Genomic DNA, 57,671 nt, shown 5'->3' on the forward strand with positions numbered 1-57,671 from the left:
CTATTGGCGACCCAACTCACTGGGTTTCCTTTATTTCGGTAGCCAAGAACCCCTATTGGCGACCCAACTCACTGAGTTTCCTTCATTTCGGTAGCCAAGAATCCATATTGGAACCGGTTTTGGTAAATGGCATTTAATTTGACCCTAATTTTTCGTTGAACAAAAGTATTGTCACTTGATATTTAACTAATTTATTATCTGTCAATTCTTCTTTAATCGCCCTTCAAATCCTTGATACGACAACAAAAAAGGCATGCGTCAATTCGCATGCCAATTAATATGCCAAATGCCTTCGTGCACCTCTTAACAGTACCCTTTAAAAAAATAGTTCCAGGCTTTTTTCATGCTTAATGTATGTTTTTAAATCCGTATTTTTTAAAAATATCCATCGATGTTTGATTTTGAAGGTATTCGAGAAACAACTTGGCTTCTTTTGGATGTGCCGTTTCTTTTACAACACCTACCGGATAGATAATGGGAGTGTGGGTGTTGTCCTCTGCCGTTGCTGCTATTTTAACCTTTTTGGAGGTTAAGGCATCGGTTTTATAGACAACTCCCGCATCCACATTACCGGTTTCAACATAGGTAAGGACTTGGCGGACGTCTTTTGCGTAGACCACTTTACCTTGAAGGAAATTCCAAATATTCAATGCTTCGAATGTTTCCTGCGCATATTTTCCGGCAGGCACCGATTCCGGGGTACCAACCGAAATGTTTTCCGCGAGCGAAACATCTTTAAAATTATTAATACCTTTCCTATTGTCCTTCGGAACAACTAGCACCAGGTCATTTCCCACAAGATTAATGCTGTTTTTCTTTTCAATATCGCCTTTTTGGACCAATAAATTGAATTTATCCTCTGCAGCGGAAAAGAACAAATCTACAGGCGCTCCTTGAGAAATTTGCTGCTGCAGCGCTCCAGAAGCACCAAAGTTATAATTTATTTGTACATTGGGATTGGCTTTTTCAAAGCTTGCTTTAATATCATTCAAGGAATCTTGCAGACTTGCGGCAGCGGAAATGGTTAATTCCACTTTAGCATCTTTCTTATCCGTTTTATTGGCTTGATTATTGGAAGAACATCCGGATAGGACTAACACTAACAACAGTGCTGTGAAAAATATTTTTTTCACCCGATGTCCCCTCTCTCCATTAACTCCTCATACAAAACCACCGCATGGTTATAGACCGTGTCCTTCGCGCCATATAAAAGCGTTACGTTTTGAGAAGCTGCCATCTCAAATATTTGACTAGTTAATCGAAGCTTCTCCTCATCAGTACGGAGTTCTTGAATATACCGGCTGCGAAAATCGTCAAACAGCTCCGGTTTGTGGCAAAACCACTTTCTAAGATCTGGGCTTGGCGCGATCTCTTTATACCAATGATCTAGCCTTGCCGTATCCTTCGAAATCCCCCTTGGCCAAAGCCTATCCACCAAAACCCTGCACCCATCCGATTCATCGTAAGGCTCATATACTCGCTTTAAAAAAATATTTGCCATTAATCCTCATCCTTTACGTCCAAGTCTTCAGGTATGGGTTCACTCAAGATTTCCTCTACAAGCTGTTTGTATTTTTCCATTTGTTTTAGATGGGTGTTAAATTGTTCTTTGTTGATTAAGTAATCACTGCCGTCAAAAAGAGCGCGGATTTTTTTCTGCTGAATGAGCTTTTTAACGTCAGCTTCTGATGTGGATAAAAACTCTGCTGTTTCTTTTATTGAAAGGTACATTTAATTTCCTTCTTTCCTTAAACAAATAGCTTCGACAACATGGCCTTCCCGTCCATGTGTGGTAACGGCCTGGGTCAAGGAATTAAGAATCGCTTCCTCCGCCGCTTCAGCTGCTGCGGCAAATAGCTGATTCATAATGGGATGGTCTTCGCGAAGCTGTGTCCGTGTTTCAGCCGTCTCATCTGAAAAATGAGGAATTTTATGAGCGTTTGAAAAGGCAATCACAATATCGCCGCTCCCGTGACTGAAATGACTACCTGTCCGCCCAAGACCAATTCCGCAACGCTTGGCCACGCGTTTTAGCTGCCGGTCGCTCAACGGGGCATCAGTCGCTAAAACGATAATAATGGAACCGTCAGCAGTTTCTGAAAGCCCGCCTCTGGTTTCATATTGAAAGCCGCGGAAATCTTCTTTTCTGCCAAAATTACTGAGGACCATGCAGCCCACTGTATAGCCTGATGCCACTCGGGATGATGAGCCTATCCCTCCCTTGTAACCAAAACAGACCATCCCTTTTCCGGCACCAACGGCCCCTTCTTCAGCTTGCTGATTGGAGGCCTTTTTGATCGCTTCAATGGCATGCTCGGGTTTAACCGGAAACTTACGAATTGAGTTTAAATGGCTGTCATTGCATTCCCCAACCACAATATTGATGGTTCCGGTCGTATCACCAATTTCTGGATTTTCCTCCAGCATATATTCAAGCGTGCCTTGAGTCACTGCCGGGACTCCAAAGGTGTTTGTTAACATAATCGGCGATTCGAGAACACCCAATTCATTTACCTGTACGAGTCCGGTTGTTTTGCCGAAACCATTCAGGACACAGCTTGCTGCCGTCACTTTTTCTTTAAAGATGTTTCCACTATGGGGTAAAATGGCGGTTACTCCCGTACAAGCATAGTCGGTGCCTGTTTCGTTTAAAGGATAATCTAATGTCACGTGCCCTACCATTACCCCCTGGACGTCAGTTATGCAGTTTTTTTCGCCCGTCGCAATCTTTCCAATCGACATACCCATTTCGCGAATTTTCATCGTGCTGCACCCGGCCGGTGGTCAAGGAAGTTTTGTGAGGCAAAGCCCCTAACCTCTTCTTCACTGTAATGTTTTAAAAGTTCATTGATCAGGTTTTGCGATTTCCCAGCATTCTCTAAATCAATGATAAATTGGGAGATTCCATCAAAATCCGACCCTAAGCCAATTAGCTTTACCCCGCCAAGGGAGCAGAAATGGTCAATATGCTTGATGAGGTCACTAATATGCGCATCCCCGGATTCATTAATAAATGGCGGATTATAGACGACATGGATCAGCCCGCCCTTTTGGAACATTGCCGCAGCTTGCTCATCAGTTAAATTACGCGGATGATTACAAAGGGATTTGGCATTGGAGTGGCTCGCAATCGGGTAATCTGCAAGTTCTATAACATCCCAGAATGCTTTTTCGCACAAATGAGAAACATCCGTTAAGACTTGATGTTCATTGTTTAATTGCACGATTTCCTTACCAAATAGTGTAAGCCCCGCTCCGCGCGGCTCGCCGGCACCGTCAGCCGCCAAATTGGCGTTATTCCAGGTAAGACCGACAGAACGGACACCTAATCGGAACAATGTACGCAACTTCATAAGATCATTGCCAATTGCGTCGACACCTTCAAGCGTCAGCATCGCGCCAATCTGGCCGATTTTGAGCTGGTCAAAATCAGTCCAATTCTTTATATGTACCATATCGGGATTTTCCCCTAAGACTTCCTTATAAAAATAATCAACTTGCTCCAGCGCTGCCTGGAACTTTTGGTCGGATGGGATATCCGGTTCGATAAAGATCGCAAAGCACTGTACCTTGATTTTGCCTTGCTGCAGGCGAGCTTTGTTTGTCTCCAATTCCGGGGCATCGACAAAGTGCAGCTTACCTTTACCTTCCGAAAGCTTAAGTAATGCATCACAATGCAGGTCAATGATATTCATGTTGGCCGACTCCTTTTTTAAGGAAATTGTATCATAAAAAAAGCTAGCGGTTATAACCTAGTATTTAAATCGTAAATATTCAATTTTGCAGTCCGTCTTATTTTTGGAAGGACTTTATCCCACCTTGTAATAATTACGTACACTAACAGAATACTAGTATGGAAAGAATATATGTCAGATATAGAGTTCAGGGGGGATGGTGCGTATGGAAAGGCAACAATTGGCAAGAAGAATTTCGGTTGCGTCCGGCAAAGAACTAGCGGATACAGTTATTAAAAACGCAAAAATTATTGATGTTTTTAATGGGGAAATGATTGAAGGGGACATTGCAATTGCAGATGGTTACTTTGCGGGCATTGGCACATATGAGGGGAAACAGGTGATTGATGCAAATGGAGCTTATTTAACTCCAGCCTTCATCGATGGTCATGTTCATATCGAGTCATCCATCGTCACACCTGCCGAATTTGCCAAAGTTCTTCTCCTGCATGGTGTAACGACTATTATCACAGATCCACATGAAATTGCCAACGTTCTGGGTACCGAAGGAATCCAATATATGCTTGATGCTTCCGAAAACCTGCCGTTTGACTTTTACTTTATGCTCCCTTCCTGTGTCCCTGCGACTGAGTTCGAACATTCCGGTGCTGTATTAAAAGCCGAACATTTAAAACCTTTTTTTCAGCAGCCAAAAGTTCTAGGATTGGCTGAAGTCATGAATTTTCCTGCAGTTCTTAACTGTGACAAGGACATGCTCGAAAAGATTTCTACTTCTAATGCCTTTGGGAAAAAAATTGATGGCCATGCAGCTGGTCTTTCCGCAAATGATATAAATGTGTACATGGCTGCCGGCATCCGAACCGATCACGAATGTACGAACGCTGCAGAAGCTAAGGAACGGCTCAAGCGGGGTATGTATGTTATGATCCGCGAAGGCACTGTGGCCAAGGATTTACGTCAATTGATCCCCGTCGTCAATGAGCATAATTCCCGCCGCTGTTTATTCGTAACAGATGATAAACATCTTGACGACCTGCTTCATGAAGGAAGCATCGATCACAATGTTAGGCTGGCGGTAGCATCGGGCATCTCCCCAATTACCGCTATTCAAATGGCAACGATCAACGCGGCAGAATGTTTTGGACTTGAGGAAAAAGGGGCTATCGCTCCCGGATATAAAGCAGATTTCATCATCATGGAAGATCTTGAAACGATTAAAATTGCCGATGTTTATAAGGACGGTACAGCTATTGTCAAAAAAGGAGCCATTGTAGACTTTCCAGAAAGCAGCCAGCAGGAACTCCCAAGCTCTTTAACCCATACCGTTCGTTTCCATGAAATTTCCGAGGAGGAATTTCAAATTCCAGTTCAATCCCACAAGGCAAACATCATTGAAATCATCCCAAATAGCTTGGTGACACGTCATATCGTTGAACAGGTGGAAACAAATGAGTCCGGTTTCTTTCAATGCTCTTTGGATAAAGACCAGCTAAAATTGGCCGTGATCGAACGCCATCACCAGACTGGTTTTATCGGTTTGGGAATTGTCAAAGGTCTGGGGCTGAAATTCGGTGCCATAGCGACTACAATCGCCCATGACTCCCATAATCTTGTTATCGCCGGCACAAACGATCAGGATATGGTGATGGCCGCCAAAACCATCAAGGAGATGCAAGGCGGGATGGTGGTTATAAAACAAGGGAAAATCATCGCCGCACTAAAACTGTCCATCGCGGGATTGATGTCGGACCGCCCCTATCAAGAGGTTTACGCCAATCTGAACAATATCCATAGTGCACTAAACCAGTTAGGAGCAAATCACCAGTTCAACCCATTTTTAACTCTTTCCTTTTTAACCCTGCCGGTCATACCGGAATTAAAGCTGACCGACATAGGCTTGTTTCAGGTTTCCAAGTTTCAGCATATCTCGATCGATGCAGAGTAACGATTTGATTTGTTATAAAGTACAAAAAAAGAACCCCGTTAAGGTTCTTTTTTTTCTGTCTCTGATTGAATCACTTTTAGGCCGCTGTTTTCCCTGCCCGTTTCCACGATATGCTTCAACACAGAAAGCCTATTGTTCCAGAATTGTTCATAGAACTGCTTTAGCTCCGAGAGCGGTTCAGGATGGAGCCGGTAAATTTTTTCACGGCCTTCCTTTCGTCCGCTGACCAATTCCGCCTCGGAAAGGATTTTCAAATGCTTGGCAATAGCCGTCCGGCTTATCGAAAAATGCGATGTGATTTCCGAAATCGGCAATTCTTTTTCAGAGAGAAGCTTTAGCACTTCTCTCCTGGTAGGGTCTGCAATTGCCTGAAACACATCATGCTTTTGTGCTGCTGCAGACACTTAGCCCTCCACAATCCTTTTTAATTTTTCGATAATGCCATTCCAGCCGCCAGACATGTGTTCACGAATGACACCAGATTTTTGACCGGCTTTACCGATGACTTCATCAGCAGGCTTCCAACCGCCATGAATTAACGTAAACTCCGTTTTCCCACCTAAATCTTTCAAAATAAAGGATGCAAACCAGCCTTCTGTATCCCATTTAAATGAAAGACGATTGGGCGGATCAAATTCGGTTACTTTACAAGGAGACGGACCAAATGGAGATTGCAGGTGAAACTCATGACCCACTTCCGGTTTGAAGTCGTTTGGCATGAACCATTCCCCAATCGCTTCAGCCGTAGAAACATGCTCCCATACTTTTTCAATTGGTGCATCAATAACAATCGATTTCTTGATATCTTCTAGTGTATTTACCATTCCAATTCGCCTGCTTTCTAAAAAAATATACAACCATTCGGTTTCACATTTTTGATTATATAAAACCATTTGGTTTCATGTCAATAAAAATTTCTTTATTACTTTCTCCAAAAACAAATATAAAAAATCCCTTCCATAAAGCAGGAAGGGATTATGAGGTCTGTCGAATCATCTTTCTTTGAAAAACCAAATGCTCTAACAAGAAACATAAAATAAGGCCTATGAGCAGCCCGTTGGAAACAATATTCCGCAGCCACGGAGCGATATTTTCAAACGCTTGGGGCGGTAAAAACATGATGCCGATTCCTGTCATTAAGGAAATTCCAATCACCATTAGGTTCCGTCCCGTCGGCTCCTGCCCCATTAAATCGCGGATGCCAAAGCCAAGCAACTGTGTAAACATGGTAAAGAGGGAAGCATAGGCAACTTCTAAGGGCAGGGTTGCTAAAAATCCCCCTATATATGGAAAAAACCCTGACACAGTGATTAATATTGCCCCTATGATAAGTGGGAGCAATTTTTTAATGCCAGTGGTCATGATGAATCCAGCAGAAATAGCCAGCGGGATGACGCCCACTACGGAAAAGAGTCCTGAGAAGAATAAACCAACTCCATTCCCAAAAATCCCCTTTTGATACTGATTAGGCTTGACCCTTTTTTCTAAAGCCAGTCCAACTACCAAAACGCTGGAGATCACGTTGGAAATGAGGACGACCGAAGTAAGGAGAGTGGTAAGTATAATCCCAATATCAAACTTCGGGGTTCCCCAAGCAAACATCTTCGGAATACTGAACCATCTGGAGGGCTCGTAAGACTGATTTGTATCAATCAAACCGAGGAAATGGAACATAGTCCAGCCAACAATGATTCCAACAAGCGGTCCTAAGCTCCTTAATATGCCATTGGTTTTCAGTGATATGAATAAAATAATGAAAATAACAAGGAAACTAATAAGTGTAATTTTTCCGTTTAAATGGCCGGTCGCGGTGAAGCCAAGCATGCTTTTTAAAAACGAACCGCTTAATTGACTGACCAGCAATATTAAGTAAACGCCAGTTACAATCGGTGTAAATAGGAGGCGTATTTTTTCAATAATCGGCAAAAATCCGATAATGGCCAGTAATATTCCGGCGATGATTAACCCCATTTCTAATTGCTGAAGCACATTTCCTTGATTGGCCGGGGTACTCATAGTCCCAAGCAGAATAAAAATGGCCCACCACATTCCTGCTGCCCCTTCCACAAGGGGAAGACGATGACCGAAAAAAATCTGAATTAAGGTAGCAATTCCTGTTACAAACAGCATGCGCTGCATAAAGTCAGCGATTTCAGCCGGTGCCATATGAAAGGCTGCTCCAACAACGACCGGCACTGCAATTACGTTCGTTAACATAAAGACAGCCCACTGAATTCCCTGGACACTAATAATCAATCCGCTATCCTTTATTGTTTGTTCCTTCATGATAAAATTTCCTTCCTTCTAGACAGCAACTGAATCCTGCTTTTCCGCGCCTTTTTGGTAGTATTTTGCGATAAAATGTCCATTTAAAGACGCTAATATTTGTTGGAAAAGCATCCCTACCACTACCGGAACGGCCACCGCCGGCGGGAAATACGTGACGCTGATGACAGCCCCGGCACTGATATTTCTCATTCCCCCTGAAAAGGTCAAGGTGATAGCCGTGTCCCGGTCGCCAATCAAAAGCCTCCCTAGGAAAAAAGAAAGCAAATATCCGCACAGTGCAATAACAAAGACTGTCATCATAATGCCGATTAGTTTAAGGTCAATATTTCTTAGATAGGGAGCAACAACCGCTCCATTCAGCATCACCACAACACCCATACTAATTTTTGAAAATGGGGCAAGCTTTACCCCTAATTGTTGATTTATTTTTCCTTTTGTCCACTGGTTTAACAGCATGCCGATAATGGATGGGATCACGATCATTCCCAATAATCCTTTCATGATATCGACATAATCCATTTCGATTTTTTGTCCCATAAAAACCGAGAGAGAATATGGAACAATGATTGGTGATAACAGGGTGTCGATTAAAATAATGGATAACACAAGCGGAATATTCCCTTTATAAATAGAAACCCAAACAAAGCTCGTAATGCCTGTTGGAATGACCATCCCTAAAATTAAACCCGTAATGGTATAGGCATCATTTGGGAAAGTGATATGCCCCACTCCCCAGGCAAACAGCGGCATGAGAATATGGAGAATCAGCATTGCTATAAAAATTGGAAAAGGATGAAGCATCGCATCCTTCAACGATTTAAAATTGGAGTTTAAGCTTCCGGCAAAGGTCATAAAAGCGAAAATCCACGGGATTAAAAAGGAAAAATCCTTTATATAAGCACTTAAGATAACCCCGGTTATAACACTAACCGGGGTTATAAATGGCATAATTTTCTCTAGTTTTTTATTCAATTTTTGCAGCATAAAGGGTCGCTCCCTTTTTTAATCTTCAAGTGACTTTAAAAAGTCCTTCCAGGCTGTGACTCCGCCTTCCAATAGCGTGACCTGATAATTTTCTCGGTCAAGGATATTCGCGCACTTTGCTGCCGAATTCCCGGTCGTGCAGGTAACAATGACCTCTCTGTCTTTCGGTAAGGTAAGCTGTTTGTCCTTATTTTCTTCAAGTTCAAATATTTCTGTTTTTGGAATGTTGCGGCTTTCAACATGGGAATCTTCTATGTGAAACTCGTTGTATTTCTCGTTTGCCCGGACATCCAAAATCATAACATTTTCTTTTCCTTGTAATCTTTCATGCAGCTCTTTGGCTGTAATTTTTTCCACTGTCACTACGAACACCCCCCATTCAAAAGAATAACACAATTTTATTATTTGGGAATGTAATATCTTTCGTTAATCGAAAAAAAGCTGAACAAAAAAGACTTCCACTGTTGTATAATGTTCCCATCAATTGAGGCGAAAGAATAAAACGGTGTATGGCGGTAAGGCAAAGCACCTCTTGCTTCTATAAATACTAAGGGCGCTTGAATAGTATTTTTCAAGCGCCCTCTTAATTAATCAAAGCTTTTCCTATCCCCATGCGGACTATGCTTTCTTAGGCCGGATACCGGTACAATCGCCCTTTCCCCCAAATAAATCCTAGCCTCGCTGACAATCGCAATTAGGACGGTTCCGATAGCAAGGTGAAGGACAGCCCACGGGATGGAAATCGAAGTTTCAATAACGGCTGCACCAATGACCAATTGAAATAAGACAGTTAATGCCCCCAACAATAAACGTTTCTGAAGACCCCTTCCCCAGTTTTTTGAAAAAGACCAGTATGTCAAAAGTAGGATGTAAACGGCGGAAATACCGGCAAGACCACGGTGGAGAGTTTGCAACAACTCTGGTGTACTTGAAGGAAAAAATGTTTGCCGGCAGCCAAGCCACCCGCAAGCCATACCAAACGATTCATGTTTAATATAAGCGCCAAATGCAAGTGTACATGTCAGAAGAATGAGTAATATGTTCAAATGGATAGAAGCGGTTTGAGTCTTTTCAGTAATGAAGCCAACCCGGCTAGCCTGATTTTGAAATCCCGGGTATCTCCAAATCCAAATTAAGCAAGCAAGAAAAGCAAAAGCGATGATGAGATGGATGGTAATAATGATGGATGGCAAATCGGTGACTACAACAATCGCACCAAGCAGGATTTGAATAATAAGAAGCCCTAACATCGATAAAGCGGCTAAACGGACAACTTGTTCCTTCTTTGCCCTGAAAAGCTTCACAAATAGCACCAGGGATAGAATTCCAAGAAGCGCACCAATTACCCGATGACCAAACTCGATTAAGGTGGCCCCTTTTAATACAGGAACTACTTCCCCATTACATAACGGCCATTCCGGCCCACAGCCCATTCCGGAATCAGAGGAAGCCACATAGCCGCCAAACACAATTAAGAAATACGTGAGAAGCATACAAATAAATGCTAACCGTTTGATTGTCACCTTTCGTCCTCCAATTTAGGGAAAATTTTGAATCTATTTACAATTTAACAAAAACGGGCAATCATTTCGGTGATATGCATCACGATTCTGCCGTTAGGAACCAAATTTCCGCCATAAACATACCGTATACTGCTATGCTGTTTTGCTATAAAAGGAGTGTTATGATGTATTACAACCCTTTTCATTATCCTGTAAATCCGCCAATGACATATTATCCTGCCTACACCATACACTTTCCTCCGCCAAGGGCCTACCCGCCAGTGGATACGAAAATTTTTGAACAATCCATCAAGTCTTTCCGTGTTTTAATGAGGCAGGGGAGCCTGCTGCTCGATCGGCTTAGTGATGTCGGATTTGCCCGCAAAATCATGAACGCCGCTCAGCAAGGGAAGCACGCCGAGGTTGACAGCCTCATTAAATCGATTGGACTCACCATTCCTGTTGGCACAAGGTTTACTCCATCAGGTGTAGCTTTCATTCTCACTACACCAGGCACTCAGGCTCAGCCTGCAGACTGCTGCACTTTAAGTATTAACATGAAATGGGGGCAATGAATTACCCTAATCGGCATCTTCAGATAACTTCCTTCCGAGCGGCAGCCTAAGGTATTTTTCTAAAGAAAACTCGCCGACTGGCGAGCCCCATAAGGGCGGTTCATGAGGCGTAGTTGCACTTATACTTTCTTATTAGCCAAATAAAAAGTGGTACCCATTAAAAACGGATACCACTTTTATTGCGTTCAAGATACATCTCAATCTCGTCTGCCGGTAATGGTTTACTGAATAAGTAGCCTTGGCCGACAGCACAGTCATTTTGCTGCAGGAACTCCAATTGATCTCCAGTTTCAATGCCTTCTGCAATGACTATATAATTCAGGTTTAACCCCATATCAATAATTGTTTTTACCAGCATTTCTTGGCTTGCAAGGAAAGGTACATCCTGAACAAAGGATTTATCGATTTTGATTTTATGAATGGGAAGACGGTTTAAATAGCTTAACGAGGAATAACCCGTCCCGAAATCATCAATGGATAAAAGCACTCCCATCCTCTCCAATTGATGAAGGATGTAAGACGATCTTTGCAGATTCTGCATGATGCTCTCCGTGATTTCCAATTCAAGAAGCCCTGCATCGAGTCCTATTTCTTCCAAAACCGCTGCAGTATATTCAATAAATTGATCATCTTCGAACTGGCGTACCGATACATTGACAGCGATTGGAAAATCCGCTATTCCCGCTTTGCTCCAATCCTTCCTTTGTTTGCAGGCTTCCCTAAGAACCCACTTGCCAATTGGGACAATCAGCCCCGTCTCCTCAGCAAGCGGTATAAATTCAGAGGGTGGAACAAATCCGTGTTCCGGGTGATCCCAGCGGATTAATGCCTCCATTCCCACGATTTCCCCGGTTGTCAAGGAAAATTGCGGCTGATAATAGAGCATCAGCTGGTTGAATTCCAATGCTTTACGCAGACCATTTTCCAATTCCATCTTTCGGACTGATATTCCATTTAAACTAGATGAATAAAATTGAAAGTTATTCCCGCGCTCTTTTGCCTTATACATGGCGGTATCGGCATTTTTTATTAAACTTTCCTCATCAGCGCCATCTTCAGGATAAAGACTAATTCCTATACTTGTTGAGACAAAGAATTCCTGATTATTTACGCAGAAGGGCTTTGAAAAGGCAGTTAGGATTTTTTCGGCTATATAGGTCACTTGCTCCTTATCGGTGTCTTCTAGTAAAATGATAAATTCATCTCCACCCTGCCGCGAAACAATCCCATTCTGTTGAACTGCACCTTGCAATCTGCCTGCTGCCATTTGAAGGATTATATCCCCAATAGAATGGCCTTTCGTATCGTTAATAATCTTAAAGCGATCCAGGTCTAAAAATAACACAGCCGGTTTTTGGTGTTGGTGATTTGTTACTGCCTCAGTTAAGTGGGCCTTAAAGCTGTTTCGATTTGGCAAGCCGGTTAACGCGTCATAGTAAGCCATTTTTTTAATCGTTTGCTCTGCCCTTTTCCTTTCCGTAATATCCCTGCCGACAACTTGCACAGCAAATCTGCCTTCGAAAAGAATTGGGGTTGAAGCCATTTCGACATCTATTAATTCACCATCAAGCCGTTTTACCTGAAATTCGAAACTTACTCTTTCCTGAATAGGGTTATCATAGGAACCAACCCTTCTTCGAATTGTCCGGATAATGTTATCGGGAACGTAATTTAATGGCGACTTGCCAATCAGTTCCTCCGGATAGGCTGCGCCCATCAGCCTCCATCCAGCCTCGTTAATATATTCAATTTTCTCCTCACTAACAACAGCGATGATGTCAGGGGACATTTCTACTAAACTGCGATAGCGGTCCTCACTTTCCTTTCTGTCGGTAATATCAAATAGTACACTACTAAAATAAACAAAGTTTCCTTTGGAATCCAAAGTCGGGAAACCCCTGTCATAAATCCATCTCACCTCACCGTTAGGCCGGATAATTCGATACTCACTTGTAACTGTTTCCCCAAGTGCTATTTTATGCTCACGTTCAGATATGATCGGTAAATCATCCGAAAAAATGACCTTTTTCCATAAAGCATGGTCATGATAAAAGTCTTCTAACGATACTCCATACAATTTTTCAATCCCTTGAGTAATGAAAAGTTGCTTGGTTTTGAGGTCATGGGACCAAATCGCTACATCTAGGGAATCATAAATATTTTTTAACTTTTGTTCATTTTTTTCATATTCTACTGATTTTTTTCCCATTTCCTTTAAGGTGACCAGGAGAAAAGGGATGGTACATACAATCACAGCAATTGTTGTAAAATGAAATAGTTTTATAGATGGAAAATTGAAAGAAACAATTAAATCAAGTAGCTCTGAAAAAACAAGCAAACAAATGATGATCATCCACTTTATTCGAAAATTTGCCAATTTCATTTCCATCAACGTTCTTTCCCCTTTTTTCGCTTCGAAAATCATTAATTTTAAAATAACAAAAAACATCTAACTTTACAATTGTTGTTACAGCGGAAGTGGCAACGTTTTCAATGATAAAAAATACGAGCAGCCGCCTTGAATTTTGTACCGTTCAAGGAACTGTCAAAACATTTCGAACAAACTTTGAACTTATTACTATAGCCATGTTTTTTACTGAAAAATTCTATATATTGGAAGTAGAAAGAAACAAATAAATTTTTGAAAGGTGGAATGAGTTATGTTTAACAAATTCTTAAGGGAGAACAAAGTCTCCGCAGCCATCTTACTTGTTATCCGCTTATACCTTGGTTACGCTTGGTTCACAGCAGGTCTTCATAAATTAACAGGCGGCTTCGATGCAGCAGGATTCTTAAAAGGAGTGACAGCAAACCCTGTAAAAGGTCCAGATGGAGCTGTTGTTTACGGCTGGTATGTAGAATTCTTAAAAGGTGTGGCCCTGCCAAACGTAGATCTCTTCAACTTTATCGTCCCTTGGGGTGAAATGTTAGTTGGTCTTGGATTGTTGCTTGGATGTTTGACAACTGCAGCTATGTTCTTCGGTCTCGTGATGAACTTCGCCTTCTTCTTAGCCGGAACTGTATCTCATAACCCTACTGACATCTTCCTTGGCTTTATCATTCTAGCAGCCGGCTATAACGCAGGACGATTTGGTTTAGACTACTGGGTAGTTCCTTTCTTCAGAAAAATGACCAAGAAACATGCCGCGACTGAAAAACCTAATACCACTGCTTAACAAACTGTAGCAAAAAGACGATTCGCAAAGTCGAATCGTCTTTTTTTATTTCAAGCGATATACCCTTGTTTCATATGGTTTTAAAATTGGTTCGTTCGTTTTTGGAACTTCATAATTATGAAGCAGCAAGGAGCTATTTTCAAAGTTAACTCCTTTTACCTTTGCCTTACTATCTGAAAGGTTAGCAATTACCAGCACCTTTTCCTTGCCAAGTGTTCTGGTGTAGGCAAATATTTGTGGGTCTTTTGCCAAAAGTAAATCATAGGTGCCATACGTAAACACTTCATTGGCCTTTTTCAAACGGATCATTTTTTTGTAAAAATTCAATATGGAGTCCTGGTCGTGTTCTTGGGCCGCCACATTAATTTTGCGATAATTTGGATTGACCTTTAGCCATGGAGTTCCAACGCTAAATCCAGCATTCACTTCATTTGACCACTGCATCGGCGTCCGGGAATTGTCGCGGCCGCTCGCCCAGATTATCTCCATGATGTCCTCATGTGGTACACCATCCGCGCGTTTCAAGCGGTACATATTTTTTGCCGACACATCATCATAATCCTCAATGGAATCAAAGCGGACGTTAGTCATGCCGATTTCCTGGCCTTGATAAATAAATGGCGTCCCCTGCATCAGAAAATAAATCGCAGCAAAGGCAGTGGCACTTTCCCGCCAGTATTCCTTATCATTTCCCCAGGTGGAGACTACACGGGCCTTGTCGTGGTTTTCAATAAAAAGGGCATTCCAGCCGCTTCCTTCCAGCCCTTTCTGCCAGCGCGACAGGACATCCTTAAATTCTACTATATCCAGTTCTTTTTTTACCTCAGCATCCCAAAGAGCAAGGTGCTCGAATTGAAAAATCATGTTGAATTTGCCCTGCTGTTCCCCGACCCAAAGCTCAACGTCCTTAGCATCATCAGCAGTGACACCATTTGCTTCACCAACCGTCATAATGTCATATTTGGAGAACGTCTCTTCCTTTAATTCCTGAAGAAAATCGTGTATCCCGGTCACGTTCATCATTTTTTCAAAGCACGGAACATAGGGAAGCCCCTTTGGATTCGGCATGTCGGGGAGGCCAGCTTCCTTTTTGATATGGCTGATGGCATCGACGCGGAAGCCGTCAATCCCTTTATCAAGCCACCAATTTACTGTTTGATAGAGGGCATGGCGGACCTCTTCATTTTCCCAATTAAGGTCAGGCTGTTTTTTTGAGAAAAGGTGCATGTAATATTGGTCAGTTGTTTCATCATATTCCCAAGCAGGCCCGGAAAAAATGCTTTCCCAGTTATTCGGTTCCTTTCCGCCCTTACCGTCGCGCCAAATATACCAGTCGCGCTTCGGATCGTCCTTAGAGGCGCGGGATTCAACAAACCATGGGTGTTCATCGCTCGTGTGGTTGATGACTAAATCAAGAATTAGCTTCATCCCTCGGCGGTGAGTTTCTTGTAAAAGCAAATCAAAATCCGCCATCGTTCCAAACTCTTTCATGATTTCCTGATAATTGCTGATATCGTAGCCGTTATCATCATTTGGCGACTCGAACATTGGGCAGACCCAGATAACGTCGATTCCTAAATCCTTAAGGTAATCAAGCTTCGTGATGATTCCCTGGATATCGCCAATCCCGTCTCCGTTCGAGTCCTTAAAGCTGCGTGGGTATATTTGATAGGCCACCGCTTCTTTCCACCATAATTTACTCATATCTTCCTCACTGACTTTCTATTTGTTAGTCCATTGTTAGTACTTACCTTTTTGGTGCGCATGATTTTCTTTCAATCAGCTTCGTCGGGATTGTAATTCGTTTTGGCAGGGTATCTGGATGCTCAATTTTTTCAATTAAACATTGCGTTGCCACCTGGCCGAGTTGAAAGGTACCGATATCCACTGACGTTAATGGAGGCTTCGAGTGCTCCGATAATGAAAGGTTATTAAAGCTGATAATCGAAATATCTTCTGGCACTCGAATGTTCAAAGCATCCAAGTGGCTGATGATTTCATACGCCATTAAATCGTCCTGGGTGACAAATGCAGTTGGCTGCACTTCCAAATTTATCAAAGATTGAATGGCATCCCGTCCATTTTCATTAACAAATCTTTCATGAACCAAATAGGCTTCATTTACGGGAAGACCCGCTTCTGTTAAAGCCATTCGATAACCATTTAAACGGTCATGAGCGACAACAAAGTCCAAATTCCCGCCCACGAAGGCAATGTTTTTATGACCAAGGTCAATCAAATATTTTGTCACCTGATTAGTTATAAAAATATTATCGTTGTCAACATACGTAATTCGTTCTTCATAGGTGCTTGGCCGGCCCACTACGGTAAATGGGAAGTCTATTTCGGAAAGGTACTGCATGGTGCGATCATTGACCCGTGAATATAACATGACAATCCCATCGACCCTTCTCCCATTTACCATCGACAGCACTTCCTCGTGAATCTCCTCCTCCGTTGAACCTGTGGAAAGGTAAATCCCGTATTTGCTGTCATGGGCATTCATGCTGATTCCTCGTAAGACTTCAGGGAAGAACGGGTTGCGGAAAGCATGATAGGCTGAGTTCGGCATAATGACACCGATCGTTTGGGTGCTTTTGGCGGCCAGACTTCTTGCTTGCAAATTAGGATAGTATCCTAATTCCTCCATGACCTCTTTCACACGCCTCTTAGTCTTCTCACTGATTCTCGGATTGTTGGCTATCACCCGAGAAACCGTTGAGGGCGCCACATTAGCTGCCTTTGCTACATCCTTAATCGTTACCACAGTGCTTCCCCCTAAGCCAATAAAGTTTGATTCTATTATATAGTAAATTTGTTATTTAACTGCACCTTCGGAAATCCCTTTAATAATTTCACGCTGGGCAAAGAAATAAGCAATGATGACTGGAATAATCGCAATGGTTAGTCCGGCAAGGGCCAGATGCCACTGCTTCGTATACTCTCCAAAGAAGAAGAACATCTTGAGCGGAATCGTCTCCATTCCTTCCTGGTTAATAACCAAGGATGGAAGCAGGTAGTCATTCCAAATCCAGATCGTATTCAAAATCGCGACGGTGACCGTAATTGGTTTTAACATTGGGAAGATGATATACCAAAAGATTTGGAATCGGTTAGCTCCGTCAATAGTGGCTGCTTCATCCAATGATTTAGGAATGCTATTTAATGTACCATGATATAAAAAGATCGATAAACTGGCGCCAAATCCGAGGTACATAAAGATAATGCCAGCGCGGTTCAACATTTCTAATTTCCCAAATATCGTCACCAATGGAATCATAACTGATTGGAACGGGATCAGCATTGCTGCAACAAACAGGAAGAATATAAAACTACTGATTTTGCTTTTATTCCGCGATAAAGCATATGCTGCCATCGATGAAAAAACAATGATCACCAGTACGCTGACCACTGTAATCAACACGGAATTCATGAAAGTTTGAAGAAAATTCAGCTCCGTAAAAGCTTCGATATAGTTATCGAAGTTAAAGCCTGCCGGAAGCTTTAGTGTATCCTCGAACATTTCACGCTTTGTTTTAAAGGAGTTCACAATCATTAAGTAGAAGGGAGAGAGCCAGATAAGACCTAATATAATACCTAGGATCTCAATGGGCCATTTATTTTTCCTCATTACATTTCAACCTCCCTCTTCTTATTGATGTATACCTGTGTTAAGGAAATGACAGCAACAATCACAAAGAAAATAACCGCTTTTGCCTGCGCATACGCCATTTCACTTTCAGTAAAGGCCGTTTTAAAAATTTCCATTGCCACCATTTGTGTGGAGTTATATGGTCCTCCGCCAGTAAGCGATAAGTTTTGGTCGTAAAGCTTGAACGTATTGGACAAAGTCAGGAACATGCTGACTGTAAAAGCAGGTGCGACTAATGGGAAAATAATATAGCGGAGACGTTGGAATGGACTTGCTCCGTCAATTTCTGCTGCTTCTATCAATTCACCAGGCACGCCTTCCAAATAGGCAATGTAGATGACCATGATGTATCCGGACATCTGCCAGCTCATTAAAATGACAAGTCCCCAGAAACCTGTTTGGGTAGTAGAAAGCCAGCCTTCTAAACTTTGAATTCCAAACACTGAACCAATTCCAGCAAACACTTTAATGAAAATAAACTGCCAGATAAAGCCAAGAATCAAGCCGCCAATTAAGTTTGGCATAAAGAAAATCGTTCTTAAGAACTTATTGGATTTAATTTTCGAAGTGACAATAAGGGCTAAAGATAAGCCAAAAAGGTTAATCAGAATAATGGAAACTACTGAAAATTTCACAGTAAACCACATGGAATCTAAAAATTCCTTATCATCCAAAATGGCCAAATAATTCTCAAGGCCAACGAAACTGCCTACTTCGATTCCGTTCCAATTAGTAAAAGAATAATATATACCAAATACCAGCGGGACGATCACAACCATAGATAAGGCCAACAGAACTGGTGCTAAAAATAGCCAATAGGATAAATCCCGAGTACGCATCATGGTAAAAAACCTCCAAGCAATAATCTCTATCTCTCGTTTTATAATGAGAGAAAAGGGGCTGATTGATAAGGGGAAGCTTCCTTACGAACCAGCCGCTTGTCTCTCAAACAATAATGGGTCCTTTTGTTAAGGACCCATTATAAATTTGTGTTAGAACAACGCCTTAGCGTTCATTGATTATTTATTTCTGGATTTCTCCCAGGCTGCTTGAGTAGCTTTCACAACTTCTTCCCACTTAGCTTCTTTGCTCAAGTATTTCTGGATTTGCACGCCAAGCTCGTTTTGTCCCCAGCCAGTTGGGTAACCCATGAATGTCCAGCCAATTGTTTTGCCATCTTGGGCATATTGATAAATTTCTTTTGAAAGCGGATCGCTGATTTTTGATGCATCAAAGCCATCATAAGCAGGGATAAATTTAAAATCGTTGATAACCGCTGCTTTACCTTCGTCAGAAGTATATAACCAGTCTAGGAATTTCTTCGATTCAGCAACAGTTGCTTTGTCCTTGTTGCTGTTTACGCCCCAGTACATTGGAATCCCTACAGGAATCGCATCTTCTTTGTAGCCTTCAACAGGGATTGGCAGGATGCCGATGCCTTTTTGGGCAAATTCCTTGTCAATGCCTTCGATGGAGCCATATACCCAGTTACCTTGCTGAATCAATGCTACTTTTTGCAGGGAGAACAATTCTTCAACCTGCTTAGAGTAATCTAAGCTTACAGTTGGCTGTACTGAATAATCGTTTTGCAGATCAAGCACTTTCTTGAATGCATCGCCGTATTTGAAGTCAACTTTTTTCGCGTTATATGCGTTTAATACGTTGTTATCAAATTCCGGAGCAAGGAACGCATTGGATAAGTGAAGACCAGTTACCCAAGTTTCTTTACCAGGAAGAGCAAATACCGCTTCAAGTCCAAGTTCTTTTTTCTTGGAATCTAATGTTTTAACTGCTTTTTCTAGGTCAGCATAACTCTTGATTGATTTTGCATCAATGCCGGCTTTTTCAAATACAGCTTTGTTGTAAATCAAACCGTAGCCCTCTTGGTTGTACGGTAAACCAAGAATTTTTCCGTCCTTTGATACTCCATCAAGAGTACCTTTTAAGGCCGCTTTTGATGCTTCAGTATCAGAAAGGTCAGCAAGTTTCTTCTGCCAATCTTCTACGTCCTGCGGGCCGCCAATGTTATAGATGGCTGGTTCTTTGCCAGAAGCAAATTTGGATTTAAGGGCCGCACCATAATCTTCACCGCCGCCAACAGTCGTGATGTTGATTTTTACACCCTTGTGTTCTTGCTCATATTTTTTAGCAACTGTTTCAAATTGCTTTTTAAATTCAACCTTAAATTGGAAAACATCAATTGTCACATTGCCTTTTGAACTTTCGTTGGAAGAGCCCTTATCAGCGTTTCCACATCCAGTTAAAAGAAGGCTTAGCGATAAAACCCCTGCACCTATGCCGGAAAATAACTTTTTCTTGTTCATCATTTACCCCCATGCTTTGCATAATAATTTTTGGTACATCGTCTTTTGCGCAGCTACCATATTGACAGAGATGTAGGTAGTATTGACAGATACGACTTCTAATACTCTATTAAAGATTTGCGAAATCGTTTGCACAATTCCGTATAGTAAAAAATCTGACTAATTTGTTAAAAGAAAGTCGAAATTCTCATCTATCAAAATACTATTTTGCGAAACCGTTTGCGCAAAAGTGCAAAAAAACATAATAAATCTAGCAGGCAACAATTCAATTTAACTGCGTATAACAGCCTTTGTCTATTAAGACCCCCTATCTCATTATGTAGCAATTAGTGAAAACGTTTGCACTAATCGGTAGATTCATATTAACACTTCCGGGCTAAATGTGCAAACATTTTTTTGCAGAGCCTGGATCCCCATCTTTAATCAGGACAGTTCGGGTTCAGGCCCTTGGTTAATTAGCGTGTTAAAGCGACTGCTTCATATGGCCGGAGTTTTTCTAAGTTTGAGCCTTCGTAATTTGAAAGAATGACGTTGTAATCAGAAATTCTTGTCAAAAGTTCATTTTCTATAACCACGTCCTTATCCCCAAAATTGCAAATTACAATCACGCATTCTTCTTTCCATTTACGTTCATAAGCAAACAATTCGGGGTGGTCTTCAAGCAGCAATTGAAAATCACCTTCGACAATAATGTCCAGTTCCTTTCTTAAGGCGATTAATTTTTGATAAAAATAAAAAATAGAATTCTTATCATCTAGAGCATTCTTCACATTTACTTCTTGATACCTCGGGTTCACCTTAATCCAAGGGGTTTCCGTGGTGAAACCTGCATGTTCCGAATCATCCCATTGCATCGGGGTTCTGGCATTATCTCTTCCCTTTGCATAAATAGATGCCATGATTTCCTCATGGGAATATCCTTGAGATGTCCGTTCCTTGTACATATTGATCGTCTCAATATCACGGTAATCTTCAAGAGATTTGAATTTCACATTGGTCATACCGATTTCCTCGCCTTGGTAAATATAAGGTGTTCCTTGCATAAAGTGCAGGCACGCGGCCAGCATTTTTGCTGATTCTACCCGATATTCTTCGTCATTGCCAAAACGTGAGACAATCCGAGGCTGATCGTGATTGTTCCAGTACAGGCTGTTCCAGCCCCTGTTATGTATAGCTGTTTGCCATTTGGCCAAGTTTTCTTTTAAATCGAGGAGATTTAAAGGCTTGAGATTCCACTTTCCACCGGGTGCGCTGTCAAGGTCCATATGCTCAAACGTAAAAATCATGTTCACTTCACGGCGGTTTGGATTCGTATAGAGAACTGCATCCTCCGGAGTGGTTCCAGGCATTTCCCCGACTGAGATGGTTGGGTACTGAGACAAAACTTCTTTATTCATTTCTTGTAAAAACTCATGAATTCTAGGGCCATTCATAAAATAAGGAGCGCCGTCACCAAATAATTGCCCGCTATGCAGCACTCCATCCGGCAGCCCTGGAGCTTTGGAAATCATGTTGATGACATCCATCCGGAAGCCGTCGACACCCTTTTCCAGCCAGAACTTCATCATCTGGTAAATCTCTTGGCGAACCTTTGGGTTTTCCCAATTTAAGTCGGGCTGTTTTTTTGAAAAAAGGTGCAAATAATATTCATTCGTCGCCTCATCGTATTCCCAGGCCGGGCCGCTGAAAAAAGACCCCCAGTTATTCGGTTCTTTTCCGTCCTTGCCTTCCCGCCAAATATAGTAATCACGATAAGGATTGTCCTGAGATTGTTTCGATTGGACAAACCACTCATGTTCATCAGAAGTATGATTGACGACTAGGTCCATCATTAACTTCATATCCCGCTTATGAATTTCTTCAAGAAGCAGGTCAAAATCAGCCATCGTTCCAAATTCGTTCATGATTTCCTGATAGTTCCGGATATCATAGCCGTTATCATCGTTTGGCGAATCATAGATTGGACTCAGCCAGATGATATCGACACCTAGTAATTTTAGATAATCCAGTTTTTCAATAATCCCCGGAAGGTCGCCAATTCCATCCCCGTTCGAATCACGGAAACTGCGCGGATAGATTTGATAAACGACGCTTTTTTTCCACCATTGGTCAGTTGTATTCATTTTTGCTGCTCCTTCCCTTCAATAACACCTACATCATAACACAACGGTCTTATTTTGAAAGGGCTGCCAATACAAAATAAAAGCAACCCGAATGACTGCTTTTTGCCTGTTAATCCTGTTGCTCCGTTGATTTTTGTTCTGCAATACTACCTTTCATTGTTTCAGTAATTTTTTCGTTCATTTCTATTTGCTCATTATCTAATTTGGTATCCCAAATACTATAGGGGATTGAATTGGGAGTGTTTTTCTTTGCCATTTTTCAAGCACCTCCAATTTCTATCATTTCTTTTATAAATAAAACTATGCAGGATAATGTGGGCATAAAAAAGATCCTCTGTGTTGATGAGGATCTTCACGATTTATTCATGGTCTGGGCTATTCACCATAATGCCGGCTACTTGTGTTAAGCGGTCATAGAATGCCTGTCCTGCAGGGGTCTGGTCAAGACCGATTTCTTGAAAAGCTTCCTTCATGCAGCGAAGCCAGCATTTCGCCCGTTTTGGTGTCACTTCGAACGGGAGATGGCGGTGTTGCATTGCAGGAGGGCCGAATTCCTGGCTGTAGAGTGCCGGACCGCCTGTAAATTGCGGCAGGAACAATTTCTGCTTCCGTTTGATTTCTTCCATATCCCCTTCAAATAATGGAGCTAAATCAGGATCGGCATAGACGCGCGGATAGAAAGCTTCCACCAGTTTATCAATCGTCTCTTGGCCGCCGATTTCCGAATAAAGTGTTTTTAGTTGGTATTCCAAAGTTCTACACCTTCCTCTGCAAAATTTTCCCTGTTTTTATTATTATACTGATTTACCTGACGGTGTTTCGTGATTTATATCACACTTTCTAACGAATACACAATTTCCCATTGTGTTTAATTCGGTTTGAATCAATTTTTTTAGCGATTGTGATATCCTAATATACTATAGGTTAAGCTGGCTTTTTAAAAAGCTGGCTTTCATGAGGTGAGACGATTGAAAAAAGCTTGGTTATTCGTAGCTTTAACTTGTTTATTTGAATTAATGTGGGTGTATGGATTTAATGTCGCTGAAACCTGGTGGCAGTGGGCAATCGTCATCGCGATTATTTTTACCGATTTTCACTTTCTGCCGGAAGCCTGCAAAGAACTACCGACTGGAACAGTTTATGCCGTTTTTTCCGGTGTTGGCACGATTGGGACCGTCATGATGGATGTCTTCCTTTTTGGGGAAGGATTCAGCAGCGGCAAGCTTTTGTTTATCGCGATTATTGTGCTTGGGGTGATTGGTTTGAATTTGGCGGACAACACGGATGGGAAAAAAGAAACGGCGAAGGAGGCTGCCTAAGGTGGGGTGGTTATTTGTCGTTTTGGCAAGTGTAAGTGAGATTATTGGTGCCGCCGGGTTAAAATTGTACAGTCAGCAGAAAACATTGAAAAATGGCGTGCTCTATATTGGCGGGTTCAGCGCATCATTCGGATTTTTATATACGTCTTTTCAATATTTGCAGGTAAGTATCTCCTATGCTGTCTGGATCGGAATCGGTACGGCCGGTGCCGTTTTGATTAATATGTTTTTGTTCGGTGAATCAAAAAATATCGGGCGGTTTGTTAGTGTTGGGTTGATTATTGTGGGAGTTATCGGGTTGCGTTCAGTTTCGTAAAGTGCCGGGAAGTACAGAATTTGCATATTTTTTCATTGCGGAAAATCATATCTGCGAATTTTTGGAATATATCTGCGAATTTTTCATTTTATCTGCGAATTTCCGATTATATCTGCGAATTTTTCAATATATCCGCGAATTTTCAATTATATCTGCGAATCCTAAAATGACGCCATTCTGAAATACAAATGGAAAAATCGGTACCTCAAAAAGATACCGATTTTTTTAATACTATAGTTGCTCCCCATTGGTAGCAATGACATTTTTATACCAATGGAATGACTTTTTCAGTTTACGCTCTAATGTACCACTGCCGTCATCATGCTTGTCGACGTAGATAAATCCATAACGCTTGGACATTTCACCAGTAGACATACTGACTAAATCAATACAGCCCCAGCTTGTATAGCCCATTAGCTCTACACCATCAGCAATAGCTTCTCCCATGGCTTTTATATGTTCACGAAGGTAATCAATCCGGTGATCATCGTTAATGGAGCCGTCTTCCTCTACTTGGTCGTATGCCCCCAAACCATTTTCCACAACAAATAGCGGCACCTGGTATCTACCATAAAGCCTGTTTAAACTGATGCGCAAACCAACAGGGTCAATCTCCCAGCCCCAATCGCTTGCTTTCAGGAATGGGTTCTTCACTCCTCCGACAATATTTCCATTCGCTTTTTCCTCTTCAGCCTTAACTTTTTTATCAGTACGGGACATGTAATAACTTAAGCCAATATAATCCACCGTTCCTTGTTTGATTAATTCCAAGTCCCCATCAAGAACTTTTAGTTGTATATTTTGCTCCTTAAAAAAGCGCTTAATGAAGGAAGGGTACTCGCCGCGCACATGAACATCTGCACAAAAGTAATTAAATAGTTCCTCTTCTTTTAAGGCATAGAGGACGTTTTCCGGGTTACTATCGTAAGAATAAACAGGTGCAAACAGAATCATACAGCCAATCTGTGCATCTGGTATGATTTTTTTACAAGCTTTAACCGCGATAGCACTGGCGACAAACTGATGGTGGAAAGCCTGAAAGGTCTCTTGATAACGGCCATCTTCTCTGTCAGGCGAGAAGCCCATGCTCATGATTGGCATCTTCAAGGCGCCATTAATTTCATTAAAAGTCATCCAATACTTCACTTTATCCTTATAGCGCTTAAAAAGCGCCGTTGCATATCTTTCAAAGAAAGTAACCACCTGACGGCTTCTCCAGCCTCCGTATTCTTTGACCAAATGCAGCGGCATTTCATAGTGAGAGATGGTCACTACGGGCTCAATTCCGTACTTATGTAATTCATCAAAGACCCTGTCATAAAAAGCCAAACCCGCTTCATTCGGTTCTAGCTCATCACCATTTGGGAAAATTCTCGTCCACGCAATCGACATCCGAAATACTTTGAAGCCCAATTCCGCGAATAAGGCGATATCTTCCTTGTAACGATGATAAAAATCAATTGCTTCATGGTTCGGGTACCTATATTTCTCATGATCAATTTCAAAGTTAAAGCCAGGCGACATCAATATTTTCAGACGCTCTTTTCCGCCCGGCAAAACATCTGAGATATTCAAGCCTTTATTTCCTTCGCGAAATCCGCCCTCTATTTGGTTTGCCGCCGTTGCCCCGCCCCATAGAAATCCTTCGGGGAATCTTCGTTGGTTATGTTCCATTCAAAAATCATCCTTTTCTTTAAATATCAATTATGTACTTTCTTTATTATTGTTTTTTTTGCCTGAAAGATGTCCGTCAGAGGAAAATATAAGCAAAGGGCTGACACAAAGTTTCCTCGTCAGCCCCATTAGTTTGATTACTATTTCTCTCCGTTGCTAGCAATGATTTCCTTATACCAATAGAAGCTTTGTTTTGGGATCCGGCGCAATTCTTTTAAGTCAAATTCCTCGCGATCGACAAAAATAAAGCCGTAGCGTTTCTTCGCCCCCTGGTGAGTGGAAATCAAATCAATCGCTGACCAAGGGCAGTAGCCAAACACTTCTACTCCATCCGTAATCGCAAGCTGCATTTGTTCAAGGTGTTTTTTCAAATAATCGATCCGATACGGGTCACGAACGGTGCCGTCTTCCTCCACCTTATCAAAGGCACCAAGGCCGTTTTCCGTAATAATGACTGGCAGCTGGTAGCGGTCATACACTTCCCTTAGGGTTGTACGGAAGCCAATCGGGTCAATTTCCCAGCCGAATTCGTTTTTCGGCAGGTTCGAATTGCTGTGCCCCTTATAAACACCTGCTTCACCAATGACAATTTCCTGGTCTCCAGTATTATTTTTATCACTACCTTCCCCATTGCTTGCTTCTACTGTTTTAGACGTGTAGTAGTTGAACGCAATAAAGTCAGGCTTGGCATTTTTTAATATTTCCATGTCGCCTTCGACAATGGTTGGAACATAGCCCTTTTCTTCCAAAAAGCTCCAAGCTGTCTTATTGTAACGTCCATATACTGCCGCATCTAAGTACAGCCAGTTGCGGATTGAATTAAAGTTTTGCGCTGCCAATATATCCTCCGGCTTCGAGCTGGCAGGATATATATAGGAAATATTTGGAGCCGGTCCAATTAACGCCTGTGGCAGCATTTGGTGACAAACGTCCATAGCTTTTGCCTGCGCCACTAACATATGATGGTTTTGCTGATAAAGCTCTCGGTCTGGGTCTTCTAAATTTGGATCCAGAGTTCCAAGTGCCTTCCCATGCATAATCATCATATTTTGTTCGTTAATCGTCAGCCAATATTTCACACGATCACCATAGTTCTCAAACAGCACTTTCGCATACTCCACAAAGGCATCAATCGTTTCACGATTTGACCAGCCGCCGCGTGCTTGAAGCGCATAGGGCAAATCAAAGTGATACATCGTTACAATGGGCTCAATCTTATTTTTAATAAGTTCATCGATTAAATTGCTGTAGAATTCCAGCCCTTTTGGATTTACTTCTCCTGTTCCATTCGGGATAATTCGTGTCCAGGCGATGGAAAAGCGATATGCTTTAAAACCCATCTCTGCCATTAGTGCAACATCTTCTTGATAACGGTGATAATGATCACTTGCGACTTTATAATCAGTGGTTCCCTCTGGGTATTTCTGACGCATATCAATGACAGACGGACCTTTGCCATCCTCATCCCATGCTCCTTCGACTTGATAGGCGGAGGTAGAAGCTCCCCAGAAGAAATCCTTTGGAAATGGTTTTAGCTGAGCGTGTTTCATATTTTATTCCTCTCTTTCAAAAAAATATACGGCTTTAGCTACAGCTAAAACCATATATTTTATTAAGTTTTTAATCTATGAAGCAGTACGTATGACTACCTATGCAATACCTTCTTTAGTATGGATATCTAGGATTAAGATTGGTTCCTTTTCGCCAATATTCCCTTGTCTTGCTGCTGTTACTTCCGTATAGGTGCTGGAGTTCGTAACAATGACAGGTGTTGTAACCTCATAGCCTGCTTGTTTGATTTTTTCGATATCGAATTCTACTAGTAAATCTCCAACTGAAACTTGATCACCTTGTTTAATATGGGAAGTGAAGTATTTTCCATCTAATTGGACAGTATCGATACCAATATGAATTAAGATTTCTGCACCCTGCTCGGAAATAAGACCGATAGCATGCTTTGTCTTGTAAGCAACCGTTACTACACCATTTACAGGCGATACAACACGGCCAACAGACGGTTCAATGGCAATTCCTTTTCCCATTGATTCCGAAGCAAAAACAGGATCAGATACATCCGTTAAGTTAACTACTTTTCCTGTAATAGGGCTGGCAATTTGTTCACTGCTAGTTGCTATGTCCGGGGCAGTTACATCTTCTTCAACAGGATCTTCAAAACCTAAAACATAAGTAAGACCTGCAGATACTAGGAATGCCACTACGATACCGATAATTAGACCAGTAAACCCTTGGCCGCCTGGTCCGTAGAAGATTGGTAAAGTCAATAATCCAGGAGCGCCAGAAGCAAATGCGTTTGTTCCAGCGTAACCAATGATACCCCCACCGATTGCCGCACCAATGATCCCAGCAATGAATGGTTTTTTAAGTGGTAATGTTACACCGTAAATTCCCGGTTCCGTAATGCCAAAAAGACCAGTGATCGCAGCAGAACCTGCTAATGTTTTTAATTTTTTGTTCTTCGTTTTTAACATAACCCCGACCATCGCACCTGTTTGAGCAAAAACAGAAGCAGTTGCGGCCGGCTTTACACCATCTCTTCCGTGAACGGCAATATTGTTAATGAATACCGGAACCAAGCCCCAGTGAATACCGAACATGACGAGTAACTGCCAGCTTGCACCCATGATCGCGCCAGCTAAAATTGGGTTAAATGCGAATGCTGCGACCATTGCTTTTGCTACAGCATTACCTGCATTGACACCGATTGGACCAAATACCAACAATGTTAATGGAAGCATAATTACTAATAACAATAACGGAGTAACGAAGTTTTTAACGCTTTCGTGAATCTTTTTATTAAAGAAAATGTCCAGCTTGCTCATGACGAAGATGGATAGAATGATTGGAACAACCGTTGATGAGTAGCTCATCATCGTAACTGGAATCCCAAAGAAATGGATTCCGCCTTCAGGTGGAGTCGCTTTAAGCGCCACAATCGACGGATAGAGCAATGCACCTGCAATCGTAACGGCGACAAAGATATTTCCGCCAAATTTACGTGCGGTTGTAATGGCTAACAATACTGGCAAGAAGTAGAACATCGCATCTGCTGCCGCGTATAAAATCGTATAAGTTGTATCCGTATTGACTATCCAGCCAAAATTCACAGCAATTAACAATAATCCTTTAAGGATACCGGCCCCTGCCATTAGACCAAGAAGCGGTGCAAAAATACTGGATACAACATCTACAGCTTTACCTAAGAAATTTCCTTTTTCTCCACTATCTTTAGCGGAAGAGCTTTTTGAATCCTTTGTGATGTTTGAGATTTTTCCGATCTCCGCATACACTTCCGGTACATTGTTTCCTACTACCACTTGGAACTGCCCGCCGCTTTCTTTAACGGTGATGACACCGTCTGTTTTTTCTAACTTCACTTTATTTGCTTTTGATTTATCCTTTAATCCGAAACGCAGTCTTGTTGCACAGTGAACAAGTGAATTTACATTCTCTTCTCCGCCAACTAGCTGAAGAATTTCTTTAGCTAATCTTTCGTTTTTCGACATCTTTATCACCTCTAGTATTTGGGTAAAAAAAATACCTAAGCCATTAAGAAGCCGGAGACATAGCGTCCCTGAAACATTCTTTATGACTTAGGTTTTGCCTGCATGACCAGTAACAATCCTGTTCTAAATATTTACTTTTTGATTTACTTTAGGCGGTGCTTCCTGTCCGGACCAGGTGAGGAACGCCTTTTTGGGAAATAAAAAAACCTAAACTGCACACCGAAGCATAAAGCCTGGTTAGCAATTTAGGTTTTGCCTGCAAAATCAGTAACAATCCTAATAAATTAATATTAATTTGTAATCACATACTAGCATGCGCTTTCATTAGGTGTCAACGCTATCTTTCCAAAAAATTTTACTAGTTTCGATTCACCACGCGCTGAATATGAATGGCAAGGTAGCCCATTTCTTCCTTTGTGATCTCATGTTGATGGGCTTTATAAATATAATCTTTAATTTTTTGCGCACAGGCAAATGCTTCTTTATGTTTTTCTCTCACTAAGTTATAAAGAAAATCATCCTCGCTATCTAAATGTGAACCGCTGAAAAGGCGCTGTGCAAAAAACTTAAGATGGGTAAGGAACCTGAAATAATTTAAGGATTCCTCATCAAGTTCGATTTTAAAATGATACTTGACGATGTTTAAAATATCCTGAATGAGTTTGGTTATGTTGATTAGGTTTGGCATCTCATCGTTTAGTTCCGCATTTACTATATGCATCGCAATAAAGCCAGCTTCATCTTCCGGAAGCGAAATACCAAGTTTGGTTTGAATCATTTTTAACGCTTCCCGCCCTATAGCGAATTCGTCTTGATAAATCTTTTTAATCTCCCACAACAGAGCATTTGAAATATTAATGCCCTTCTGATGCCGTTCAATTGCAAAATGTATATGGTCGGTTAAGGAGACATAGATGCTGTCATTCAGATTTTTCCCTAGTTTTTCTTTTGCATAGTTGATGATTTCTTCAGAAACGGCCATATATTCTAGCGGAATATCGTACAATAGCGTTTTAAATCTTTCGGAAACATCTTTGTTTTCGAGTTTGAAGACTTTTTCGATTTTGCTCTCATCGACAATATCGCCAGGTCTCTTTTGAAACGCGAGCCCTCTGCCCATAATGACTAATTCTTTATTATGTTCATCCAAAACGCTTATAACATTATTGTTGATTACCTTTGCGATTTTCATATAAATCACCTATTTGTGGAATATTTGTGATAAAAAGGAAAATAAAAAAACCTAAAACTAATGATCTAAAGAACATTAGTCATAGGTTTTGCCTGATTAGCCAGTAACAATCCTAAAATTTGAAGTTATTTGGTTAGATTTTATCATTCTTTTAATCCAGGCGCAATTCTTATCGAGGGTCTTTGATGGATAATGTTCAGTTTATTATTAGTATTTCTTTAATCTACTTTTCTTTCAAATATGGCTTCGTAATAAGCCGCAGACCCATATGCAGCAATTCCCGGCGCAAAAATCTGGACCAACCTCCAGCCGTTCCTCGCGTTCTGATGAATAAGTTCCTGATAATCCCCTTTAGGTTTTCCGCTTAATTTGCTTAATTCAATTTTTTCAAATTTATATTCGTACATGTTTCCCCTCCGCATTTTGTTTTGTATATTCTTATTATCCCAAAAAATGTAATTGACTGCCATTTTTTTATGTATTAATATAATAGTTTGTTAATATATTACCTTAAGTGGTTCGAGAACCTCCCACTATAAAAAACTAAGGAGAAATGAATATGGAAAAAACAACAAATATGCTAGACGCCCAGTATAATTCGGGCGCTGCAAACAGCAAGGTGCGGGAAATTGTTGTAAACGGGATTATCGCGGCTTTGTACATCGCAGTTTCGGCGTTAATACAGCCATTTGGGTTTACCCAGGTACAATTCCGCGTTTCAGAGATGTTTAACCATCTCATCGTTTTCAATAAAAAGTATCTCTACGGGATCATTTTAGGGGTATTTCTAACGAATTTATTTTTCTCGCCAATGAAGGCCTATGACCTCATTTTCGGAGTTGGCCAATCTTTGATTGCTTTGGTCATTACGATTTTAAGTGCGCGGTTTATTAAAGGAATCTGGACTCGGATGATTGTGAATACGTTAGTGTTCACCTTTACGATGTTTCTCATTGCGATTGAACTGCATTTGGCGTTCAATCTGCCATTCCTATTTACATGGTTAACTACTGCAGTTGGGGAATTCGTTGTAATGGCTGTCGGCATGCCAGTCATGTATTTCATTAACAAACGCGTTCATTTTGATAAAATCTTTAAATAAAAGATTTCAAGAGCTGTTGCTTCAGGGGTACACCCCAGGCGGCAGCTCTTTTTTATGGTATTTATTTCAAAAAAACTCTAAAATGAAGGTAGTTAATTTTTCAGACTTTTGAAAGGGGTTTTTCGAATGTTGCAGCGTCCTAATAACAATGAGTTTCCAGATTATTATGTACCGTATGTTCAGTTAGTTCCAGAAGGAGATTTATTGCAGGTTCTTAAGGAAAGTCTTGAAAAAGTGGTTTCTCTTTTCGAAGGGATTTCAGAGGAAGATGCGCAATTCCGCTATGAACCTGGTAAATGGAGGATCAAGGAAGTACTTGGCCATATGGCAGATACCGAGAGGATCATGAGCTACCGCCTGCTTCGAGTAGGCCGCGGCGACAAGACTCCATTGGCAGGTTTTAATGAAAATGATTATGTGGCTGGAGCACAAATGGGCGAGCTGCCACTAAAATCTATTCTTGCTGACTTCATCGCAGTCAGAAAAGCAACAATCACTCTGGTCGAGAACATGCCAGAGTCAGCCTGGACAAATGTTGGCAACGCCAATGGCACGGAGGTCACCACCCGCGCCATCGCGTACATCATCGCCGGCCATGCAATCCACCACCTCAGCATCGTGACAGAACGATACTTAACTAATTTGAAATAACGGGTGGTGTCAGGCACCGCTCGTGGACAGTGTCCGCCTCAGGCGGACACTGTTTTTAAATCCGATAGTTTGAGATAAACTCAAGAAATTCTTTTTGTTTGGAGTGGCTGTATTTCATGATGGCGTAGGTGTTTGCTTCGGGTAGGTGGATGGTTTGGCAGTCTACCTCTAAAAGCCTACCTTCTAGCAGTTCTCTTCTGACCGTTGATGTCGGAAGGAAAGAGACACCCAGCCCTTCAACGATGAATCTTTTTGTAATGTGTACCTGTGATACTTTCATCATTCTTACTTTTGGATATTTGGTTTTTACTGCATGGCAAAGACCATCCCAGTAACCTGGGTGATTATGGGTTAACAAATAGTTCGATGTTAAAACCTCTTCTTCATCTAAAGGCGGTGCTGTTTCGGAATCTCTCCCATCGTGAGGCGCAACTAGCATAACCCTATCCCTATATAAAAGCTCACTAATCAATTCAGGATGAAGGCTGTTTAAACAGGACAACCCGATATCTACTTCTTCCCTTATTACCGCCTCTTCAATACCAACCGATTCAATAATTTTAACCGAAATCTCTACTTCCGGATGCTTGTTTGTATAGCTTTTTAAAACATATGGCAGGATTGTATCTGCGATTAGCGGTGATATGGCAATGGAAAATTTCGTTGTGTAGCCTTGACTAAATGAGTGAATGTCCTCGAGCCCACCCTGATAAATCTCTATCAGTTTTTTTGCATGAACCAAATATCTCCTCCCCGCTTCAGTTAGTTTTACTTTTTTTCCATCCCGATCAAATAATTGAATCCCAAGCTCTTGTTCCAATTGTTTTATATGAACCGTTACAGATGGCTGAGAAATATAAAGGATTTCCGCCGTTCTGCGGAAATTCCCACAATCAGCTGCCGTAATAAATGTGTTAAGCCATTGGAATTCCATATTCTCCTCCTTATTAAAGAAATTAATCAATTCGTTTAAAATTATTTAATTTCATTAATCAAATTTATTATATAAACTATTAACAAATAAAGGAAGGAGAGATTTGGTATGATTCAGAAGGGTTTAAAAGGAATTATCGCCGCCGAAACATTGATCAGTCATATTGATGGTGAAAAGGGAGAGCTTATTTATCGGGGATATGAAATCGGAAAGCTTACTAATCGTTATTCTTTTGAAGAAGTTGCCTATCTGCTCTGGCATGGCTACTTACCTGATGAAGTACAGTTAAGAGCTTTGAAAAGTGAGTTAAAGAGCAACCGTGAGCTACCGGAAAATATAAAAAAGTTAATCGATCTGCTTCCTTTTGGTATGGACCTAATGAGTGTGATGAGAACAGCTATTTCAGCTGAAGCCGGGAATTTCAATTATGCCTGGAAGCCGACTGTGTCACAGGCTATTCGTATAACCGCCCTTGCCCCGACAATCATTGCATACCGGCAAAGACAGCTGGAAGGTAAACAGTTTGTTCCTCCGTTGAATGAATTGGATCATGTGGCTAATTACCTTTATATGCTTAATGGTTCGATCCCATTAGAAGCCCATGTGGAGGTACTCGAAACGTATATGATTTTGACACTTGAACATGGCATGAATGCCTCCACCTTTTCAGCAAGGGTGACCGCATCAACTGAATCTGATTTAGTATCAGCCGTTTCATCAGCGATTGGAACGATGAAAGGACCGCTTCATGGCGGCGCCCCTTCAGGAGTCATTGAACTTTTGGATGAGATTGCGGCGGCCGGAGATGCTGAAAAGGTGATGCGAGATAAATTATCCAAGGGTGAAAGATTAATGGGATTTGGACATCGGGTGTACAAAACCCACGACCCGCGTGCTATTGCCTTAAAGGCCAAATTACGGGAGCTAGTTGGTCAAGATACATGGCTTGATCTCGCTATGGAAGCAGAAAAAACTGCAGTAAGAGTTTTAGAGGAATTAAAACCCGGCCGCTCCCTTTATACAAATGTAGAATTCTACGCCGCAGCTATCATGAAAGCCATCAACATGGACGCAGTCCTTTTCACACCAACCTTCACTGCAAGCAGAATCGTCGGCTGGACAGCCCACATTCTAGAACAATCTGAAAACAATACCATCTACCGGCCGCAATCCAAATATATTGGAACATTCAAATAGAACAAAACACACTAATTGTTGCGATTCCCTATCCTCCCAGGCGGTATCACTTTTTAAAAATAGTTGACGAACATTCGTTCTGTGTCTTATAATAAAATTATTGGTTAATAATAGAAATTGTGTTGTTTTTAATGGCTGTTGGTCAATGGAGGCCTCATTACTAAAATGTTAACTAATAAATTTTGATGGGTTTAAGGAGTGAATGTTCATGTCAGTAAAATTAATCCCCTATTTCGTGATGAACGGTACCGCTAAGGAAGCAATCCAGTTTTATCAACAGGCACTGGATGCACAGGTTTTATTCTCTCAAAGTTTTGGTGAAATGCCTGAAAACCCGGAATACCCTCTTCCTGCTGAAGCCAAGGATTTGGTAAGTCATGCGACCATTAAAGTTGGTGATTCAGAAGTAATGTTTTCCGACACCTTCCCTGGACAGGATCATCAAAGCGGAAATCAAGTGACCATTTGTATTTCAACCAATGATGCAGACCAAGCAAGGAAAATGTTTGAAGGACTTTCCCAAGGCGGTCAAGTTGGAATGCCTTTACAGGAAACTTTCTTTAGCCCTGCCTATGGCCAAGTAACAGATAAATTCGGCATAACCTTCCAAATTTTCACAGAAGGCAAACCGCACCAATAATATCTTATCCAATAACAAAAGGCTCTGTTCGCAGCAATGGAACAGAGCCTTTGTGTATTTAAGAGGCTCCCACTACTAAGACTTATTTTTAAACATCATAATTCCCCTCATATTTCTAACACTAACGAGAGATGAAAATCAATGGAGGGGTTAGAAAATGAGCAGCAATAAAAGTCAAAAAAAGCAGACGTTTCCGCCGCAGCATCAAAACCATCAGCCGGGTACTGAGAGTGAAATGAATCCAAAGCCGATTTCCGTTGATTCCAACTATAAGCCGGCTGGAAAATTATCCGGTAAAACCGCGATTATTACTGGCGGTGACAGTGGAATTGGAAAATCAGTTGCGATTTATTTTGCTAAAGAGGGTGCAGATGTAGCAATTGTATACCTAGAAGAACATCAGGATGCTGAGGAAACCAAAGGAATAATAGAAGCTGAAGGACGAAGATGCCTTCTCTTTTCTGGCGATATTGGCAATGAGGACTACTGCAAGGATGTTGTGAAGAAAACGATCGATGAATTCGGCAGGCTGGATATACTGGTCAACAATGCTGCAGAGCAGCACCCGCAGCCAAGTATATTAAATATCACTAGTGCGCAGCTAGAAAAAACATTTAGAACCAATATTTTCTCCTATTTTTATATGACGAAAATGGCACTGCCTTATTTGAAAAAAGGAGCATCCATCATCAATACAGCTTCCATAACAGCCTATCATGGAAATGAGCAATTGCTTGATTACTCGGCAACAAAAGGAGCGATTGTGTCGTTCACCCGTTCATTAGCCATGTCGTTGGCGACACAGGGAATCCGTGTGAACGGGGTGGCGCCTGGCCCAATCTGGACTCCGCTTATTCCATCGACCTTTACGGCGGACCAGGTCGCCACTTTCGGATCAGATACTCCTATGGGGCGTGCCGGGCAGCCTCATGAACTGGCGCCAAGCTATGTTTTCTTAGCCTCGGAGGATTCATCCTATATGAGCGGGCAAATGATTCATGTGAATGGTGGGACGATTATTAACGGGTAGAAAAAACGCATCGGGCTTACCGATGCGTTTTTTTCTGAAACTCAGTTGGCGACCATTACACTCGTTTTTTCAATAGTTTGGGCGCCAATTGGATACAATCAACCCATTTTCGCCCTTGATGCAGCCGGCTGGTACCTTCTCATCGGTCCGAAATCAAGAACCTCTTGCAGATATCGGTTCCCTTTTGGACTTGTCCGCTTGAGCAGTTCCATCAAGTATGTAATATCGTCCATCGCTCTATGTGTTTGATAGTTTGTAATATCATGGGCTTGCAAAAGGGTAATTAACTTTCCATTGGGAAAGCCATACTGTTTCCAAGGCACATTACGCATTGTACAAAACCACTGCAAATCATTAACCTCAGGATACATATGGTAAAGAAAACTGCGGTCAAAGGAGGCATTATGAGCAAAAACCGAATCTGTACGCTGAAAGTAGGATTTTATTTTTTCATCATAGAAGCTCTTTCCCCGAACCATATCATATGCAATACCATGGACCTGATAGGCCCTGTCATAATTTCTACGTGCCGAACTGGAAAGAGGTTCTCTTAAAAAGGCTTCTTCCTCCAAAATTTCTAGTATTTCGCCCGTTTCCGTACTAAAAGAAAATAACTTCAGGGCCAGTTCAATAACCTCATCTGTTGTCGGTCCCAGCCCCGTCGTTTCCACATCCAACAATAAACCTAATTTCGCCTGTCTTTGCAAAATAATCATTCCTTAAATCAAAAATTTCCTTTATTATACCAGATTCCAATCAACCCTCACATAGCTTAAAAATTCCCACGAATCTCTAAACCGTTTATAAACGCTGTTATGATAATCTCCAAGCTCTCATCCAAATACAATGACATTTTGAAGCCGCCTCTTTGCTCCAAGGAGGAGAATCCGTGCAGGACACTCCGCAGTCCTCTTACTGCATGGATGGCCAGGTCGCCTTCTAGATGAAAAGCCTGCAGGACCCGAACAGAAAGGTCGACTATCTTTGCGCCGGCCTTCTGGACGTCAAGATCTTCAGTGTCCGGCGCCATCAAGGTTGCCTCATAGACACCGGGATGCCTCCTGGCAAAACTCACATAAGCTCTACTAATCGCAAGCAGTGCCTGGGTGCCTGATACTCCGATGGCCGCCTGGGCCAATTCATCATACAATAAATTAAGTCCATAGATGGCTAGCTTTTTCCTTAATCCAGGCAGGCCATCGAAATGATTATAAAGAGAAGGCGGGCGGATGCTGAGCCTTTTGGCCAGGTTTGCCAATGTAACCTCCTGCATCCCATTGTGGTCTGCAAGCTCTCCCGCCGCTTCCAGTATTTCTGATAAATCAAGTCCAACTTTAGGTCTAACCATTTTAATACTCCTTTAAAGTAATTTCTGTTCCAATTTTTTGATAGCTAGCTCCATGGCCTCTACAGGATTTTCTACCATTTCTCCGTGGCCGATGGCAAGTAAACTCGGTTTTAAAGCAGCCAGCTTCTTGGCACTTTTTAATGCGGTTGGTTTGCTCCATGTGCCAAAAGCTGGGAATGGGAAAAATGGTCTTATATCCCCTGCTACTGCGATACCTGCTCTCGTCTGGAACGCGTCACCTGCAATTAATGCCTTCGTCCGTATATCAAGAAATGCCATCGATCCCGGAGTATGGCCCGATGATTCAACCGCCCTCAGGGAGCCAATCTCATCCCCTTCCTTCAATAAAACACTTGCCCTGGTTTTCAAATTTTTAGGAACACCACCTTTAATTGGAGTTTGATCCTCGTGTGAATCAAGGGAACGGTCGCCTGACATTAAACGATTATCCCTAGCCGAAATATAAACAGGTACATCGGGAAGCCTTTCCTTTAACAGATCCAATGCTCCCACATGGTCCTCATGGGCATGGGTTAAGATGATTGTAGTAATCGGCTTTCCAATTCTCTCGGCTGCCTGTAAAATTCCTTTTGCCGCAAAACCCATGGCCGCATCAATTAGGGTTAAACCATCGTCTTCTTCCACTAAGTAGCAATTTACTGGAAACACCTTCGCCATAAACGTTACCTGATACAAATATCCCTTCTTGATCATTCTCATTATGACCAACCCCTTAACTAATATCGTTAGTTTTATTTTAACTAATAACATTAGTTAAATCAAGAGGTTTATTTGAAAAATTTTCCTAAATTATCTTTCCTTCCAGTATGTAACAAATTGTTCAAAGCTTTTTTACGGATATGTGAATTAGCTACCAAAAAGCGCTCAATCCAATTTTAATTTGCTATATTAACAGTGTAGAAAAGAAATTATATAAAACTTATAAACCTTTTAAGGAGATGTTTCAAATGCTTAACAAATGGTTAAGAGAAAACAAAATTGCCGCTGGTATTTTAACTGTCTTACGTTTATATCTTGGGTATTCTTGGTTTACTGCAGGTTTTCATAAAATAACTGGAGGCTTTGATGCCGCAGGATTTTTAAAAGGAGTGACTGCTAATCCAGTAAAAGGTCCGGATGGTGCGGTTGTTTATGGATGGTATGTTGAATTCCTTAAAGGCTTCGCCCTTCCAAACGTCGACATCTTTAACTTTATCGTTCCCTGGGGAGAAGTTTTAGTCGGCTTAGGATTAATGTTAGGCTGCTTAACAACTGCCGCTGCATTCTTTGCTTTAGTCATGAACTTTGCGTTCTTCCTTGCAGGTACTGTATCTCACATTCCTACTGACATTTTCCTTGGCGTGATAATCTTAGCTGCAGGCTACAACGCAGGCCGCATCGGTCTAGACCGTTGGGTTGTTCCTTTCTTCCGCAAAACAGTTATAAAAGCAAACGATCCAGTTAAAATAAATGCTTAACAATAATCGCCTCAGTTCCAACTCGAACTGAGGCGATTTTATTTTGTTCTGACCAAATTCTTTCAGCCTGAGATTAGATGATTTTGGCCATTTTTATTTATAAAATCTTCATGTAACAAAGTGTTCAAAGCTTTTTTACGAATATGTGAATTAGTGAACATAAACCACTCAATTCAAACTAAATTTGATATATTTACAGTGTAGAAATTATTTAAAACTTATAAAACCTTTTAAGGAGATGTTTCAAATGTTTGCCACATGGTTAAGAGAAAACAAAATTGCTGCTGGTATTTTAACTGTCTTACGTTTATATCTCGGATATTCTTGGTTCACTGCCGGTTTTCATAAATTGACTGGAGGCTTTGATGCCGCAGGATTTTTAAAAGGAGTGACTGCCAACCCTGTAAAAGGTCCTGATGGTGCCGTTGTTTATGGCTGGTATGTTGAATTCTTAAAAGGCTTCGCCCTTCCAAACGTCGACATCTTTAACTTTATCGTTCCCTGGGGAGAAGTTTTAGTCGGTTTAGGATTAATGTTAGGCTGCTTAACTACTGCCGCTGCATTCTTTGCTTTAGTCATGAACTTTGCGTTCTTCCTTGCAGGAACTGTATCTCATATTCCTACTGACATTTTCCTTGGCGTGATTATCTTAGCTGCAGGCTACAATGCAGGCCGCATCGGATTAGACCGCTGGGTTGTACCATTCTTCCGCAAAACAGTTTTAAAAGCAAACGCCCCTGTTAAACAAACTGCTTAACAAAAAAACACCTCTATCTCTCAGCTTGAGATGGGGGTGTTTTGTTTTACACATTAATAGCTGTTATCTTCCTCGAAGCTATGTCTGTTAACGTACCAATTTGTAACTTGTGTAAGGATAGCAAAAACAGCAAAGAAATTCATTGCCCAAACGTTAATAAATGGCGTAAGGCCGCCGAATTCTATCGTAGCATAGCCTTTAAACTTCATGACAATCATGGATTCAATAAAAATCAAAATGAAACCTACAACACCTGCAACCGCCGCTCTTATCATTAGTAATCCCTCCGAAAGGTTTTTGCTATATACTCAAATAATTTTTGTCTAAATTGTGAACTTGTTATACCCATTATATAGCAATTCAGAAGGAAACCAAAGTAAAAAAAATCACATTTTAAAAAAATAATTGGTTTAAAAGAATGGCTTCCAATTATGAAAAAGAAAAGCCCACTTTATCAAAAAAACACTGGACTATTCATAGGGTATCAGAACGCTGCCTGGCACCTTTTTTCCGGCTGGGAGTAAGGTGGCTCATTTAGGTAAAAATAATTTCACAGTAGTCCCTGATCCTTCATGACTCTCTATTTCTATTTCACCCTTGTGCAATCTCATGATACTTTTGGCGATATGCAGACCCAATCCCGTTCCCCCTGTTTCCCTGCTCCTAGCCTTATCTACTCGGTAAAACCGCTCAAAAATATTTTGGATCTCATTGTGTGGGATTCCAATCCCATAATCTTTTACATGGATAATAGCATATTGCTCTGTCTGTTTTAAGAAGACGTCAATTTTTTCCTGACTATATTTCATGGCATTGTCCAGCAAAATGATAATTACTTGTTTGAGTTTTAATTCATCTGCATGAACAATGAGCGGGGACTTGTCATATTCCAATGTTATTTCTCGTCTATAGACATGTTTTAGTTGCTTTAAAATACTTTGGCATAAAGAAACCAGGTTTACTTCGTTGATTTCTAATTCCGTTTCCTTCTCTAGGGTGGCTAAGTCCAAAAAGGTATCGGTCATTTTTTGAATTCTCGTCGCCTCGGAATGAATAGCCTGAATGGCTTCATCAGCCATTTCTTGGTTTTCAAGCCCGTGCCTTCTCAAAAGATTTGCATAGCTTTTAATAACCGTTAACGGGGTCTTTAATTCATGAGAGGCATCAGAAATAAACTGCGATTGCTTTGCTAAATTGTCCTGAAGTCTTTCAATCATCCGGTTAAATGTTCTAGCCAAGGTTTGCAGTTCGTCCTTTGCCCTATTTTGAATGGTGATAGTCTTCGGAACACCGCTTTTTTCTATTTCCTCCATGGTTGTAATCATATTAGAAATCGGCCGCATGATCATATTGGACAGCCATCTTCCTCCAAGTAAAGATAATAAGGCAGCAAGGATCGTACTAAATATTAAAATCGCTCTAAGAATCTCTTTTCTTGCTTCTAAACCTTTTAATCTCTCCCCAATTTCGAGGCTTCCTTTCAATTGCTTTGTATTAATCTTAGAATGAATAACCAATACTTGTTCTTCCCCGTTTTTTCCAGAAATTACGTAAGTTTGAGACTGTTGATTTACTGCGTATTTCCCTTTTATCTTTCTGGATAGTACCTTATCAGTCGAAACCTCGTGGATGATAGTGTTCCCGGGCCCGATCATTCGGATATAGGAGTATTCGGATAAAAATCCTTTTAATTTGTCCTCTATATCACGAGAGGATTGGCTATTATCAATTTGTTTTTCGATATCTGCAGCCTTTTGAAAGAGCATATCCTCTTCCATATTGATGGTTGTTTTCATAAATAAGAAGAAGACGACTACATTTACGAGTATTAAGATACAAAGCATCCAAGCCGTTGTTAACAGGTTAATTTTCGTCGAGATCTTCATCCGTTTTCTCCTTTATCGTAAAACCAATCCCTCTCACAGTTGTAATTAACGGGATAGAAAAACCTTCATCCACCTTTTTTCGCAGATGTCTAATAAAAACATCGATCACATTGGTCTCTCCCTCGTAATCATAGCCCCATACATTAAGAATGATGTTCTCTCGGGTAACGACTTTGTTTTTATTCATGACTAAATAGACCAAGAAGTCATATTCCTTCGGTGTTAGTGTTATGAGTTTTCCATCCCTTTTGACTTCTCTTGATTCCTTATTGATGATTAGATCCCCAACAATTAATTGAAGTTTTTCCCCATTCGGGCGATTCCGCAGACACGCACGAATACGAGCTAGCAGTTCTTCGATTTCAAAGGGCTTTGTGACATAATCATTAGCACCATGATCCAGGCCTGATACTTTATCAAAAGTTGAATTCCGTGCCGTCAAAAGAATGACAGGAGTGACCGTGTTTTCCCTTCTAAATCTCCTTAATACTTCCATTCCACTTAACTCAGGCAGCATGACATCCAATAAGATTAAATCAATGTCCGTTTGTAAGGCGGTTTCCAATCCAGCCTTCCCATTGTATTCAACTGTTACTTGATACCCTTCATACTCAAGCTCCATTTTTAAAACCCGGGCAATTTGAGCTTCATCCTCGATTACTAAAATATGTGTTTCCACGAAACATACGTCCTTCCAAAGCTTTTTAAGGAGTTACTGTCTTTTCATTTATTCTGAATTTAATATTTCAAGTTCTAATTACAATTTAGCATGCAATGTACAATTCAATTAGTATCTTAATGAATTATTAATCCTTTATTAAGAAAAGGTTTATGGATAAAATAAAAAAGCTATGCCCTTTTCCACTAAGGCTCTTAGCTTTTTCAATAGATAGTATTTTAGATTTTCTTTACCCGAATTGGACTTACCATTAAGAGGGCTAGGATTAAGGTAATCCATGCATTGCTATATGAGAAGAATCCCATGCCAGCAAGTGGCAGCCCGGCAGCTGGAATAGGGAGTCCTTTAAAATAGCCGATCGTTGGCTTGACACTAAACCTGGCTAATCTTAATGCCCCCATCATCGGAAAAAGGATAAATGCCAAAGAAGTTAATATAGATGGTGCCGCAATTGAATGGAATAAAAGAGCAGGGGCGACCCCAAAACTCACAATATCGGCCAGAGAGTCCAGTTCTACACCCAATTCACTGTTCACTTTTAATTTTCTTGCAATCCTTCCGTCAAGAAGATCTAACACAGCTGAAAAAAATATAAAGATCGAGGCCACTTCGATAAACCCACTCATATTTAAAGTAATAGAAAGAACACCGCACAATAAATTTCCTAATGTAAATAAATTAGGAATGGCTTTTATTAACTGTTTAAACAAGGTTGTCCCCCCTGACTTTTAAATCCTCCATCTATTAGCTTTTTCTATATATTCCTCCGTTATTCTTAAAAGACTTTTCCATCTTAATGAAATATTAATCTTTTATTAAGTGAACAAACAGACTCGTTTTATATACTTTGAAGTGCCCAATTTTATTGCAAGTCCATTCATGAATTCACAGCAGAAAACGATCATGTTTTGGGTTAAATCATAGATGAGTAATGGGAGGAAAAACAATGAAAAAGTTAGTAGAGGCAACCATGCAAAGAGCCATTCTTATGATTGTGTGTGTTGTCATAATCTTGGCCTGGGGCGGGATTTCAGCTTACCAGATGCAACGGGATTACTTACCTGGGATTAACAATTCGACCCTGACAGTGAGTATGAGAGTTCCGGTGTATCAAGCGGCTCAGGTAAAACAGCAGGTTACTGATAACCTTGCGAGTGCCGTTAAAACAGTCGATGGTTTGTCCAACGTGGAAACAACCTCTTATGACGGCGGATTATTTATGAGTTTGTATTTTCCAATGAATACAGACATGAAGGCAGCCGAGGATCAAGTAAATAAAGCCTTGGCAAATGCCGACCTTCCGTCAACGATTACAAGTACCCCTTCAGTGACTCGATTAACAACAAGCTCATTCCCAATTTTGACTTACAGTGTAACAAGCTCAAAATTGGATGAACAAACACTGCGTTCAACTGCAACTCAGGAAATCATTAAACAATTAAAATCCGTTCCTGGTGTAGCGGATGTATCTGCAATCGGTGGAGCAAAAGATGGATATGTATTAACTGTACGCATGAAAGACCTTGTGAAAAACGGCTTAACATTGGATGATGTGAATAAATCGTTTGCTTTGGCAGTTCCATCGATGCCACAAGGCAATATTGTAAACAACCAATTATCGATTCCAGTTTCCTTTGACGGGCTGCCATTAACTGTGCAGCAAATGGAAAACGCAACAATTAAGAATAAGGAAGGAAAAGTTATTCCTGTATCGGCATTCGGTACAATTACTCATTCCTTGAATGACGTGAAGACTGTTTCAAGAACAAACGGAGCACCAAGCGTGACTTTAAATGTAATCAAAACACCATCAGCCAATATTACTGATGTCGCAGAACAAGTTAAAGATCGTGTTTCTCATCTTCACTTGGACACAGTCAATTCCAAAGACATTTCGTTCCAAGTTTTACTTGATAGAGAAAAAGAATTAAACAGCTCTCTTTTCGGTTTAGTTCGAGAAGGTTTACTCGGCTGCTTATTCTCGATGGTCTGTGTGTTCTTCTTTTTCCGAAATGTAAGATCGACACTTTTAATTGCGATTTCGCTGCCAATTTCACTGTTAGCGACAACGGCTTTCTTGAAGTCAATGGGCATCACATTAAACATCCTAACGGTTTCAGGATTAATCGTTGCGATGGGACGTATCGTCGATGATTCCATTGTGATCTTAGACAACATGTATCGAAAACGGGAAGAATCGAAAGATAAACCGCTGCTTTCCATTCTTGCTTCATCTGTTGTTGAAATGCTCCCAGCAATATTAGGCTCTACCTTAACGACTATTGCCGTGTATATTCCTATTGCCTTTGTTGGCGGCGTCATTAGTGCTTCATACAGCGGATTCGCTTGGTCTGTCGTGATTGCGCTTATCATTTCATTCTTTGTTGCCATGCTTGTCATTCCAGCTCTTGCTTTTATGGGATGGAAAGGCGGAAACGGAGAAAAACAAACGGTCAAACTCGATGCAAAAATGAAACCAATTTTGCAATCTGCATTTAAGCACAGAAAAGCAATGATTATTGTGTCAATCTTAGTCTTTTTAGGTGCTGGCATTTATTCCGCTTTCCTTCCAGTAAGTTTACTGCCTAGCGGAAAAATCGGACAAATTGCCATAAAAGCAGAATTACCTAAAGGAAGCACGCTAATCCAAGTCGATTCTGAAGTGCAAAAAGTTGAAAAAGCATTAAAAGAAAATCCAAAGGTGGATGCCTATTCTGCCAATTTTGGTTCAACGATGACACCGCAAAGTGACGACGTGTTTGACCAAGGCGGTGGCTTTATAACCTATCCGAATGTTGCTAACCTTTCTGTTGTTTTGAAAAATGACAAGGATGCAGATTCCGTCATTAAACAGTTACAAAAACAGCTTCCATCATTATCGAAGGATGTTACTTATACAGTAACAAGCCAGAACATTTCTGGTGATGATTCACAAATGCGTATCTTGTTCACTGGTTCCGATCAAGCGACATTGGATCAAGTGGCGCAGGAAGCAAGAAGTAATTTATCAAAAATTGCAGACTTAAGTGTTGATGGAAAAGTTGATTTAACCAACGGTGCACCTAAGTACAAGGTGACATTTGACAAAAAGGCGATAGAGGATAAAGGGGTTAAAGTGGCGGACATTCTGACCGTTGTGAATCGTTACATGTCTGCCTCTAAGGATGCCACGATTACAGTTGATCATAAGGCATTTCCTGTGGACCAATATTTAGATCAAATCGCTTCAGGCAGCAACTCAAATATTACATTAGAGGCTTCTGCTGATGATGTTTTAGCATCCCTTGCTTCTGAAACGTTTAGTGCGAATAATGGTGAAGTGGTCCGTTTTGACCAGATCGCTAAAATCTCGAAAGACCAGTCCCCATCAACGGTTAGCGAACGGGATGGGCAGCCCTTCTCTTTGGTAACAGCACAGATAACATCAAACGATATTAGCAAAGTGTCAAGCCAAGCAGAAACTGCTCTAAGCAGCATGAAACTTCCTAAAGATGTAACGTACTCATTAGGAGGAATCACCGAACAGGTAAAAGACATGATTTTTGATATGTCGGTTGCAGTTGCCTTTTCAATCCTTTTAGTATTGCTCATTACTTCGTCTATCTTCAAGGGATGGAAGGCGCCATTATCAGTATTATTAAGCATTCCGCTAGCATTAAGCGGTGTGGTTATCGCATTAATATTATTCCATGGTGAATGGAATTTAGCAGCATTGATCGGTATTCTAATGCTTACGGGTATTGTCGTAACCAATGGAATTGTGTTGATAGACAAAATTGAAAGAAACCGAAAAGAGGGCATGCCTGTTGAGGAAGCTGTATTGAATGGCAGTCTTTCAAGGATTAGACCAATTTTAATGACAGCCGCAGCAACTGTGCTTACATTATTGCCGCTGGCATTATCTCATAATGCCGATACCGTTATTTCACAAACACTGGGTATCGTCGTGATCGGCGGTATGGTTACTTCGACCATCAACAGCTTCATTATCATTCCGATTATTTATCAATGGCTGCATAAAAAGGCATCAAAAAATATATCGATGAATGCAAAAAGTATTAGCTAAAAAGCTTATAAAAATGGCTTGGAGTAATAATATAAAAGGTGACTGACACACTTTTGTGCCGTCACCTTTTTTATCATTAGAATGTCACCAGCATATCCCAAGATGTTCCATCAACACCAATCTTTTTAAAGCCAAATCGTTTGTATAACTGCAGGGCAGGATTGTTTGGGTCAACGCTTAAAGAAATTCCTTTATATCCAGATTCTTTTGTGATTCTTAGTATTTCGCCAAGCAGAACAGTCCCTATCCCCTTTCCCCGGTATTCAGGTATAAGCGCCATTCCCAATAGAGGAGTTTGACTGTCGATATAGCCGTAAGTTTTATTGGATTCATCGAACAATCGAACCCAAACCGCACCGATGGGATGATGATCATTATCCTCTGCAATAATGGCCGTATCTCCGTTTCTGCCCCAGCCTTTTAGAGATTTTTCAATATGCGGTTCGTTCAAAATATCCCTGGATGGCCTCGGCTGCCCTTCCGGTATATAGATAGCTTGATAGAGCATTTCCCATAAAAATTGTTCATCTTTTTTGGTCGCAAGTCTGATTTGATCACCGTTCAAATGCTTCCCTCCTTTATTTTTTGCAATAATTGCATCAATTTTATCTCTGCCATAGAAGATAGCCTGTGACTATGGCCATAAAACTCTAAATGCGATGTGACTTGATTCGGCACTACCACACAATGAACTCCTGCTTCTCTTGCCGCCTTGAGTCCGTTCAAGGAATCCTCAAAGGCAACAGCTTCGGATGGTTTGATGTCTAGTGCTTTGACAGCTTGAATATATAATTCTGGGTCCGGTTTCACTTTAGAAACATCGTCCCTTGTTTTTATGACATCGAAATACTTGTAAAAATTTAGCGTTTTTAAAAAGCCTTCCACCCACTCACGGCCTGAACTGGAGGCTAAGCCGATTTTCAATCCTAATTCTTTTGCTTCTTTAAGGTAATCCTCCACACCTTCCCGTGCGGCAGGCTCCTTCGTTTTTTCTAAAACTATTTGTTTGACAGAGTTTTCAATGGCTTCGGGATTTATTGACGTCGACAGGTTTTCTTGGATATAAGCAAATAGTTCGGTGTCGTCCGTTCCTATGACTCTGGAAAACTGCTGCAGCGTAAGGTTTATTCCATAGCCTTTTTGTAGGACTTCCTTATAAGCTTCGAACCAGATTGTTTCCGTGTCCACAATTAATCCATCAAAATCAAATATGATTGCCTTCAATTATGTATCACCTCTTTTAATTTAGACGATAGTTTTTGGAAAAGGTTCTACCGGGTCGGAATTTTTTTGCTGAGGTGAAATTCTATAACGACCGGGGCATCGTTTTTTTATATTGTTCGGGTGTTATGAGCGTTTCATAACACCTGGAGTCTTGATTTTCTATATCGTTCGGGTGTTATGAGCCTTTCATAACGACCGGAGTCTTGATTTTCTATATCGTTCGGGTGTTATGAGTCTTTCATAACTACCGAAGACTTGATTTTCTATATTGTCCAGTCGTTATGAGCCCATTCATAACGACTGGAGTCTTGATTTTCTATATCGTTCGGGTGTTATGAGCCCTTCATAACGACCGGGGCCTTGATTTTCTATATCGTTCGGGTGTTATGAGCCCTTCATAACGACCGAAGACTTGATTTTCTATATTGTTCGGTCGTTATGAGCCCCTTCATAACGACAGGGGCCTTGATTTTCTATATTGTTCAGGTGTTATGAACCTTTCATAACGACCGAAGACTTGATTTTCTATGTTGTTCAGATGTTATGAGCCTTTCACAACGACCAGGGCTTTAATTTTTTAAACTGTCCTGGTGTTATAGATTTTAAATGAATTACAGGACCGTACAGTAAAAATATGTTAGATTTTATTTAAGCCGTACTTCATATCGACTACGTTAATTAAAAAACAGTTAAGGAGTGTTAAAATTATCAAAAATCAGGAAGATATTATTCAAGTTATCAGAGAAGATATCTGGATGATGGATATTTTAAATATAGCACAAACTATGAATCTGCCTGATTGGTGGGTATGCGCCGGGTTTGTCCGTTCAAAAATCTGGGATGTACTCCATGGATTTACAGCTAGGACTCCTCTTCAGGATATCGATGTAATTTATTTTGATCCAGAAAATATCGATGAGTATGATGAAAAGAAGCTCGAAGAAAAACTAAAAACCCTGAGGCCTGACATTCCATGGTCGGTAAAAAATCAAGCCAGAATGCATGTTCTTAACAACCTGGATCCCTACTCTTCGGCTGTTGATGGTATTTCGAAGTTTCCCGAAACAGCAACAGCAGTTGGAGTAAAACTCGATGAAAAAGACAACTTAGTAATTGCTTCCCCATGGGGAATCGAGGATTTGATCCATATGGAAGTTAAACCGACTCCATTATTTTTGAGAAATATGGAGCTTAAAAAGGTTTATTTTAATCGTGTTAAAACTAAGAAATGGGAAGGAACATGGAGTCAATTAAAGATATCAACCTAATTTTCGGGTAGCAAAAATCTTCACAACTTCCACATAAGTTCCCTATAAGTTCTACACAAGATTCTATTAATATAAAAGTAACTTAATTAGGAAATAAGTTCATTGAACTCATTTCTTAAAACTTCCCATATTTTTGATTGGTGCTGGCACCAATCTATTTTTTTGTCCGTTAAAAATATAGCCACCCACTTTTTAGTAAAGTGAGGGGCTTTATTTTTTAATAGGTTTCGGCAAACTTCTGGCTTTCTGTTTCAAATGGGTTGTCTTCAATTTCAAAGCCAAGGTCTTTGATTAGTTGATAGTCTTCACTTGCCCCTTGGCCGGCGGTTGTCAGGTAATCGCCGACGAATATGGAGTTGGCGATGAACAGCCCCAGATTCTGCAGGGAACGCAAGTTAAATTCACGGCCTCCGGAGATGCGGATTTCTTTTGTCGGATTGATAAAACGGAATAGCGCTAAGATTTTGAGACATCGAAGCGGTGTCAGTTCGTTTAGATCCTCTAGCTTTGTTCCTTTGATCGGATGAAGGAAATTAACCGGAATGGAATCAGCATCCAGTTCCCTTAACGCAAAGGCCATCTCAACGATATCATCATCGGTTTCTCCCATTCCGCAAATAACGCCGGAGCAAGGGGAAATCCCCGCTTTTTTCACATTTTCAATCGTTTCGACACGGTCATCATAATCATGTGTAGTGGTGATATTGGCATGGTGATTAGCGCTTGTGTTGATGTTGTGATTGAAACGGTCAACCCCTGCCTCTTTCAGCCTGACTGCCTGCTCTTCGTTGACCAACCCCATACAAGCGCAAATCTTAATTTGCTCGACCTCGCTCTTAATCTCCTGAACTGCTGAAATGACGGTATCGACCTCATTGTTGGTCGGCTTCCGGCCGCTTATGACGATGCAGTATGTACCAATTTTGTTTTTCTTCGCTTCCTTGGCACCCTCAACAATCGTCTGCTTGCTGATGAGGGTATAACGGTCGATTTCGGTTTTCGCATTAATCGACTGTGCGCAATAGCCGCAATCCTCCGGACATAGGCCGCTTTTGGCGTTGATGATTAAATTTAACTTTACCTTTTTCCCATAATAGTGTCTTCGAATTTCATAGGCGGCATTGACAAGGGACAAGATTTCGTCGTCTTTCGCGTGCAAAATTTCCTTGGCCTGTTCTTTTGTTAGAACAAACCCATCAAGCACTTGATTTGCTAGTTTTGACCAACTCACATGATCACCTCTAATTTTTTTGTTAACTAAAAATACAATTTGGTTTACAAATAAAATTATAAATCAATTATTCTGTAAATTAAACCATTTTGTACCAAAGTTTTCAGAAAGGTTTTTGAGCAAGGTAACAAGAGTAAATCTTCATAACTTCCCCACAACTTCCCCCTAACTTCTACATAACTTTTCACTATTATAAAAGTAACTTAATTAAGAAATAAGTTCCTTGAACTCATTTCTTAAAACTTCCCATAATCTTGATTGGTGCAGTCACCAATCTATTTTTTTTGCCCTTTTTTCCAATTCATTGTTAAGATTCAATTAGAATATATTTTTATTAGAGAAGGAGGAGTCCAATGCACATAGAAGATTTTTCGCCGACACAAGGGTTTGCCAGGATGTTAGACAAGGAGGATGCCCTATCGAGGTTCCGTGATGAGTTTTACATAAAGCCAGATTCCATTTATATGGACGGGAATTCGTTAGGACTACTCTCCAAACGGGCGGAACGTACACTTCTCGATACTATCGAGGATTGGAAGGACTATGGAATTGACGGCTGGACAAAAGGAAAGCAGCCATGGTTTTTCCTGTCAGAAAAATTGGGAAAAATGATCGCACCGCTTATAGGGGCAGCTCCTGACGAAGTAATTGCAAGCGGTTCCACCACTACCAATCTCCATCAGCTCGTTGCTACTTTTTATAAACCAACAGGTTCCCGCACGAAAATATTAGCGGATGAATTAAATTTTCCTAGTGATATTTATGCTTTAAAAAGCCAGCTGCAGGTTCATGGTCTTGATCCAGAAACTCACCTTATATCCGTGAAGAGCCGCGATGGTAGATTCATCAAAGAGGCGGATATAATCGAAGCCATGACTGAAGATATTGTCTTGATAATCCTTCCGACGGTATTGTACCGCAGCGGGCAAGTGCTGGATATGAAACGGTTAACCTCGGAAGCACACAAGCGTAATATTTTAATAGGCTTTGATGCCTGCCATTCGATTGGCGCCATCCCCCATTCCTTCAGCGAATGGGATGTGGATTTTGCCTATTGGTGCAATTACAAATATTTAAACGGCGGGCCTGGGGCCGTCGGTGGTTTGTATGTGAATCGGAAACATTTTGGGGCATCCCCTGGTTTAGCTGGGTGGTTTGGGTCGAACAAAGAGAAGCAATTTGACCTGGAGCATACCTTTACACCGGCGGAAACAGCGGCCGCTTATCAAATTGGCACACCACATGTTTTGAGCCTCGCCCCGCTTATTGGCTCCTTGGAGATGTTTGCTGAAGCAGGGATTGAGAATATTCGGCAGAAATCTTTGGGTCTTACCCAATATCTAATGAAATTAATTGAACACGAGTTAGCTGACATGAATTTCGTCATCGGAAACCCTCGTGTGGATTCCTGCCGCAGTGGACATGTCAGTCTTGAGCATGATGAGGCTGCCCGCATTTGCAAAGCATTAAAAGAAAATGGGGTCGTTCCAGATTTCCGTGCTCCTAATATTATCCGGCTGGCTCCGGTTGCCCTTTACAACACCTTTGAAGAAGTTTGGAAGGTTGTTCAAGTTTTAAAGGTCATTATGTCGGAAAAACAATATGAAAAGTTTGCCAACGAGCGAGATATCGTCGCGTAGCCAAGGTCTTTTTTAAAAAAAATTCCCTAAAGGAGTTTGTTGTTATGGAAAGGGATGCTCAGGAACAAAAACCAGATTGGGAAAAAGAGATTCAAACCGACTTTGAAAAGGAAATGTCCTACGGAGATTATCTTCATCTCGATAAAGTCTTATCAAGCCAGAACCGGTTATCCGACCACCACGATGAAATGCTGTTTATCATCATCCACCAGACGAGCGAGCTGTGGATGAAACTGATTCTGCACGAATTGAACGCCGCCATCCAATGTATTCTCCGAAACGATTTGGAGCCATCATTTAAGATGCTGTCGCGCGTTTCCAGGATTCAGCAGCAGTTAATCCAGTCGTGGAATGTTCTCACGACCTTGACGCCTGCTGATTACATGCAATTTCGCCATAAACTTGGACGTTCTTCCGGGTTCCAATCGTATCAAAATAGGTTGATTGAGTTTGCTTTAGGTCAGAAAAATCCTGGCACATTGGCAGTTTACCGGCATCAGGCTGATCTATATAAAAAGATGTGCGATGCTCTTGGCGAGCCCAGCATATATGATGCAGCCATCTCGGCCCTTGCGGCTAATGGATTACCTGTTGATGAGGTTGTGCTGCAACGAGATTGGTCGGTGTTTTATGAGCCAAATAACAGTGTCGAGGAGGCGTGGCTGGCGGTTTACCGCAATACCGATAAATACTGGGACCTCTACGAACTGGCTGAAAAGTTGGTCGACATCGGCAATCAGCAGCAGCTTTGGCGATTTCATCACATGACGACTGTGGAGAGAATTATTGGCCATAAGAAAGGAACTGGCGGTTCCTCCGGTGTCCCATATTTAAAAAAGGTCATTGATCATCAATTCTTCCCGGAGCTCTTGAGCCTAAGGACAAAGCTGTAATACACTAAGGTTATGTAATTGTTGGAGGCGGTATTTAAATGAATAAATGGATAGATATTTCGCAGCGGCTGGATAACAATATTACGGTTTGGCCGGGGGATACCCCTTTCTCTTATCGGGTGAGTTGGAGTATGGAAGAGAGCGGCTCGTGCAATGTCGGCGAAATCACGATGAGTGCTCACACCGGCACCCATATTGATGCCCCCTATCATTTTGATAATGATGGAAAAAGGGTCATTGATTTGGATATTAATTTGTATATTGGTCCGGCGCGGGTTGTTCATTTGCCGAATGTGGCGAAAATAGGAGTTAAGGAGCTTAACGGTGTGGATTTAGAAGGCGTTGAGCGACTTTTAATTCGGACTGATGCTTGGTCAGACCGTCGTGCGTTTCCTAGCTCAATTCCTCCAATAGAGCCTGAGTTAGCGGCTTATCTTTCTGAACGGGGTGTACGGCTGCTTGGACTCGATTTGCCGTCCGTAGACGCTATTGATAGTAAAGAGCTTTCCGCTCATCATGAGCTTACTCGCTGTGGGATTCATATATTAGAGGGATTGGTCTTGGATGAGGTGGAGTCAGGGGATTTTGAGTTGGCTGCATTGCCACTGCCATTGGTGGAGGCGGATGGAAGTCCGGTGCGAGCTGTGATTCGGAAATTGGGATAGGTGCCTGCCTTTTAATGAGGACAATTTTCTTGTAGGGTAAGTGTTAGGCCCAATCTATCCTATGATTGATAATATATGGGGGGCTTCCCTGCAAAACGTCCTTTCATCCTTCTTATGAAGGACATTATCATGACGGCTCCCTTGCAAAATGTCCTTCATCCTTCTTATGAAGGACATTATCATCACTGCTCCCTTGCAAAATGTCCTTCATCCTTCTTATGAAGGACATTATCATCACCGCTCCTCCGCAAAATGTCCTTCATCCTTCTTATGAAGGACATTATCATCACCGCTCCTCCGCAAAATGTCCTTCATCCTTCTTATGAAGGACATTATCATCACTGCTCCTCCGTAAAATGTCCTTCATCCTTCTTATGAAGGACATTATCATCACCGCTCCTCCGCAAAATGTCCTTCATCCTTCTTATGAAGGACATCATCATCACTGCTCCTCCGCAAAATGTCCTTCATCCTTCTTATGAAGGACATTATCACCATCGCTCCCCAGCAAAATCAGCTCTAAAAAATTCCAATTTCCTCTTATTCAGTAATTAATTTCCTCACGTCCCCCATACCATTCCACCGCCTGCCGTTCAATTAGCATTGTACGGCGTAATCTCCACTTTCCTCATCAATAATAGGCTCTTTTTTTCAATATTTTATTGATTTTACAAAATTTCCCCTTTATAATAAATCCAATATCATCAATATAAGAGCGATGAAGAGGAAAAGTAAAATGATGATACTTTCACCAGAGAGCTTCGGGAGCTGAAAAGAAGCAAAGTGACTCATTTGAACAATGGCCTCTGAGCTCCGTTCTGAACGTTACACCCTGTAACTAGTAGGCTGCGGCGAGAGTTGGTACTCGTTATCAAAACCACAGTATCGAACATTAACGTTCCGTACTTGCAGAGACTGATTGCGTGAGCAATTAGTAAATTAAGGTGGTACCACGGGATATTAATATAACCCCGTCCTTATCTATTTTCTATGGATAAGGGCGGGGTTTTTTGTTTTTCAAAAAAAAGGAGGGTATTGAAAATGAATGTATTTATTGGAGGAGCTTGGCCGTATGCGAATGGATCGCTGCATCTCGGTCATATCGCAAGCCTTTTGCCGGGCGATATTTTGGCCCGTTATTATCGGCAAAGAGGAGAAAATGTATTGTATGTTTCAGGAAGCGACTGCAACGGGACACCAATTGCCATCAGGGCAAAACAGGAAGGCTTTTCCCCAAAGGAAATTGCCGACCGCTATCATAACGAGTTCGACGATAACTTTAAAAGGCTGGGATTTTCATACGATTGCTACACGAGAACAGACTCGGAGCATCACCATAAAACGGTACAGCAAATTTTTCTGGACCTTATCAATAATGGGTATATTTACAAAAAGGAAATCGAGCAAACCTATTGTGAAAGCTGCGAGCAGTTTCTTCCTGACCGATACGTCGAGGGGATTTGTCCCGACTGCGGGCAGCCATCACGCGGCGACCAATGTGATTATTGCTCCACCATTCTGGACCCAATCGACCTATTAGAAAAAAAGTGTAAGCTATGCGGGAATACTCCGGACATTAGGCAAACAGAGCACTTCTATTTTTCATTAACAAAATTCAAAGAACCGCTCACAAACTTGGTTTCCAGAGCTAAAAAGAATGCGGCCTGGCGGGAGAATGCTATCCAATTAACAGAAAGATATATCAACGAAGGACTGCAGGACCGGGCTGTCTCCAGAGATTTACCTGTTGGAATCAGCGTACCCGTAAAAGGCTATGAAGAGAAAAAAATCTATGTTTGGATTGAGGCAGTCTCGGGGTATTATTCCGCCAGCAAAAAATGGGCCTTGGATTCCGGAAAAAATGATTCAAAATTTTGGAGTGAGGACGCCATTTCTTATTATGTGCACGGAAAAGATAATATTCCTTTTCATAGCATCATTTGGCCAGCGATTTTACTAGGCATTCAAAACAATAAGCTTCCTGACCATATTGTTTCGAATGAATATTTAACGCTTGAAAAGAAAAAGATCTCAACCAGCCGCAATTGGGCTGTTTGGGTGCCGGATATATTGGAAAAATACCACCCTGATTCGATTCGTTACTTTTTAACCATAAATGCCCCTGAGAACAGGGATACTGATTTTTCCTGGAGGGAATTTATCTATAGCCATAACTCGGAATTGCTTGGTGGGTATGGGAATTTGGTGAATAGGACGTTGAAGTTTATTAGTAAGTATTACGAGGGACGGGTACCTACTGGCTCACTTGATTCTAATATTCACGCAAAAATCCAAAATGGCTATCAGTCCGTCGGCAAGCTTATTGAAAACGGACATTTCAAACAGGCATTAGAAGAGGTTTTCAATCTCGTTCGCTTAACCAACAAATATTTTGACGAACAAAAGCCATGGAAACAAATTGCTGAATATAAAAGCGAGTGTGACCAAACTATTTTTAATTGTACGATTGTCATAATCAATCTAGCGCAATTATTGGCACCTGTTTTGCCCTTTTCTAGCACTGAGGTCAATCAGATGTTTGGACGGTCTGAGTTTACATGGACACCAATTGACTCTGTCCCGGACAAAATTACCGAAGTGAAGCCATTATTTGAACGAATTGACGTAGAAGCCATTGACGAGGAATTAGAAAAATTAACTACCCAATCCAATTAAAAAAGCTAGCCAACGCTAGCTTTTTTGTTTGTAAGCCCAACTACTATTTATATTTGTTGATTTCCTTCACCAGTGTCTGCAGTGCTTCCCCTTGCTGGGATTGCTTCATCGTCATGCGGATTTCCCCGCTCTTTTGGTCAATCTCATCTAAATGTGCCAGAAGTGATTCACTGGTTAGTTGTTCTTCTTCAAGAGTGAGTGAAAATCCCTTTTCCGCAAAAGCTTTTGCATTTAAAATTTGGTCGCCCCTGCTTTGCTGCAGTCCCAGTGGAATAATCAGCATCGGGATTCCCAAGGCCAAAAATTCAAAGATGGCATTGGAGCCGCCACGGGTGATGACAAGATCTGTAGACGCTAAAACGTCGGCGAGCTCCTCATGCATGTACTCAAATTGTTTATAACCTGGAACACCTTCAAGGCTGGGGTCAAGGTTTCCTTTTCCGCACAAATGAACAATTTGGTACTTCGCTGTCAGCTGTTTCAGTGAACCTCTCACTGCCTCGTTAATTTTCCGGGCCCCCAGGCTTCCGCCCATGATTGTCAAAATCGGCCGGCCGCTTTGGAACTTGAGGAACCTTCTCCCCTTTTCCGCAGACCCAGCTAAAATTTCCTTCCTTATTGGTGAGCCAATCGCCTTCACTTTACCTTTTGGAAAATATTTTTCCGTCTCTTCAAAGGAGGTAAAGATTTTGTTTGCGAACCGTTGGGAAATCTTATTCGCCAGACCCGGAGTCATATCACTTTCATGGATAAAGATCGGGATTTTCAAAGAACTAGCCGCAATAATGACCGGAACAGACACAAATCCACCTTTCGAAAACACCAAATCGGGCTTTAATTTTTTCAAAACCCTTCTTGCCTCCAGGCAGCCCTTTAACACCCGGAAGATATCCTTAACATTTTCAAAATCAATATACCTTCTCAATTTCCCGCTGCTTATTCCATAATACGGGACTCCGATTTTTTCGATTAATTCCTTTTCAATACCCTTTTTGGAGCCAATATATTTAATATCCCAGTCCTTCCTTATCTCGCTGATGATGGCGAGATTTGGTGTAACATGGCCAGCGGTACCCCCGCCTGTAAAAACAATCGTCTTTTTCGACATTTCTGCCTCCTACAATCAATGCATAATAGAATAATTATATGAAATTGTTGAAGGCAATACCATCTTTTAGAATTTTATTTTTTCAACAAATAAAGATATTTCGGTATAATTCCATACTTGTCCCTTTCAAAAATTAACCCCTTTGAATACATTGTAGTACCTCATAAAAAAGGAGGTGAGTTGTATGTACGGCGGTGGCTATGGCAACAGCTTTGTGTTGATTGTCGTTCTATTCATCCTTTTGATCATTGTTGGTACAAACTTCGGCAGATACTAATTTAGTTTGGACAACCCTCCTAAACCTCCAACCGTTTTGAAGCGTGGCAGCCACCACGCTTCTTTTTTTATTTTATTAAAATAAAGACCAAACCTGTGATTTGGTCTTTTTAACGGTTTTAGGCCACTTTAATAGCTTTGCCAAACGGCACTCTAGGAAGGAATACACCTGGTACAAGCCAAAACATTTCATAATCAAGCTTTTCTAAGTCCTCAGAAAAAAAGCCGGTAACATCGGTAATATAAAACAGCGTATCAATTTGTTCTTCCTTTGCCCACTCAAGAACTAATGTATAGGAGGATTTCCCATGAGAATACCATTTAATGGTGTCACTTTTTATCGGAGAAATGCTCCTTATTTTAAAATCTGCTTGAACCAAAATCGTATCGGGTTTGACTGTTTCAAACAGTTTGACTATGTTATTGATGAGAATAGTTGGGGCATCATTACTGGAAGTGTCCACTGCCAAGGCCACCTTTTTATCCTGACGTTCCTGAATCATCGAAAGAATCCGCTTATGCCATTTCACACCGTTTCCCCCTTTGCAATATTCAAGCGACCGCTATTATTTTCGGTAATAAAGAAGCGGTTTATGATTGGATAAATGAGCCAGAAAAATGCCGCAACGAAT

Annotated in this window: 57 protein-coding genes, 1 riboswitch and 1 other annotated feature; of the genes, 19 read left to right on the forward strand and 38 right to left on the reverse strand. The window is 41.2% G+C overall.

Going from position 1 to position 57,671, the window contains the following annotated elements; translation table 11 throughout:
- Nucleotides 1–347: 347 nt before the first annotated feature.
- The 5 genes from modA to ACNQGS_RS19420 are packed head-to-tail and all read right to left on the reverse strand — an operon-like array spanning nucleotide 348 to nucleotide 3,695.
- Nucleotides 348–1,133, reverse strand: coding sequence for a molybdate ABC transporter substrate-binding protein (modA, locus tag ACNQGS_RS19400; RefSeq protein WP_491488787.1), 786 nt, complete (start codon nucleotides 1,131–1,133; stop codon nucleotides 348–350).
- Nucleotides 1,130–1,501, reverse strand: a complete 372-nt coding sequence (locus ACNQGS_RS19405) for a DUF488 domain-containing protein (protein ID WP_491488788.1) — start codon at nucleotides 1,499–1,501, stop codon at nucleotides 1,130–1,132. The genes modA and ACNQGS_RS19405 overlap by 4 nt, the downstream gene beginning before the upstream one ends.
- Complete coding sequence (locus ACNQGS_RS19410; RefSeq protein WP_213146467.1) at nucleotides 1,501–1,731, reverse strand: excisionase family DNA-binding protein; 231 nt, start codon at nucleotides 1,729–1,731, stop codon at nucleotides 1,501–1,503. The genes ACNQGS_RS19405 and ACNQGS_RS19410 overlap by 1 nt, the downstream gene beginning before the upstream one ends.
- A complete protein-coding gene (locus ACNQGS_RS19415; RefSeq protein ID WP_491488789.1) occupies nucleotides 1,732–2,763 on the reverse strand; it encodes a DmpA family aminopeptidase in 1,032 nt (343 codons plus the stop codon).
- A complete protein-coding gene (locus tag ACNQGS_RS19420) occupies nucleotides 2,760–3,695 on the reverse strand; it encodes a dipeptidase (RefSeq protein ID WP_491488790.1) in 936 nt (311 codons plus the stop codon). Before ACNQGS_RS19420 ends, ACNQGS_RS19415 begins: the two co-directional genes overlap by 4 nt.
- Before the next feature lie 199 nt (nucleotides 3,696–3,894).
- On the opposite strand from ACNQGS_RS19420, the gene ade reads away from it, so the two are divergent.
- Nucleotides 3,895–5,640, forward strand: coding sequence for an adenine deaminase (ade, locus tag ACNQGS_RS19425; RefSeq protein WP_491488791.1), 1,746 nt, complete (start codon nucleotides 3,895–3,897; stop codon nucleotides 5,638–5,640).
- Between the two features lie 38 nt (nucleotides 5,641–5,678).
- On the opposite strand, the gene ACNQGS_RS19430 is transcribed toward ade, so the two are convergent.
- From ACNQGS_RS19430 to ACNQGS_RS19455, 6 genes are all read right to left on the reverse strand, one after another.
- Nucleotides 5,679–6,044, reverse strand: coding sequence for an ArsR/SmtB family transcription factor (locus ACNQGS_RS19430; protein WP_491488792.1), 366 nt, complete (start codon nucleotides 6,042–6,044; stop codon nucleotides 5,679–5,681).
- On the reverse strand, nucleotides 6,045–6,470 hold the full coding sequence (locus ACNQGS_RS19435) for an SRPBCC family protein (protein WP_491488862.1): 426 nt from the start codon (nucleotides 6,468–6,470) through the stop codon (nucleotides 6,045–6,047).
- A 145-nt stretch (nucleotides 6,471–6,615) separates the two neighbouring features.
- Nucleotides 6,616–7,926: a purine/pyrimidine permease gene (locus ACNQGS_RS19440; RefSeq protein ID WP_491488793.1), complete on the reverse strand. Its 1,311-nt coding sequence runs from the start codon at nucleotides 7,924–7,926 to the stop codon at nucleotides 6,616–6,618.
- 18 nt (nucleotides 7,927–7,944) lie between these two features.
- Nucleotides 7,945–8,913, reverse strand: coding sequence for a bile acid:sodium symporter family protein (locus ACNQGS_RS19445; RefSeq protein ID WP_213146461.1), 969 nt, complete (start codon nucleotides 8,911–8,913; stop codon nucleotides 7,945–7,947).
- An 18-nt stretch (nucleotides 8,914–8,931) separates the two neighbouring features.
- Nucleotides 8,932–9,276 (reverse strand): rhodanese-like domain-containing protein, encoded by a 345-nt coding sequence (locus ACNQGS_RS19450; protein ID WP_491488794.1) that lies wholly within the window; start codon nucleotides 9,274–9,276, stop codon nucleotides 8,932–8,934.
- Between the two features lie 224 nt (nucleotides 9,277–9,500).
- On the reverse strand, nucleotides 9,501–10,436 hold the full coding sequence (locus ACNQGS_RS19455; protein ID WP_491488796.1) for a COX15/CtaA family protein: 936 nt from the start codon (nucleotides 10,434–10,436) through the stop codon (nucleotides 9,501–9,503).
- A gap of 164 nt (nucleotides 10,437–10,600) precedes the next feature.
- Here ACNQGS_RS19455 and ACNQGS_RS19460 point away from each other — a divergent pair, with 164 nt between their 5' ends.
- The gene (locus tag ACNQGS_RS19460) at nucleotides 10,601–10,990 is read left to right on the forward strand and encodes a YuzC family spore coat inner layer protein (RefSeq protein ID WP_491488798.1); all 390 of its coding nucleotides are present in this window, start codon (nucleotides 10,601–10,603) and stop codon (nucleotides 10,988–10,990) included.
- 157 nt (nucleotides 10,991–11,147) lie between these two features.
- On the opposite strand, the gene ACNQGS_RS19465 is transcribed toward ACNQGS_RS19460, so the two are convergent.
- Nucleotides 11,148–13,379 (reverse strand): bifunctional diguanylate cyclase/phosphodiesterase, encoded by a 2,232-nt coding sequence (locus tag ACNQGS_RS19465; protein WP_491488863.1) that lies wholly within the window; start codon nucleotides 13,377–13,379, stop codon nucleotides 11,148–11,150.
- A gap of 271 nt (nucleotides 13,380–13,650) precedes the next feature.
- Here ACNQGS_RS19465 and ACNQGS_RS19470 point away from each other — a divergent pair, with 271 nt between their 5' ends.
- Nucleotides 13,651–14,166 (forward strand): DoxX family membrane protein, encoded by a 516-nt coding sequence (locus ACNQGS_RS19470; protein ID WP_491488799.1) that lies wholly within the window; start codon nucleotides 13,651–13,653, stop codon nucleotides 14,164–14,166.
- Nucleotides 14,167–14,211: 45 nt separating this feature from the next.
- On the opposite strand, the gene ACNQGS_RS19475 is transcribed toward ACNQGS_RS19470, so the two are convergent.
- The 8 genes from ACNQGS_RS19475 to ACNQGS_RS19510 form a co-directional block, all read right to left on the reverse strand.
- Complete coding sequence (locus tag ACNQGS_RS19475) at nucleotides 14,212–15,870, reverse strand: glycoside hydrolase family 13 protein (protein WP_491488800.1); 1,659 nt, start codon at nucleotides 15,868–15,870, stop codon at nucleotides 14,212–14,214.
- Nucleotides 15,871–15,913: 43 nt separating this feature from the next.
- Nucleotides 15,914–16,933, reverse strand: coding sequence for a LacI family DNA-binding transcriptional regulator (locus tag ACNQGS_RS19480; RefSeq protein WP_491488801.1), 1,020 nt, complete (start codon nucleotides 16,931–16,933; stop codon nucleotides 15,914–15,916).
- A 51-nt stretch (nucleotides 16,934–16,984) separates the two neighbouring features.
- Entirely contained in the window at nucleotides 16,985–17,797 is an 813-nt protein-coding gene (locus tag ACNQGS_RS19485) for a carbohydrate ABC transporter permease (RefSeq protein WP_213146453.1), read from the reverse strand.
- Nucleotides 17,797–18,657: a carbohydrate ABC transporter permease gene (locus ACNQGS_RS19490; protein WP_213146749.1), complete on the reverse strand. Its 861-nt coding sequence runs from the start codon at nucleotides 18,655–18,657 to the stop codon at nucleotides 17,797–17,799. The genes ACNQGS_RS19485 and ACNQGS_RS19490 overlap by 1 nt, the downstream gene beginning before the upstream one ends.
- Before the next feature lie 180 nt (nucleotides 18,658–18,837).
- The gene (locus ACNQGS_RS19495; protein ID WP_491488802.1) at nucleotides 18,838–20,142 is read right to left on the reverse strand and encodes an ABC transporter substrate-binding protein; all 1,305 of its coding nucleotides are present in this window, start codon (nucleotides 20,140–20,142) and stop codon (nucleotides 18,838–18,840) included.
- 455 nt (nucleotides 20,143–20,597) lie between these two features.
- Nucleotides 20,598–22,265 carry a glycoside hydrolase family 13 protein gene (locus tag ACNQGS_RS19500; RefSeq protein ID WP_491488803.1) on the reverse strand — a complete coding sequence of 556 codons (1,668 nt, stop codon included), beginning with the start codon at nucleotides 22,263–22,265 and terminating at the stop codon, nucleotides 20,598–20,600.
- A gap of 109 nt (nucleotides 22,266–22,374) precedes the next feature.
- Nucleotides 22,375–22,521 carry a hypothetical protein gene (locus tag ACNQGS_RS19505; RefSeq protein WP_491488804.1) on the reverse strand — a complete coding sequence of 49 codons (147 nt, stop codon included), beginning with the start codon at nucleotides 22,519–22,521 and terminating at the stop codon, nucleotides 22,375–22,377.
- Between the two features lie 103 nt (nucleotides 22,522–22,624).
- On the reverse strand, nucleotides 22,625–23,017 hold the full coding sequence (locus ACNQGS_RS19510; RefSeq protein WP_491488805.1) for a globin domain-containing protein: 393 nt from the start codon (nucleotides 23,015–23,017) through the stop codon (nucleotides 22,625–22,627).
- Nucleotides 23,018–23,224: 207 nt separating this feature from the next.
- On the opposite strand from ACNQGS_RS19510, the gene ACNQGS_RS19515 reads away from it, so the two are divergent.
- On the forward strand, nucleotides 23,225–23,584 hold the full coding sequence (locus tag ACNQGS_RS19515) for a DMT family transporter (RefSeq protein ID WP_378587412.1): 360 nt from the start codon (nucleotides 23,225–23,227) through the stop codon (nucleotides 23,582–23,584).
- 1 nt (nucleotide 23,585) lies between these two features.
- Entirely contained in the window at nucleotides 23,586–23,900 is a 315-nt protein-coding gene (locus ACNQGS_RS19520) for a DMT family transporter (protein ID WP_491488806.1), read from the forward strand.
- A 231-nt stretch (nucleotides 23,901–24,131) separates the two neighbouring features.
- Here the strand turns inward: ACNQGS_RS19520 and ACNQGS_RS19525 are convergent, their stop codons facing one another.
- From ACNQGS_RS19525 to ACNQGS_RS19545, 5 genes are all read right to left on the reverse strand, one after another.
- Nucleotides 24,132–25,574 carry a glycoside hydrolase family 1 protein gene (locus ACNQGS_RS19525; RefSeq protein ID WP_491488807.1) on the reverse strand — a complete coding sequence of 481 codons (1,443 nt, stop codon included), beginning with the start codon at nucleotides 25,572–25,574 and terminating at the stop codon, nucleotides 24,132–24,134.
- Between the two features lie 140 nt (nucleotides 25,575–25,714).
- On the reverse strand, nucleotides 25,715–27,124 hold the full coding sequence (locus ACNQGS_RS19530; RefSeq protein WP_491488808.1) for a glycoside hydrolase family 1 protein: 1,410 nt from the start codon (nucleotides 27,122–27,124) through the stop codon (nucleotides 25,715–25,717).
- Nucleotides 27,125–27,223: 99 nt separating this feature from the next.
- On the reverse strand, nucleotides 27,224–29,098 hold the full coding sequence (locus ACNQGS_RS19535; protein ID WP_491488809.1) for a beta-glucoside-specific PTS transporter subunit IIABC: 1,875 nt from the start codon (nucleotides 29,096–29,098) through the stop codon (nucleotides 27,224–27,226).
- 358 nt (nucleotides 29,099–29,456) lie between these two features.
- On the reverse strand, nucleotides 29,457–30,290 hold the full coding sequence (licT, locus tag ACNQGS_RS19540) for a BglG family transcription antiterminator LicT (RefSeq protein ID WP_491488810.1): 834 nt from the start codon (nucleotides 30,288–30,290) through the stop codon (nucleotides 29,457–29,459).
- Between the two features lie 218 nt (nucleotides 30,291–30,508).
- Nucleotides 30,509–30,697, reverse strand: coding sequence for a DUF4177 domain-containing protein (locus ACNQGS_RS19545; RefSeq protein WP_423801027.1), 189 nt, complete (start codon nucleotides 30,695–30,697; stop codon nucleotides 30,509–30,511).
- A gap of 101 nt (nucleotides 30,698–30,798) precedes the next feature.
- Nucleotides 30,799–30,843, forward strand: a riboswitch (PreQ1 riboswitch).
- Nucleotides 30,844–30,867: 24 nt separating this feature from the next.
- Between ACNQGS_RS19545 and ACNQGS_RS19550 the strand changes: the two genes are divergently transcribed.
- Together ACNQGS_RS19550 and ACNQGS_RS19555 are read left to right on the forward strand one after the other, a co-directional pair.
- A complete protein-coding gene (locus ACNQGS_RS19550; RefSeq protein WP_491488864.1) occupies nucleotides 30,868–31,392 on the forward strand; it encodes a QueT transporter family protein in 525 nt (174 codons plus the stop codon).
- 126 nt (nucleotides 31,393–31,518) lie between these two features.
- Nucleotides 31,519–32,043: a DinB family protein gene (locus ACNQGS_RS19555; RefSeq protein ID WP_491488811.1), complete on the forward strand. Its 525-nt coding sequence runs from the start codon at nucleotides 31,519–31,521 to the stop codon at nucleotides 32,041–32,043.
- A 55-nt stretch (nucleotides 32,044–32,098) separates the two neighbouring features.
- Here the strand turns inward: ACNQGS_RS19555 and ACNQGS_RS19560 are convergent, their stop codons facing one another.
- Nucleotides 32,099–32,977 (reverse strand): LysR family transcriptional regulator, encoded by an 879-nt coding sequence (locus ACNQGS_RS19560; protein WP_491488812.1) that lies wholly within the window; start codon nucleotides 32,975–32,977, stop codon nucleotides 32,099–32,101.
- 108 nt (nucleotides 32,978–33,085) lie between these two features.
- On the opposite strand from ACNQGS_RS19560, the gene ACNQGS_RS19565 reads away from it, so the two are divergent.
- From ACNQGS_RS19565 to ACNQGS_RS19575, 3 genes are all read left to right on the forward strand, one after another.
- Nucleotides 33,086–34,174: a citrate synthase/methylcitrate synthase gene (locus tag ACNQGS_RS19565; protein ID WP_491488813.1), complete on the forward strand. Its 1,089-nt coding sequence runs from the start codon at nucleotides 33,086–33,088 to the stop codon at nucleotides 34,172–34,174.
- Nucleotides 34,175–34,382: 208 nt separating this feature from the next.
- A complete protein-coding gene (locus ACNQGS_RS19570) occupies nucleotides 34,383–34,814 on the forward strand; it encodes a VOC family protein (RefSeq protein WP_491488814.1) in 432 nt (143 codons plus the stop codon).
- A gap of 157 nt (nucleotides 34,815–34,971) precedes the next feature.
- Entirely contained in the window at nucleotides 34,972–35,844 is an 873-nt protein-coding gene (locus ACNQGS_RS19575; RefSeq protein ID WP_491488815.1) for an SDR family oxidoreductase, read from the forward strand.
- Nucleotides 35,845–35,942: 98 nt separating this feature from the next.
- Here ACNQGS_RS19575 and ACNQGS_RS19580 read toward each other — a convergent pair whose 3' ends face one another.
- The 3 genes from ACNQGS_RS19580 to ACNQGS_RS19590 are packed head-to-tail and all read right to left on the reverse strand — an operon-like array spanning nucleotide 35,943 to nucleotide 37,912.
- Nucleotides 35,943–36,560 carry an exonuclease domain-containing protein gene (locus ACNQGS_RS19580; RefSeq protein WP_491488816.1) on the reverse strand — a complete coding sequence of 206 codons (618 nt, stop codon included), beginning with the start codon at nucleotides 36,558–36,560 and terminating at the stop codon, nucleotides 35,943–35,945.
- Between the two features lie 56 nt (nucleotides 36,561–36,616).
- Nucleotides 36,617–37,192 (reverse strand): TetR/AcrR family transcriptional regulator, encoded by a 576-nt coding sequence (locus ACNQGS_RS19585; protein ID WP_491488817.1) that lies wholly within the window; start codon nucleotides 37,190–37,192, stop codon nucleotides 36,617–36,619.
- A 12-nt stretch (nucleotides 37,193–37,204) separates the two neighbouring features.
- On the reverse strand, nucleotides 37,205–37,912 hold the full coding sequence (locus tag ACNQGS_RS19590) for an MBL fold metallo-hydrolase (RefSeq protein ID WP_491488818.1): 708 nt from the start codon (nucleotides 37,910–37,912) through the stop codon (nucleotides 37,205–37,207).
- A 248-nt stretch (nucleotides 37,913–38,160) separates the two neighbouring features.
- On the opposite strand from ACNQGS_RS19590, the gene ACNQGS_RS19595 reads away from it, so the two are divergent.
- Together ACNQGS_RS19595 and ACNQGS_RS19600 are read left to right on the forward strand one after the other, a co-directional pair.
- Complete coding sequence (locus tag ACNQGS_RS19595) at nucleotides 38,161–38,670, forward strand: DoxX family membrane protein (protein WP_491488819.1); 510 nt, start codon at nucleotides 38,161–38,163, stop codon at nucleotides 38,668–38,670.
- Between the two features lie 247 nt (nucleotides 38,671–38,917).
- A complete protein-coding gene (locus tag ACNQGS_RS19600; protein WP_491488820.1) occupies nucleotides 38,918–39,427 on the forward strand; it encodes a DoxX family membrane protein in 510 nt (169 codons plus the stop codon).
- A gap of 53 nt (nucleotides 39,428–39,480) precedes the next feature.
- Here the strand turns inward: ACNQGS_RS19600 and ACNQGS_RS19605 are convergent, their stop codons facing one another.
- The 4 genes from ACNQGS_RS19605 to pssA form a co-directional block, all read right to left on the reverse strand.
- Nucleotides 39,481–39,702, reverse strand: coding sequence for a hypothetical protein (locus tag ACNQGS_RS19605; protein WP_491488821.1), 222 nt, complete (start codon nucleotides 39,700–39,702; stop codon nucleotides 39,481–39,483).
- A 255-nt stretch (nucleotides 39,703–39,957) separates the two neighbouring features.
- Nucleotides 39,958–41,313, reverse strand: a complete 1,356-nt coding sequence (locus tag ACNQGS_RS19610; RefSeq protein WP_491488822.1) for a sensor histidine kinase — start codon at nucleotides 41,311–41,313, stop codon at nucleotides 39,958–39,960.
- Nucleotides 41,291–41,992: a response regulator transcription factor gene (locus tag ACNQGS_RS19615; protein ID WP_491488823.1), complete on the reverse strand. Its 702-nt coding sequence runs from the start codon at nucleotides 41,990–41,992 to the stop codon at nucleotides 41,291–41,293. Before ACNQGS_RS19615 ends, ACNQGS_RS19610 begins: the two co-directional genes overlap by 23 nt.
- Nucleotides 41,993–42,210: 218 nt before the next feature.
- Nucleotides 42,211–42,702, reverse strand: a complete 492-nt coding sequence (pssA, locus tag ACNQGS_RS19620) for a CDP-diacylglycerol--serine O-phosphatidyltransferase (RefSeq protein ID WP_491488824.1) — start codon at nucleotides 42,700–42,702, stop codon at nucleotides 42,211–42,213.
- 236 nt (nucleotides 42,703–42,938) lie between these two features.
- Here pssA and ACNQGS_RS19625 point away from each other — a divergent pair, with 236 nt between their 5' ends.
- Nucleotides 42,939–46,058 (forward strand): efflux RND transporter permease subunit, encoded by a 3,120-nt coding sequence (locus ACNQGS_RS19625; protein WP_491488825.1) that lies wholly within the window; start codon nucleotides 42,939–42,941, stop codon nucleotides 46,056–46,058.
- Nucleotides 46,059–46,134: 76 nt separating this feature from the next.
- Here the strand turns inward: ACNQGS_RS19625 and ACNQGS_RS19630 are convergent, their stop codons facing one another.
- Both ACNQGS_RS19630 and ACNQGS_RS19635 read right to left on the reverse strand, forming a co-directional pair.
- Nucleotides 46,135–46,623 carry a GNAT family N-acetyltransferase gene (locus ACNQGS_RS19630; protein ID WP_491488826.1) on the reverse strand — a complete coding sequence of 163 codons (489 nt, stop codon included), beginning with the start codon at nucleotides 46,621–46,623 and terminating at the stop codon, nucleotides 46,135–46,137.
- Nucleotides 46,620–47,282 (reverse strand): HAD family hydrolase, encoded by a 663-nt coding sequence (locus tag ACNQGS_RS19635; RefSeq protein WP_491488827.1) that lies wholly within the window; start codon nucleotides 47,280–47,282, stop codon nucleotides 46,620–46,622. Before ACNQGS_RS19635 ends, ACNQGS_RS19630 begins: the two co-directional genes overlap by 4 nt.
- Before the next feature lie 758 nt (nucleotides 47,283–48,040).
- Here ACNQGS_RS19635 and ACNQGS_RS19640 point away from each other — a divergent pair.
- Entirely contained in the window at nucleotides 48,041–48,550 is a 510-nt protein-coding gene (locus ACNQGS_RS19640) for a nucleotidyltransferase family protein (protein WP_491488828.1), read from the forward strand.
- A gap of 217 nt (nucleotides 48,551–48,767) precedes the next feature.
- On the opposite strand, the gene bioB is transcribed toward ACNQGS_RS19640, so the two are convergent.
- A complete protein-coding gene (gene bioB / locus ACNQGS_RS19645; protein ID WP_491488829.1) occupies nucleotides 48,768–49,781 on the reverse strand; it encodes a biotin synthase BioB in 1,014 nt (337 codons plus the stop codon).
- Nucleotides 49,782–50,134: 353 nt separating this feature from the next.
- On the opposite strand from bioB, the gene kynU reads away from it, so the two are divergent.
- The 4 genes from kynU (at nucleotide 50,135) to metG (ending at nucleotide 55,655) form a co-directional block, all read left to right on the forward strand.
- The gene (gene kynU / locus ACNQGS_RS19650; RefSeq protein WP_491488830.1) at nucleotides 50,135–51,421 is read left to right on the forward strand and encodes a kynureninase; all 1,287 of its coding nucleotides are present in this window, start codon (nucleotides 50,135–50,137) and stop codon (nucleotides 51,419–51,421) included.
- Between the two features lie 44 nt (nucleotides 51,422–51,465).
- Nucleotides 51,466–52,314: a tryptophan 2,3-dioxygenase gene (gene kynA / locus ACNQGS_RS19655; protein ID WP_491488831.1), complete on the forward strand. Its 849-nt coding sequence runs from the start codon at nucleotides 51,466–51,468 to the stop codon at nucleotides 52,312–52,314.
- 38 nt (nucleotides 52,315–52,352) lie between these two features.
- Nucleotides 52,353–52,979: an arylformamidase gene (kynB, locus tag ACNQGS_RS19660; protein ID WP_491488832.1), complete on the forward strand. Its 627-nt coding sequence runs from the start codon at nucleotides 52,353–52,355 to the stop codon at nucleotides 52,977–52,979.
- A gap of 709 nt (nucleotides 52,980–53,688) precedes the next feature.
- Nucleotides 53,689–53,961, forward strand: a binding site (T-box leader).
- Between the two features lie 59 nt (nucleotides 53,962–54,020).
- Nucleotides 54,021–55,655 (forward strand): methionine--tRNA ligase, encoded by a 1,635-nt coding sequence (metG, locus tag ACNQGS_RS19665; RefSeq protein WP_491488833.1) that lies wholly within the window; start codon nucleotides 54,021–54,023, stop codon nucleotides 55,653–55,655.
- 43 nt (nucleotides 55,656–55,698) lie between these two features.
- On the opposite strand, the gene murG is transcribed toward metG, so the two are convergent.
- Entirely contained in the window at nucleotides 55,699–56,763 is a 1,065-nt protein-coding gene (murG, locus tag ACNQGS_RS19670) for an undecaprenyldiphospho-muramoylpentapeptide beta-N-acetylglucosaminyltransferase (RefSeq protein WP_491488834.1), read from the reverse strand.
- A 184-nt stretch (nucleotides 56,764–56,947) separates the two neighbouring features.
- Here murG and ACNQGS_RS19675 point away from each other — a divergent pair, with 184 nt between their 5' ends.
- On the forward strand, nucleotides 56,948–57,040 hold the full coding sequence (locus ACNQGS_RS19675) for a YjcZ family sporulation protein (protein ID WP_491488835.1): 93 nt from the start codon (nucleotides 56,948–56,950) through the stop codon (nucleotides 57,038–57,040).
- 118 nt (nucleotides 57,041–57,158) lie between these two features.
- Here ACNQGS_RS19675 and ACNQGS_RS19680 read toward each other — a convergent pair whose 3' ends face one another.
- On the reverse strand, nucleotides 57,159–57,569 hold the full coding sequence (locus tag ACNQGS_RS19680) for a hypothetical protein (RefSeq protein ID WP_213146421.1): 411 nt from the start codon (nucleotides 57,567–57,569) through the stop codon (nucleotides 57,159–57,161).
- Nucleotides 57,570–57,671 lie beyond the last annotated feature (102 nt).

This window comes from Neobacillus sp. PVCKKU3, from assembly GCF_058323225.1.

Excerpts from the sequence above, each read along its gene's own strand:
- ACNQGS_RS19610 (WP_491488822.1), bottom strand. The coding sequence starts at position 41,313 with ATGAAGATCTCGACGAAAATTAACCTGTTAACAACGGCTTGGATGCTT.
- ACNQGS_RS19600 (WP_491488820.1), top strand. The coding sequence starts at position 38,918 with ATGTTTGCCACATGGTTAAGAGAAAACAAAATTGCTGCTGGTATTTTA.
- kynU (WP_491488830.1), top strand. The coding sequence starts at position 50,135 with ATGCACATAGAAGATTTTTCGCCGACACAAGGGTTTGCCAGGATGTTA.
- ACNQGS_RS19560 (WP_491488812.1), bottom strand. The coding sequence starts at position 32,977 with ATGGAATTCCAATGGCTTAACACATTTATTACGGCAGCTGATTGTGGG.
- ACNQGS_RS19675 (WP_491488835.1), top strand. The coding sequence starts at position 56,948 with ATGTACGGCGGTGGCTATGGCAACAGCTTTGTGTTGATTGTCGTTCTA.
- ACNQGS_RS19550 (WP_491488864.1), top strand. The coding sequence starts at position 30,868 with ATGCTAGACGCCCAGTATAATTCGGGCGCTGCAAACAGCAAGGTGCGG.
- ACNQGS_RS19470 (WP_491488799.1), top strand. The coding sequence starts at position 13,651 with ATGTTTAACAAATTCTTAAGGGAGAACAAAGTCTCCGCAGCCATCTTA.
- murG (WP_491488834.1), bottom strand. The coding sequence starts at position 56,763 with ATGTCGAAAAAGACGATTGTTTTTACAGGCGGGGGTACCGCTGGCCAT.
- ACNQGS_RS19605 (WP_491488821.1), bottom strand. The coding sequence starts at position 39,702 with ATGATAAGAGCGGCGGTTGCAGGTGTTGTAGGTTTCATTTTGATTTTT.
- ACNQGS_RS19575 (WP_491488815.1), top strand. The coding sequence starts at position 34,972 with ATGAGCAGCAATAAAAGTCAAAAAAAGCAGACGTTTCCGCCGCAGCAT.
- licT (WP_491488810.1), bottom strand. The coding sequence starts at position 30,290 with ATGAAAATCGCAAAGGTAATCAACAATAATGTTATAAGCGTTTTGGAT.
- ACNQGS_RS19535 (WP_491488809.1), bottom strand. The coding sequence starts at position 29,098 with ATGTCGAAAAACGAAAGATTAGCTAAAGAAATTCTTCAGCTAGTTGGC.
- ACNQGS_RS19485 (WP_213146453.1), bottom strand. The coding sequence starts at position 17,797 with ATGAGGAAAAATAAATGGCCCATTGAGATCCTAGGTATTATATTAGGT.
- ACNQGS_RS19640 (WP_491488828.1), top strand. The coding sequence starts at position 48,041 with ATGGATATTTTAAATATAGCACAAACTATGAATCTGCCTGATTGGTGG.
- ACNQGS_RS19445 (WP_213146461.1), bottom strand. The coding sequence starts at position 8,913 with ATGCTGCAAAAATTGAATAAAAAACTAGAGAAAATTATGCCATTTATA.
- ACNQGS_RS19565 (WP_491488813.1), top strand. The coding sequence starts at position 33,086 with ATGATTCAGAAGGGTTTAAAAGGAATTATCGCCGCCGAAACATTGATC.
- ACNQGS_RS19580 (WP_491488816.1), bottom strand. The coding sequence starts at position 36,560 with ATGATTATTTTGCAAAGACAGGCGAAATTAGGTTTATTGTTGGATGTG.
- ACNQGS_RS19500 (WP_491488803.1), bottom strand. The coding sequence starts at position 22,265 with ATGAATACAACTGACCAATGGTGGAAAAAAAGCGTCGTTTATCAAATC.
- ACNQGS_RS19460 (WP_491488798.1), top strand. The coding sequence starts at position 10,601 with ATGTATTACAACCCTTTTCATTATCCTGTAAATCCGCCAATGACATAT.
- ACNQGS_RS19525 (WP_491488807.1), bottom strand. The coding sequence starts at position 25,574 with ATGGAACATAACCAACGAAGATTCCCCGAAGGATTTCTATGGGGCGGG.
- ACNQGS_RS19420 (WP_491488790.1), bottom strand. The coding sequence starts at position 3,695 with ATGAATATCATTGACCTGCATTGTGATGCATTACTTAAGCTTTCGGAA.
- kynB (WP_491488832.1), top strand. The coding sequence starts at position 52,353 with ATGAATAAATGGATAGATATTTCGCAGCGGCTGGATAACAATATTACG.
- ACNQGS_RS19555 (WP_491488811.1), top strand. The coding sequence starts at position 31,519 with ATGTTGCAGCGTCCTAATAACAATGAGTTTCCAGATTATTATGTACCG.
- ACNQGS_RS19595 (WP_491488819.1), top strand. The coding sequence starts at position 38,161 with ATGCTTAACAAATGGTTAAGAGAAAACAAAATTGCCGCTGGTATTTTA.
- ACNQGS_RS19505 (WP_491488804.1), bottom strand. The coding sequence starts at position 22,521 with ATGGCAAAGAAAAACACTCCCAATTCAATCCCCTATAGTATTTGGGAT.
- ACNQGS_RS19590 (WP_491488818.1), bottom strand. The coding sequence starts at position 37,912 with ATGAGAATGATCAAGAAGGGATATTTGTATCAGGTAACGTTTATGGCG.
- ACNQGS_RS19410 (WP_213146467.1), bottom strand. The coding sequence starts at position 1,731 with ATGTACCTTTCAATAAAAGAAACAGCAGAGTTTTTATCCACATCAGAA.
- ACNQGS_RS19490 (WP_213146749.1), bottom strand. The coding sequence starts at position 18,657 with ATGCGTACTCGGGATTTATCCTATTGGCTATTTTTAGCACCAGTTCTG.
- ACNQGS_RS19440 (WP_491488793.1), bottom strand. The coding sequence starts at position 7,926 with ATGAAGGAACAAACAATAAAGGATAGCGGATTGATTATTAGTGTCCAG.
- ACNQGS_RS19495 (WP_491488802.1), bottom strand. The coding sequence starts at position 20,142 with ATGAACAAGAAAAAGTTATTTTCCGGCATAGGTGCAGGGGTTTTATCG.
- ACNQGS_RS19415 (WP_491488789.1), bottom strand. The coding sequence starts at position 2,763 with ATGAAAATTCGCGAAATGGGTATGTCGATTGGAAAGATTGCGACGGGC.
- ACNQGS_RS19475 (WP_491488800.1), bottom strand. The coding sequence starts at position 15,870 with ATGAGTAAATTATGGTGGAAAGAAGCGGTGGCCTATCAAATATACCCA.
- ACNQGS_RS19530 (WP_491488808.1), bottom strand. The coding sequence starts at position 27,124 with ATGAAACACGCTCAGCTAAAACCATTTCCAAAGGATTTCTTCTGGGGA.
- ACNQGS_RS19405 (WP_491488788.1), bottom strand. The coding sequence starts at position 1,501 with ATGGCAAATATTTTTTTAAAGCGAGTATATGAGCCTTACGATGAATCG.
- ACNQGS_RS19585 (WP_491488817.1), bottom strand. The coding sequence starts at position 37,192 with ATGGTTAGACCTAAAGTTGGACTTGATTTATCAGAAATACTGGAAGCG.
- kynA (WP_491488831.1), top strand. The coding sequence starts at position 51,466 with ATGGAAAGGGATGCTCAGGAACAAAAACCAGATTGGGAAAAAGAGATT.
- ACNQGS_RS19625 (WP_491488825.1), top strand. The coding sequence starts at position 42,939 with ATGAAAAAGTTAGTAGAGGCAACCATGCAAAGAGCCATTCTTATGATT.
- metG (WP_491488833.1), top strand. The coding sequence starts at position 54,021 with ATGAATGTATTTATTGGAGGAGCTTGGCCGTATGCGAATGGATCGCTG.
- ACNQGS_RS19465 (WP_491488863.1), bottom strand. The coding sequence starts at position 13,379 with ATGGAAATGAAATTGGCAAATTTTCGAATAAAGTGGATGATCATCATT.
- ACNQGS_RS19545 (WP_423801027.1), bottom strand. The coding sequence starts at position 30,697 with ATGTACGAATATAAATTTGAAAAAATTGAATTAAGCAAATTAAGCGGA.
- ACNQGS_RS19570 (WP_491488814.1), top strand. The coding sequence starts at position 34,383 with ATGTCAGTAAAATTAATCCCCTATTTCGTGATGAACGGTACCGCTAAG.